Source organism: Escherichia sp. KS167_9B (assembly GCF_030295215.1).
Lineage (GTDB): Bacteria > Pseudomonadota > Gammaproteobacteria > Enterobacterales > Enterobacteriaceae > Escherichia > Escherichia coli_F.
Map to the genome: position 1 here is coordinate 2,980,471 of NZ_AP025754.1, position 56,445 is coordinate 3,036,915.

General features: G+C 52.3%; 60 protein-coding genes (2 of these 60 cut by a window edge). 41 read left to right on the forward strand and 19 right to left on the reverse strand.

Annotated elements, in window-relative coordinates:
- Positions 1–566: the 5' end (the start) of a formate-dependent uric acid utilization protein AegA gene (gene aegA, locus QUE34_RS14905; RefSeq protein WP_032303518.1), read on the reverse strand. 1,414 nt of this gene lie to the left of the window's left edge; 566 of the gene's 1,980 nt are visible here — the first part of the coding sequence; its start codon is at positions 564–566; the stop codon falls past the left edge of the window.
- A 205-nt stretch (positions 567–771) separates the two neighbouring features.
- Between aegA and narQ the strand changes: the two genes are divergently transcribed.
- A complete protein-coding gene (narQ, locus tag QUE34_RS14910) occupies positions 772–2,472 on the forward strand; it encodes a nitrate/nitrite two-component system sensor histidine kinase NarQ (RefSeq protein ID WP_032303519.1) in 1,701 nt (566 codons plus the stop codon).
- A 163-nt stretch (positions 2,473–2,635) separates the two neighbouring features.
- Complete coding sequence (acrD, locus tag QUE34_RS14915; RefSeq protein ID WP_286338845.1) at positions 2,636–5,749, forward strand: multidrug efflux RND transporter permease AcrD; 3,114 nt, start codon at positions 2,636–2,638, stop codon at positions 5,747–5,749.
- A gap of 98 nt (positions 5,750–5,847) precedes the next feature.
- Here the strand turns inward: acrD and ypfM are convergent, their stop codons facing one another.
- Positions 5,848–5,907 (reverse strand): protein YpfM, encoded by a 60-nt coding sequence (ypfM, locus tag QUE34_RS14920; RefSeq protein WP_001386977.1) that lies wholly within the window; start codon positions 5,905–5,907, stop codon positions 5,848–5,850.
- 380 nt (positions 5,908–6,287) lie between these two features.
- Between ypfM and QUE34_RS14925 the strand changes: the two genes are divergently transcribed.
- Genes QUE34_RS14925 through QUE34_RS14935 form a run of 3 tightly spaced genes read left to right on the forward strand, consistent with a single transcriptional unit; the run spans position 6,288 to position 8,003 of the window.
- Entirely contained in the window at positions 6,288–6,644 is a 357-nt protein-coding gene (locus tag QUE34_RS14925; protein ID WP_105268363.1) for an ArsC family reductase, read from the forward strand.
- A 3-nt stretch (positions 6,645–6,647) separates the two neighbouring features.
- Entirely contained in the window at positions 6,648–7,775 is a 1,128-nt protein-coding gene (gene dapE, locus QUE34_RS14930; protein WP_001277801.1) for a succinyl-diaminopimelate desuccinylase, read from the forward strand.
- 27 nt (positions 7,776–7,802) lie between these two features.
- Complete coding sequence (locus QUE34_RS14935; protein WP_000383836.1) at positions 7,803–8,003, forward strand: YpfN family protein; 201 nt, start codon at positions 7,803–7,805, stop codon at positions 8,001–8,003.
- 94 nt (positions 8,004–8,097) lie between these two features.
- Here QUE34_RS14935 and ypfH read toward each other — a convergent pair whose 3' ends face one another.
- From ypfH to dapA, 6 genes are all read right to left on the reverse strand, one after another.
- Positions 8,098–8,799, reverse strand: coding sequence for an esterase (ypfH, locus tag QUE34_RS14940; RefSeq protein WP_032303522.1), 702 nt, complete (start codon positions 8,797–8,799; stop codon positions 8,098–8,100).
- Between the two features lie 73 nt (positions 8,800–8,872).
- Entirely contained in the window at positions 8,873–10,888 is a 2,016-nt protein-coding gene (tmcA, locus tag QUE34_RS14945; RefSeq protein WP_032303523.1) for a tRNA cytosine(34) acetyltransferase TmcA, read from the reverse strand.
- A gap of 14 nt (positions 10,889–10,902) precedes the next feature.
- Positions 10,903–11,766 (reverse strand): KPN_02809 family neutral zinc metallopeptidase, encoded by an 864-nt coding sequence (gene ypfJ / locus QUE34_RS14950; RefSeq protein WP_001267498.1) that lies wholly within the window; start codon positions 11,764–11,766, stop codon positions 10,903–10,905.
- Between the two features lie 167 nt (positions 11,767–11,933).
- Positions 11,934–12,647, reverse strand: coding sequence for a phosphoribosylaminoimidazolesuccinocarboxamide synthase (purC, locus tag QUE34_RS14955; RefSeq protein ID WP_001295467.1), 714 nt, complete (start codon positions 12,645–12,647; stop codon positions 11,934–11,936).
- Between the two features lie 212 nt (positions 12,648–12,859).
- The gene (gene bamC, locus QUE34_RS14960) at positions 12,860–13,894 is read right to left on the reverse strand and encodes an outer membrane protein assembly factor BamC (RefSeq protein ID WP_001297320.1); all 1,035 of its coding nucleotides are present in this window, start codon (positions 13,892–13,894) and stop codon (positions 12,860–12,862) included.
- 16 nt (positions 13,895–13,910) lie between these two features.
- Complete coding sequence (dapA, locus tag QUE34_RS14965) at positions 13,911–14,789, reverse strand: 4-hydroxy-tetrahydrodipicolinate synthase (protein ID WP_001295469.1); 879 nt, start codon at positions 14,787–14,789, stop codon at positions 13,911–13,913.
- Positions 14,790–14,934: 145 nt separating this feature from the next.
- On the opposite strand from dapA, the gene QUE34_RS14970 reads away from it, so the two are divergent.
- The 14 genes from QUE34_RS14970 to focB all read left to right on the forward strand — a co-directional run bounded on the left by QUE34_RS14970 (position 14,935) and on the right by focB (position 29,859).
- Positions 14,935–15,507, forward strand: a complete 573-nt coding sequence (locus QUE34_RS14970; protein ID WP_000176186.1) for a glycine cleavage system transcriptional repressor — start codon at positions 14,935–14,937, stop codon at positions 15,505–15,507.
- On the forward strand, positions 15,507–15,977 hold the full coding sequence (gene bcp / locus QUE34_RS14975; RefSeq protein ID WP_001068682.1) for a thioredoxin-dependent thiol peroxidase: 471 nt from the start codon (positions 15,507–15,509) through the stop codon (positions 15,975–15,977). The genes QUE34_RS14970 and bcp overlap by 1 nt, the downstream gene beginning before the upstream one ends.
- A 252-nt stretch (positions 15,978–16,229) precedes the next feature.
- Positions 16,230–16,847: a hydrogenase 4 subunit HyfA gene (gene hyfA, locus QUE34_RS14980; RefSeq protein ID WP_001354812.1), complete on the forward strand. Its 618-nt coding sequence runs from the start codon at positions 16,230–16,232 to the stop codon at positions 16,845–16,847.
- Entirely contained in the window at positions 16,847–18,865 is a 2,019-nt protein-coding gene (gene hyfB / locus QUE34_RS14985; protein WP_000339441.1) for a hydrogenase 4 subunit B, read from the forward strand. The genes hyfA and hyfB overlap by 1 nt, the downstream gene beginning before the upstream one ends.
- A 10-nt stretch (positions 18,866–18,875) precedes the next feature.
- A complete protein-coding gene (gene hyfC, locus QUE34_RS14990) occupies positions 18,876–19,823 on the forward strand; it encodes a hydrogenase 4 subunit HyfC (protein WP_032303525.1) in 948 nt (315 codons plus the stop codon).
- Positions 19,824–19,839: 16 nt separating this feature from the next.
- On the forward strand, positions 19,840–21,279 hold the full coding sequence (gene hyfD, locus QUE34_RS14995) for a hydrogenase 4 subunit HyfD (RefSeq protein ID WP_032303527.1): 1,440 nt from the start codon (positions 19,840–19,842) through the stop codon (positions 21,277–21,279).
- 11 nt (positions 21,280–21,290) lie between these two features.
- Positions 21,291–21,941: a hydrogenase 4 membrane subunit gene (hyfE, locus tag QUE34_RS15000; protein WP_032303528.1), complete on the forward strand. Its 651-nt coding sequence runs from the start codon at positions 21,291–21,293 to the stop codon at positions 21,939–21,941.
- Positions 21,942–21,945: 4 nt separating this feature from the next.
- Positions 21,946–23,526, forward strand: a complete 1,581-nt coding sequence (gene hyfF / locus QUE34_RS15005; protein ID WP_103253403.1) for a hydrogenase 4 subunit F — start codon at positions 21,946–21,948, stop codon at positions 23,524–23,526.
- Positions 23,516–25,231, forward strand: a complete 1,716-nt coding sequence (gene hyfG, locus QUE34_RS15010; protein WP_286338846.1) for a hydrogenase 4 catalytic subunit HyfG — start codon at positions 23,516–23,518, stop codon at positions 25,229–25,231. Before hyfF ends, hyfG begins: the two co-directional genes overlap by 11 nt.
- 9 nt (positions 25,232–25,240) lie before the next feature.
- Positions 25,241–25,786: a hydrogenase 4 subunit H gene (gene hyfH / locus QUE34_RS15015; protein ID WP_032303531.1), complete on the forward strand. Its 546-nt coding sequence runs from the start codon at positions 25,241–25,243 to the stop codon at positions 25,784–25,786.
- A complete protein-coding gene (hyfI, locus tag QUE34_RS15020; protein WP_000075547.1) occupies positions 25,783–26,541 on the forward strand; it encodes a hydrogenase 4 catalytic subunit HyfI in 759 nt (252 codons plus the stop codon). The genes hyfH and hyfI overlap by 4 nt, the downstream gene beginning before the upstream one ends.
- Positions 26,534–26,947: a hydrogenase 4 assembly chaperone HyfJ gene (gene hyfJ, locus QUE34_RS15025; RefSeq protein WP_000796783.1), complete on the forward strand. Its 414-nt coding sequence runs from the start codon at positions 26,534–26,536 to the stop codon at positions 26,945–26,947. Before hyfI ends, hyfJ begins: the two co-directional genes overlap by 8 nt.
- 29 nt (positions 26,948–26,976) lie before the next feature.
- Positions 26,977–28,989 carry a DNA-binding transcriptional regulator HyfR gene (gene hyfR / locus QUE34_RS15030; RefSeq protein ID WP_032303533.1) on the forward strand — a complete coding sequence of 671 codons (2,013 nt, stop codon included), beginning with the start codon at positions 26,977–26,979 and terminating at the stop codon, positions 28,987–28,989.
- Positions 28,990–29,010: 21 nt separating this feature from the next.
- Positions 29,011–29,859, forward strand: coding sequence for a formate transporter FocB (gene focB, locus QUE34_RS15035; protein WP_032303534.1), 849 nt, complete (start codon positions 29,011–29,013; stop codon positions 29,857–29,859).
- A gap of 36 nt (positions 29,860–29,895) precedes the next feature.
- Here focB and QUE34_RS15040 read toward each other — a convergent pair whose 3' ends face one another.
- On the reverse strand, positions 29,896–30,957 hold the full coding sequence (locus tag QUE34_RS15040; protein WP_000892043.1) for an AI-2E family transporter: 1,062 nt from the start codon (positions 30,955–30,957) through the stop codon (positions 29,896–29,898).
- Positions 30,958–31,169: 212 nt separating this feature from the next.
- On the opposite strand from QUE34_RS15040, the gene bepA reads away from it, so the two are divergent.
- Together bepA and arsC are read left to right on the forward strand one after the other, a co-directional pair.
- Entirely contained in the window at positions 31,170–32,633 is a 1,464-nt protein-coding gene (gene bepA / locus QUE34_RS15045; RefSeq protein WP_000489665.1) for a beta-barrel assembly-enhancing protease, read from the forward strand.
- A 20-nt stretch (positions 32,634–32,653) separates the two neighbouring features.
- Positions 32,654–33,013 carry an arsenate reductase (glutaredoxin) gene (gene arsC, locus QUE34_RS15050; RefSeq protein WP_000166449.1) on the forward strand — a complete coding sequence of 120 codons (360 nt, stop codon included), beginning with the start codon at positions 32,654–32,656 and terminating at the stop codon, positions 33,011–33,013.
- 105 nt (positions 33,014–33,118) lie between these two features.
- Here the strand turns inward: arsC and QUE34_RS15055 are convergent, their stop codons facing one another.
- The 3 genes from QUE34_RS15055 to upp all read right to left on the reverse strand — a co-directional run bounded on the left by QUE34_RS15055 (position 33,119) and on the right by upp (position 35,916).
- Positions 33,119–33,820, reverse strand: a complete 702-nt coding sequence (locus tag QUE34_RS15055) for a DnaA inactivator Hda (RefSeq protein WP_001307333.1) — start codon at positions 33,818–33,820, stop codon at positions 33,119–33,121.
- A gap of 94 nt (positions 33,821–33,914) precedes the next feature.
- Positions 33,915–35,204 carry a uracil permease gene (gene uraA / locus QUE34_RS15060; RefSeq protein WP_000198328.1) on the reverse strand — a complete coding sequence of 430 codons (1,290 nt, stop codon included), beginning with the start codon at positions 35,202–35,204 and terminating at the stop codon, positions 33,915–33,917.
- 85 nt (positions 35,205–35,289) lie between these two features.
- Positions 35,290–35,916, reverse strand: coding sequence for a uracil phosphoribosyltransferase (upp, locus tag QUE34_RS15065; RefSeq protein WP_001295473.1), 627 nt, complete (start codon positions 35,914–35,916; stop codon positions 35,290–35,292).
- Between the two features lie 324 nt (positions 35,917–36,240).
- Here upp and purM point away from each other — a divergent pair, with 324 nt between their 5' ends.
- From purM to ppx, 4 genes are all read left to right on the forward strand, one after another.
- Positions 36,241–37,278 (forward strand): phosphoribosylformylglycinamidine cyclo-ligase, encoded by a 1,038-nt coding sequence (gene purM, locus QUE34_RS15070; RefSeq protein WP_032303535.1) that lies wholly within the window; start codon positions 36,241–36,243, stop codon positions 37,276–37,278.
- The gene (gene purN, locus QUE34_RS15075) at positions 37,278–37,916 is read left to right on the forward strand and encodes a phosphoribosylglycinamide formyltransferase (RefSeq protein WP_032303536.1); all 639 of its coding nucleotides are present in this window, start codon (positions 37,278–37,280) and stop codon (positions 37,914–37,916) included. The genes purM and purN overlap by 1 nt, the downstream gene beginning before the upstream one ends.
- A 171-nt stretch (positions 37,917–38,087) precedes the next feature.
- On the forward strand, positions 38,088–40,154 hold the full coding sequence (gene ppk1, locus QUE34_RS15080; protein WP_000529576.1) for a polyphosphate kinase 1: 2,067 nt from the start codon (positions 38,088–38,090) through the stop codon (positions 40,152–40,154).
- Between the two features lie 4 nt (positions 40,155–40,158).
- Positions 40,159–41,700, forward strand: coding sequence for an exopolyphosphatase (gene ppx / locus QUE34_RS15085; RefSeq protein WP_001121344.1), 1,542 nt, complete (start codon positions 40,159–40,161; stop codon positions 41,698–41,700).
- 38 nt (positions 41,701–41,738) lie between these two features.
- Here the strand turns inward: ppx and pdeF are convergent, their stop codons facing one another.
- Both pdeF and QUE34_RS15095 read right to left on the reverse strand, forming a co-directional pair.
- Entirely contained in the window at positions 41,739–43,982 is a 2,244-nt protein-coding gene (gene pdeF, locus QUE34_RS15090) for a cyclic-guanylate-specific phosphodiesterase PdeF (protein ID WP_032303537.1), read from the reverse strand.
- A 181-nt stretch (positions 43,983–44,163) separates the two neighbouring features.
- Positions 44,164–44,316, reverse strand: a complete 153-nt coding sequence (locus tag QUE34_RS15095) for a hypothetical protein (RefSeq protein WP_032303538.1) — start codon at positions 44,314–44,316, stop codon at positions 44,164–44,166.
- A 17-nt stretch (positions 44,317–44,333) separates the two neighbouring features.
- On the opposite strand from QUE34_RS15095, the gene QUE34_RS15100 reads away from it, so the two are divergent.
- The 3 genes from QUE34_RS15100 (at position 44,334) to QUE34_RS15110 (ending at position 45,909) form a co-directional block, all read left to right on the forward strand.
- Positions 44,334–44,525 (forward strand): YfgG family protein, encoded by a 192-nt coding sequence (locus tag QUE34_RS15100; RefSeq protein WP_000076001.1) that lies wholly within the window; start codon positions 44,334–44,336, stop codon positions 44,523–44,525.
- 310 nt (positions 44,526–44,835) lie between these two features.
- On the forward strand, positions 44,836–45,354 hold the full coding sequence (locus QUE34_RS15105; RefSeq protein ID WP_001295476.1) for an outer membrane lipoprotein: 519 nt from the start codon (positions 44,836–44,838) through the stop codon (positions 45,352–45,354).
- 15 nt (positions 45,355–45,369) lie between these two features.
- Positions 45,370–45,909 carry a DUF5384 family protein gene (locus QUE34_RS15110; RefSeq protein ID WP_000755178.1) on the forward strand — a complete coding sequence of 180 codons (540 nt, stop codon included), beginning with the start codon at positions 45,370–45,372 and terminating at the stop codon, positions 45,907–45,909.
- A 941-nt stretch (positions 45,910–46,850) separates the two neighbouring features.
- Here the strand turns inward: QUE34_RS15110 and QUE34_RS15115 are convergent.
- Together QUE34_RS15115 and QUE34_RS15120 are read right to left on the reverse strand one after the other, a co-directional pair.
- Positions 46,851–47,831: a phage portal protein gene (locus tag QUE34_RS15115; RefSeq protein ID WP_103253401.1), complete on the reverse strand. Its 981-nt coding sequence runs from the start codon at positions 47,829–47,831 to the stop codon at positions 46,851–46,853.
- Positions 47,828–49,612 carry a terminase ATPase subunit family protein gene (locus QUE34_RS15120; RefSeq protein ID WP_103253400.1) on the reverse strand — a complete coding sequence of 595 codons (1,785 nt, stop codon included), beginning with the start codon at positions 49,610–49,612 and terminating at the stop codon, positions 47,828–47,830. The genes QUE34_RS15115 and QUE34_RS15120 overlap by 4 nt, the downstream gene beginning before the upstream one ends.
- 155 nt (positions 49,613–49,767) lie before the next feature.
- Between QUE34_RS15120 and QUE34_RS15125 the strand changes: the two genes are divergently transcribed.
- The 5 genes from QUE34_RS15125 (at position 49,768) to QUE34_RS15145 (ending at position 53,181) form a co-directional block, all read left to right on the forward strand.
- Entirely contained in the window at positions 49,768–50,595 is an 828-nt protein-coding gene (locus QUE34_RS15125) for a GPO family capsid scaffolding protein (protein ID WP_286338847.1), read from the forward strand.
- A gap of 10 nt (positions 50,596–50,605) precedes the next feature.
- Positions 50,606–51,625, forward strand: coding sequence for a phage major capsid protein, P2 family (locus tag QUE34_RS15130; protein WP_103253398.1), 1,020 nt, complete (start codon positions 50,606–50,608; stop codon positions 51,623–51,625).
- Complete coding sequence (gene gpM, locus QUE34_RS15135) at positions 51,622–52,275, forward strand: phage terminase small subunit (RefSeq protein ID WP_105268361.1); 654 nt, start codon at positions 51,622–51,624, stop codon at positions 52,273–52,275. The genes QUE34_RS15130 and gpM overlap by 4 nt, the downstream gene beginning before the upstream one ends.
- A gap of 85 nt (positions 52,276–52,360) precedes the next feature.
- Positions 52,361–52,828 carry a head completion/stabilization protein gene (locus tag QUE34_RS15140; RefSeq protein WP_105268360.1) on the forward strand — a complete coding sequence of 156 codons (468 nt, stop codon included), beginning with the start codon at positions 52,361–52,363 and terminating at the stop codon, positions 52,826–52,828.
- 116 nt (positions 52,829–52,944) lie between these two features.
- Positions 52,945–53,181, forward strand: coding sequence for a hypothetical protein (locus QUE34_RS15145; protein WP_103253395.1), 237 nt, complete (start codon positions 52,945–52,947; stop codon positions 53,179–53,181).
- Positions 53,182–53,213: 32 nt separating this feature from the next.
- On the opposite strand, the gene QUE34_RS15150 is transcribed toward QUE34_RS15145, so the two are convergent.
- Genes QUE34_RS15150 through QUE34_RS28625 form a run of 3 tightly spaced genes read right to left on the reverse strand, consistent with a single transcriptional unit; the run spans position 53,214 to position 53,990 of the window.
- Positions 53,214–53,591, reverse strand: coding sequence for a type II toxin-antitoxin system death-on-curing family toxin (locus QUE34_RS15150; RefSeq protein ID WP_089558882.1), 378 nt, complete (start codon positions 53,589–53,591; stop codon positions 53,214–53,216).
- Positions 53,588–53,776, reverse strand: a complete 189-nt coding sequence (locus tag QUE34_RS15155; RefSeq protein WP_089558880.1) for a hypothetical protein — start codon at positions 53,774–53,776, stop codon at positions 53,588–53,590. Before QUE34_RS15155 ends, QUE34_RS15150 begins: the two co-directional genes overlap by 4 nt.
- Positions 53,777–53,822: 46 nt before the next feature.
- On the reverse strand, positions 53,823–53,990 hold the full coding sequence (locus QUE34_RS28625) for a YlcI/YnfO family protein (RefSeq protein WP_165289441.1): 168 nt from the start codon (positions 53,988–53,990) through the stop codon (positions 53,823–53,825).
- Positions 53,991–54,132: 142 nt separating this feature from the next.
- Between QUE34_RS28625 and QUE34_RS15160 the strand changes: the two genes are divergently transcribed.
- From QUE34_RS15160 to lysB, 8 genes are all read left to right on the forward strand, one after another.
- Positions 54,133–54,309: a hypothetical protein gene (locus tag QUE34_RS15160; protein ID WP_157945165.1), complete on the forward strand. Its 177-nt coding sequence runs from the start codon at positions 54,133–54,135 to the stop codon at positions 54,307–54,309.
- Entirely contained in the window at positions 54,302–54,478 is a 177-nt protein-coding gene (locus QUE34_RS15165) for a hypothetical protein (protein WP_165289439.1), read from the forward strand. The genes QUE34_RS15160 and QUE34_RS15165 overlap by 8 nt, the downstream gene beginning before the upstream one ends.
- The gene (locus QUE34_RS15170) at positions 54,468–54,788 is read left to right on the forward strand and encodes a hypothetical protein (protein ID WP_103253393.1); all 321 of its coding nucleotides are present in this window, start codon (positions 54,468–54,470) and stop codon (positions 54,786–54,788) included. The genes QUE34_RS15165 and QUE34_RS15170 overlap by 11 nt, the downstream gene beginning before the upstream one ends.
- Before the next feature lie 114 nt (positions 54,789–54,902).
- Positions 54,903–55,106, forward strand: a complete 204-nt coding sequence (locus tag QUE34_RS15175) for a tail protein X (RefSeq protein ID WP_103253392.1) — start codon at positions 54,903–54,905, stop codon at positions 55,104–55,106.
- 2 nt (positions 55,107–55,108) lie between these two features.
- Entirely contained in the window at positions 55,109–55,486 is a 378-nt protein-coding gene (locus tag QUE34_RS15180; protein WP_103253391.1) for a putative holin, read from the forward strand.
- The gene (locus QUE34_RS15185; RefSeq protein ID WP_103253390.1) at positions 55,483–55,797 is read left to right on the forward strand and encodes a phage holin family protein; all 315 of its coding nucleotides are present in this window, start codon (positions 55,483–55,485) and stop codon (positions 55,795–55,797) included. Before QUE34_RS15180 ends, QUE34_RS15185 begins: the two co-directional genes overlap by 4 nt.
- Positions 55,775–56,365 (forward strand): N-acetylmuramidase family protein, encoded by a 591-nt coding sequence (locus tag QUE34_RS15190; protein WP_103253389.1) that lies wholly within the window; start codon positions 55,775–55,777, stop codon positions 56,363–56,365. Before QUE34_RS15185 ends, QUE34_RS15190 begins: the two co-directional genes overlap by 23 nt.
- A protein-coding gene (gene lysB, locus QUE34_RS15195; protein WP_103253388.1) for an Rz-like lysis system protein LysB crosses the window boundary here: on the forward strand, positions 56,362–56,445 show its 5' portion. The gene runs 366 nt beyond the window's last position; 84 of the gene's 450 nt are visible here — the first part of the coding sequence; it begins with the start codon at positions 56,362–56,364; the stop codon falls past the right edge of the window. The genes QUE34_RS15190 and lysB overlap by 4 nt, the downstream gene beginning before the upstream one ends.

Genomic DNA, 56,445 nt, shown 5'->3' on the forward strand with positions numbered 1-56,445 from the left:
GCCTGCATTTGCTCGACTTTACTCATCGCCGGCATTTCTGGTGCCCCAGTACTGGCATGCCACGGTTGATGCTCCTGACGTGCGGTGCGCAGGCGGCGAGATTTCGCTATGCCGGAGAGTGCGGCGTCAGTGACCAGTTGCAGAGCGTCCGCCGGACAATTCTCGACACAGGCAGGACCGCTTTCGCGACCTGCACAAAGGTCGCATTTATGCGCCGTGGCTTTAACTTTGCCTGCCGCGACGGGTGTCAGGACGATTTGCATCGTACCAAATGGACAAGCTACCACGCAGGATTTACAGCCAATACACTTTTGCTGATTGACCTGAATGCTGTCATCAACATGGCTGATCGCGCCATTAGGGCAACTACGGGCACAGGGCGCATCTTCGCAATGGTGACAGGTCACCGCACTACGTTGCTGCTGATGTTTGATAACCGTAATTCGGGGATGAAAATGGTGTTGGCTCAGGACATGTTGCTCATCATTGTGAGCCATGACGCAGGCGATTTCACAAGCATGACAACCCAGACATTGCTGACTGTTGGCCATAATAAAACGATTCATAACGACCTTCTTTTTTGGTTGTAAAAACCTTATTCTTTATATGAGTGTTGTTATTACCCGACTTACAGGGGAATCGGCAATGTTCATGTGCCCAGAATAAGTCACTATTTCGCTATAAACTGTGGCAGATCAAATAATCCCATCACTGACTAAATTGCATTTCAGCAAACTGGAACATTAATGATTTTATGTGGAGAAGACGCGTGTGATTGTTAAACGCCCCGTCTCGGCCAGTTTGGCCCGGGCCTTTTTTTACATTGTGCTGCTGTCGATTCTTTCCACGGGTACCGCACTGCTAACTCTGGCGAGCAGTTTGCGCGACGCTGAGGCTATCAATATTGCCGGATCGCTGCGTATGCAGAGTTACCGCCTGGGCTACGACTTGCAAAGTGGCAGTCCACAACTCAATGCACATCGCCAGTTATTTCAGCAGGCACTGCATTCACCGGTATTAACCAATCTCAACGTCTGGTATGTGCCAGAGGCAGTAAAAACTCGCTATGCGCATCTGAATGCCAACTGGCTGGAGATGAATAATCGGCTCAGCAAGGGCGACTTGCCGTGGTATCAGGCCAATATTAATAATTATGTTAATCAGATAGACCTGTTCGTGCTGGCTTTACAGCACTACGCTGAACGCAAAATGCTGCTGGTGGTGGCGATTTCCCTGGCTGGCGGCATCGGTATTTTCACGCTGGTCTTTTTTACTTTGCGCCGCATACGCCATCAGGTGGTTGCCCCGCTGAATCAGCTGGTTACCGCCAGTCAGCGTATTGAACACGGCCAGTTCGATTCGCCGCCGCTGGATACCAGTCTGCCCAATGAGCTGGGACTGTTGGCCAAAACCTTTAACCAGATGTCGAGCGAGCTGCATAAATTGTATCGTTCGCTGGAAGCGTCAGTAGAAGAAAAAACCCGTGATCTCCACGAGGCCAAGCGTCGCCTGGAAGTGTTGTATCAGTGTTCGCAGGCGCTGAACACCAGCCAGATAGATGTGCATTGTTTCCGCCATATTTTGCAGATTGTTCGCGACAATGAAGCGGCTGAATATCTGGAGTTGAATGTCGGTGAAAACTGGCGGATTAGTGAAGGGAAACCAAACCCCGAATTGCCGATGCAGATTTTACCGGTAACGATGCAAGAGACGGTTTACGGCGAACTGCACTGGCAAAATAGCCACGTGTCATCATCAGAACCGCTGCTTAACAGCGTTTCGTCGATGCTGGGACGCGGTTTGTACTTTAATCAGGCGCAGAAGCATTTTCAGCAGTTACTGTTGATGGAAGAACGTGCCACCATCGCACGGGAATTACATGATTCGCTGGCCCAGGTGCTTTCTTACTTACGTATCCAGTTGACGTTACTTAAACGTTCGATACCGGAAGATAACGCCACCGCACAAAATATCATGGCCGATTTCTCCCAGGCATTGAATGATGCTTATCGACAGTTACGCGAGCTGTTGACCACGTTCCGCCTGACGCTGCAGCAAGCGGATCTTCCCTCCGCGTTGCGGGAAATGCTGGATACGTTACAAAATCAAACCAGCGCAAAACTGACTCTCGACTGCCGTCTGCCAACACTGGCGCTGGATGCGCAAATGCAGGTGCATTTGTTGCAAATTATTCGCGAAGCGGTACTCAATGCGATGAAGCACGCCAACGCCAGCGAAATAGCCGTCAGCTGCGTCACCGCGCCGGACGGCAATCACACAGTCTATATCCGTGATAACGGGATTGGCATCGGAGAACCGAAAGAACCCGAAGGTCACTATGGTCTGAATATTATGCGCGAACGCGCGGAACGACTGGGTGGAACGCTGACTTTTTCACAACCTTCCGGTGGCGGCACGTTAGTGAGTATTAGCTTTCGCTCTGCGGAGGGTGAGGAAAGCCAGCTAATGTAATGCCACCTACTGACCAAAGAATACTTGCACTTAAGGTTCAGTATAAAAGGGCATGATAATTTACATTAACTCCTTTTTTTCTCCACGATTGGTCCGTACCTTGCCGCTACAGTGAAGCAAGGCATGCCAACAACAATACGCAGAAACACGAGGTCCTCTTTTAATGGCGAATTTCTTTATTGATCGCCCCATTTTTGCCTGGGTGCTGGCAATCCTGTTGTGTCTGACAGGAACCCTGGCGATTTTCTCATTGCCCGTTGAACAATACCCCGATCTTGCACCGCCTAATGTGCGAGTAACCGCTAACTATCCCGGCGCATCGGCTCAGACGCTGGAAAACACCGTGACCCAGGTTATCGAGCAAAATATGACCGGCCTCGATAATCTCATGTATATGTCGTCTCAAAGCAGTGGCACCGGTCAGGCATCTGTCACCTTAAGTTTTAAAGCGGGCACCGATCCGGACGAAGCAGTGCAGCAAGTACAAAACCAGCTGCAATCAGCCATGCGAAAGTTGCCGCAGGCGGTGCAAAATCAGGGCGTGACGGTGCGTAAAACCGGCGATACCAACATTCTTACCATTGCCTTCGTCTCTACCGATGGTTCGATGGATAAGCAAGATATTGCCGATTACGTTGCCAGTAATATTCAGGACCCATTAAGCCGCGTGAATGGCGTCGGGGATATCGATGCCTATGGTTCGCAATATTCAATGCGTATCTGGCTGGACCCGGCGAAACTCAACAGTTTTCAGATGACGGCTAAAGATGTCACTGATGCCATTGAGTCACAGAACGCGCAGATTGCGGTTGGGCAACTTGGTGGTACGCCTTCCGTCGATAAGCAGGCGCTCAACGCCACCATTAACGCCCAGTCACTGCTGCAAACACCAGAACAGTTCCGCGATATCACCTTACGGGTGAATCAGGACGGCTCAGAAGTAAGGCTGGGCGATGTCGCCACCGTCGAAATGGGGGCAGAGAAATACGATTATCTCAGCCGCTTCAACGGTAAGCCAGCCTCCGGGCTGGGGGTAAAACTGGCCTCCGGCGCGAACGAAATGGCAACAGCGGAGCTGGTACTCAATCGTCTCGACGAACTGGCGCAGTACTTCCCACATGGACTGGAATACAAGGTGGCATATGAAACCACCTCATTTGTTAAAGCCTCCATTGAAGACGTGGTGAAAACGCTGCTGGAAGCTATCGCCCTGGTTTTCCTCGTTATGTATCTGTTCTTGCAAAACTTCCGTGCCACGCTGATACCAACTATCGCCGTGCCGGTGGTGTTGATGGGAACCTTCTCCGTACTTTACGCCTTCGGTTACAGCGTCAACACCTTAACCATGTTCGCGATGGTGCTGGCGATCGGTCTGCTGGTGGATGACGCCATCGTGGTGGTGGAAAACGTCGAACGTATTATGAGTGAGGAAGGACTCACTCCTCGCGAAGCCACACGTAAATCGATGGGGCAGATCCAGGGGGCACTGGTCGGGATTGCGATGGTGCTGTCGGCGGTATTTGTGCCAATGGCCTTCTTCGGTGGCACCACCGGAGCTATCTATCGCCAGTTCTCTATTACCATTGTTGCGGCGATGGTGCTGTCAGTACTGGTAGCGATGATCCTCACTCCGGCTCTGTGCGCCACGCTACTTAAGCCGCTGAAAAAAGGTGAGCATCACGGGCAAAAAGGCTTTTTTGCCTGGTTTAACCAGATGTTTAATCGTAACGCCGAACGCTACGAAAAAGGGGTAGCGAAAATTCTCCACCGTAGCCTGCGCTGGATTGTGATTTATGTCCTGCTGCTTGGCGGCATGGTGTTCCTGTTCCTGCGTTTGCCGACGTCGTTCTTGCCACTGGAAGACCGTGGCATGTTCACTACCTCGGTGCAATTACCCAGCGGTTTAACTCAGCAACAGACCCTGAAAGTCGTTGAGCAAATCGAGAAGTATTACTTCACCCATGAAAAAGACAATATCATGTCGGTGTTTGCCACCGTTGGTTCTGGCCCCGGGGGGAACGGGCAAAACGTGGCACGAATGTTTATCCGCCTGAAAGACTGGAGCGAACGCGACAGTAAGACCGGCACCTCGTTTGCCATTATCGAACGAGCAACGAAGGAATTTAATAAGATTAAAGAAGCTCGCGTTATCGCCAGCAGCCCGCCAGCAATTAGCGGCCTTGGCAGTTCTGCGGGTTTTGATATGGAGTTGCAGGACCACGCTGGTGCGGGTCACGATGCGCTGATGGCAGCACGTAACCAGTTGCTGGCTCTGGCGGCGGAAAATCCGGAGTTAACCCGTGTACGCCATAACGGCCTCGACGACAGTCCGCAGTTGCAGATTGATATCGATCAGCGTAAAGCTCAGGCGCTGGGCGTTGCTATCGACGATATTAACGACACGCTGCAAACCGCGTGGGGTTCGAGCTATGTGAATGACTTTATGGATCGCGGTCGCGTGAAGAAAGTCTATGTGCAGGCCGCTGCGCCATATCGCATGCTGCCAGATGACATCAATCTCTGGTATGTACGAAATAAAGATGGTGGCATGGTCCCCTTCTCTGCTTTCGCGACCTCACGCTGGGAAACAGGCTCGCCGCGTCTGGAACGCTATAACGGTTATTCAGCGGTAGAGATTGTCGGGGAAGCCGCGCCGGGGGTCAGCACCGGTACGGCGATGGATATTATGGAATCGTTAGTGAAGCAGCTGCCAAACGGCTTTGGTCTGGAGTGGACGGCGATGTCGTATCAGGAGCGGCTTTCCGGCGCGCAGGCTCCGGCGCTGTATGCCATTTCATTGCTGGTGGTATTCCTGTGTCTGGCGGCGCTGTATGAAAGCTGGTCAGTGCCGTTCTCGGTAATGCTGGTCGTGCCGCTGGGCGTTATCGGCGCGCTGCTGGCAACCTGGCTGCGCGGGCTGGAAAACGACGTTTACTTCCAGGTAGGCCTGTTAACGGTCATTGGTTTATCGGCGAAAAACGCCATCCTGATCGTCGAGTTTGCTAACGAGATGAACCAAAAAGGCCACGACCTGTTTGAAGCGACGCTCCACGCCTGCCGTCAGCGTTTACGTCCGATTCTGATGACCTCTCTGGCCTTTATCTTCGGCGTATTGCCAATGGCAACCAGCACGGGGGCCGGTTCCGGTGGCCAGCATGCGGTGGGTACTGGCGTAATGGGCGGGATGATTTCGGCCACGATTCTGGCTATTTACTTCGTGCCGCTGTTCTTTGTGCTGGTGCGCCGCCGCTTCCCGCTGAAGCCACGCCCGGAATAAGCAATTAAAAAGGCGACATACTAATGTGTCGCCTTTTTCAACTTTCCGATAAAGAACCTGTTCAGCAGGTACTTTCTGTTTGTACTTTGTCTCAGGAATTACTTACGAAGCATAACTTCGATAAAGTCTTTCCAGTTCCCCAGTTCACGTTCAATCATAACAACCTCTCTTATAATTATGGGTATTCTACGGAAACAATATACCGTGGTGAAGCTAATTTACTCGATTGCTGCGATGACTACCTCCGGGGGACAAACCTTATGTAAATACTATGGTCCTGCGGTGATGATTTGTATGTGATACACAGCAACATTTCGAGATATTCATACGGCATCTAATACTTATTTAATTCTGGTTAAAATACAGACAGATAACAAGATGAATATTCTTAATGTTTACGTTAAAAATGTTTAATATTATTTAATAGTTGTTAATTTGAATACTTCGATAATGTTATATTTCCTGATAATCATTTGCAGGCAAAATGTTTTCACTCTTAAATGAGTATTTATTCTCATAAATCGAAAAAGGATTCATTATGGTTACACTTTACGGCATCAAAAATTGTGACACCATTAAAAAGGCTCGCCGTTGGCTGGAAGCCAATAACATCGACGATCGTTTTCATGATTACCGCGTCGATGGGCTGGACAGCGAATTATTGAACGGTTTTATCAACGAATTAGGCTGGGAAGCGTTACTCAACACCCGTGGTACAACCTGGCGTAAACTGGACGAAACCACCCGCAATAAAATCACCGATGCGGCCTCTGCGGCGGCATTAATGACTGAAATGCCTGCAATTATCAAACGCCCATTGCTCTGTGCGCCCGGGAAGCCTATGCTGCTGGGTTTCAGTGATTCCAGTTATCAGCAATTTTTCCATGAGGTGTAGTCTATGTCGTGCCCGGTTATTGAGCTGACCCAGCAGCTTATTCGCCGCCCTTCCCTGAGTCCTGATGACGCAGGATGCCAGGCTTTGTTGATTGAACGTTTGCAGGCGATCGGTTTTACCGTTGAACGCATGGACTTTGCCGATACGCAAAACTTTTGGGCGTGGCGTGGGCAGGGCGAAACGTTAGCCTTTGCCGGACATACCGACGTGGTACCGCCTGGCGACGCCGACCGTTGGATTAATCCGCCGTTTGAACCAACCATTCGTGACGGCATGTTGTTCGGGCGTGGTGCGGCAGATATGAAAGGCTCACTGGCGGCGATGGTGGTAGCAGCAGAACGTTTTGTCGCGCAACATCCCAACCATACAGGTCGACTGGCATTCCTGATCACTTCTGATGAAGAAGCCAGTGCCCACAACGGTACGGTAAAAGTCGTCGAAGCGTTAATGGCGCGTAATGAGCGTCTCGATTACTGCCTGGTCGGCGAACCATCGAGCATCGAAGTGGTTGGTGACGTGGTGAAAAATGGTCGTCGCGGATCGTTAACCTGCAACCTTACCATTCATGGCGTGCAGGGGCATGTAGCCTACCCGCATCTGGCTGACAATCCGGTACATCGCGCAGCACCTTTCCTTAATGAATTAGTGGCTATTGAGTGGGATCAGGGTAATGAATTCTTCCCGGCGACCAGTATGCAGATTGCCAATATTCAGGCGGGAACGGGCAGTAACAACGTTATTCCGGGTGAACTGTTTGTGCAGTTTAACTTCCGCTTTAGCACCGAACTGACGGATGAGATGATCAAAGCGCAGGTGCTTGCCCTGCTTGAAAAACATCAACTGCGTTATACGGTGGATTGGTGGCTTTCCGGGCAGCCATTTTTGACCGCGCGCGGTAAACTGGTGGATGCGGTCGTTAACGCGGTTGAGCACTATAATGAAATTAAACCGCAGCTACTGACCACAGGCGGAACGTCCGACGGGCGCTTTATTGCCCGCATGGGGGCGCAGGTGGTGGAACTCGGGCCGGTCAATGCCACTATTCATAAAATTAATGAATGTGTGAACGCTGCCGACCTGCAGCTACTTGCCCGTATGTATCAACGTATCATGGAACAGCTCGTCGCCTGATGAGTGGTTCTGCAAGAGGAAATAAGCATGGACTGGCTGGCTAAATATTGGTGGATTCTGGTGATTGTCTTTTTGGTTGGCGTCCTGCTGAACGTGATTAAAGATCTCAAGCGCGTCGACCATAAGAAATTTCTCGCCAACAAGCCGGAGCTTCCCCCGCATCGTGATTTCAACGATAAGTGGGACGATGACGACGATTGGCCGAAAAAGGATCAACCGAAGAAGTAAGCTAAGTGGCCGGATAAGGCGTTAATGCCGCATCCGGCAATGGTGAACGATGCCTGATGCGACGCTCACGCGTCTTATCAGGCCTACCAGGCTATTATTGCATCATTTCAATTACATCATCATCGCCAGGTTTGCCACCACTTAGCGCTTCGTCGAAATAATGTTTCGGTATGGTATAACGCAAGTGATCCAGGGCAAATTGCATACTGCGATTGTCGATTGCATGGCCTAAATCCTCCACAATATCCAGCGTCACGTCACCACCGGCACTGATTAACGCTTCCTGCGCCGCAACCGCATGCGCCAGATCGATAACCGGATCTTCACCGCCATGAATCAAGTGAATTGTCGTGGCTGTAGACGCGTTTTCCGGCAAGCTGGCGTAACGTCCGTTAAAGGCAATGACGCGCGAAGCAAGACCCGGTTCGGCTTTAATGCTCTCCAGCGCCATAATCGCGCCTTGTGAGAAACCGATTAGCGCCGTGGCGTTTGCCCCTACTCCGCTCTGTTTCTGCCAGTAGCGCACCGTCTCAATAAACGTCGGCATGATGGCATCCACACGCGCCTGGCGATTATCTTCCGTAATACCCTGCACCGAAAACCACTGACGCCCCGCCGGATTACCGCTCGGCTCCGCGCCACCGACGCTCACCACCAGTGCATCAGGAAACAGCGGCGCAAACCAACTGCCGATCTCACCCATCGCTACCGGGTTATCCCCGACACCGTGGAAAAGCAGTAACAACTGTTGTGCAGGTTTATCCGGGCTTTGAACAACAAAATGGTCATGTTTCATGGCGAACTCCTTAACTGATGTCATTAATTTTACGCCGCTGACTCACAATGACCATGGGAGAAAATTGAAGGAGTCAGTGAAAAAATTGCCATTGCGTTATGCGATCGCGCAGACGCTCAGTGCGAACATTATCAAGTGCGAACAGCGCCTGCGCGGCCTCTTCTCGCTGACGGGCCAGTAACATCTTGCGGCCTGAAAGTTTAAGTGTGGTACATAACTGCGCGTCACTGGCGTTTTTCTGTAAACGACCACGCAGCGCCGGTAATGCCAGTTCACTGGTTTGTAGCAGACGCGTTAAGCAACCTAACGACGTTAATAGCGGACGATGAGCGAAAGCAAAACCGGCCAGTTCAAGCCAGTCGTCCTCAGAAAGGACGGCATCATTTCGTGGATCGACGGGGAGCGTTTCGCCATTCCACTGCGTGAGAGCATGCGCATCGCGACGTAAACGGTAATGCTCACGTTCAGCCAGCTGTTTACCCGCATCACTCATCGGTAACAGTGCCATCGCCGTATAGCAACCGCTGCTGGCTTCACGATGATTACCCATTCGCACCAGCACAAAACCGCAGCGTTGCCAGAAACGCCATAACTCCGCGGTGTAGCCAAAACTCACCGAAAGATAGTCGAGGTCATGCGTATAGTTTAAAGCACGGGCAATAAGCTGTTGCCCAACGCCTTCACGCTGACGAGCTGGATGAACTGCTATCCTGCTGACCCGCCGTCCGCGCAATGTCGCTGCCAGTGGATTGCTGCCGTGCGCCGCCAGCGACTGGGCTACCAGATTACCGCGCGGGCGACGAAAACCTGCCCATACCGCCTGGCTGAGTTCTTGAGATAATCCGCCCTCATCCACCAGCCACAGCGCCCCGGCGATCTCGTTTTCACAAGCCGCCTGGAAAAAATGTTGCCCAGGTGCATCCATCATGCGGCGTAAATCCAGCGGCGAGGTCCGGTAGTGCGCGCCAGACAATAGCTGATATACCTTTAACGGTGTATCCGGATCGCTTCGCCATAAGGTCTGTTCAAAAGCGGAAATGACGATGTCACCTTGTGGTTCGTGAGTGAAGTTTTCATCGTCAAAAACCAGTGCCTCGCTGACCATTTTTTCCAGCGGGCATCCCTGCGCCCAGCGGATCGGCTGTTGCAATTCGAAACGGTGTAAATGCGGGAAACGCGCACAAAATTTCAGCAAAAAACCACGTCCGGTACCTTCGTAGCCCTGCACCGTAGTGGTTAACAACGTTCGAGGAAAACGCGATACCAGTTGATGCAACAACGGCGCAGGTATGGCTGCGGCTTCATCGACCACCAGCCAGTCGGCTTGCTCATCGCTGGCTAACAAGGCATCCGGCGCAATAAAGCGAAACTTTTCGCCCGCAAATTGTGCCAGTACATCCGTTGCCGCTTTTGCAGGCGCGGTGACAATCGCACTGCCCGCAATACGAGAAATGAGTTGCCCTGCCAGCGCCGACTTACCGCGCCCACGCGCAGCAGTTACCGCTGACACACCCGGCGGCATGGTGAGTAGCTGCTGTAAGAGTTGCTGTTGTTCCGGTTGTGGTGCGCCAGTCGCGGGTTGCCAGTCAGTACGGGGAATAAAATGCGTCAACGTGAACGGCTGGTTTTGCCGCCAGAGGATAGCGTCGTGATCCGCCGTAAGTACGCGTTTGAGGTGCCGGACAAAATGCGGCGTCGCAATAGGGTCAGGGCAATCACTCCAGCGCAGCGAATCGGCATCAGGTTGGTTTTCCCACTCTTCCCATACAGGGAGTAACAACACCAGCCAGCTTCCCGCTTTCAACGTTCCGCTAAGTGCCGCAAAGGCAGCGGCATCAAAGCCCTGGCGGGCGTCGAATATCGCATGCCGGAACTCGCGTCCAAGTAAAGTTTGTAGCGCCGAGGGAGTACAGTGGTTTTCAGCGACTGGCTGCGGTGAAACCCACAACCAGTCGCCAGGTAAAGCATCACGCAACTTAAGCGCACAGTTAAAGCACCAACGTTCTTCCCCGCTCAACACCAGCAAGCGGCGGATCCCTTCACGTTTCATTTGCGCTGTTAATGGGTGAAGCGCAGTCAGTTCAGCCATCCCTGCCCCGAAAGTTAAATGCTTTTACCAAAAGTATTGCATTGTGCCGGATCGCCGCTGTCGAAACCACGTTTAAACCAGCTGTAGCGTTGCTGAGAAGTGCCATGAGTGAAACTGTCTGGTACGACTCGCCCCTGACTTTGCTGCTGTAAACGGTCATCGCCGATGGCCTGCGCCGCGTTCAGCGCTTCTTCCAGATCGCCGGTTTCCAGAACGCCTTGCTGCTGCATGCTATGCCCCCAGACACCGGCAAAACAGTCGGCCTGGAGTTCCATACGCACAGATAAGCGGTTTACTTCCGCCTGCGTCGCGTTTTGTTGCAGTTGACGGACTTTCGGCTCGATGCCTAACAGTTTCTGCACATGATGACCGACTTCATGGGCGATAACGTACCCCTGGGCAAAATCGCCATCCGCGCCAAGTTTGTCTTTCATGTCATCATAGAAGGAGAGATCGATATAAACCGTGCCATCCGCCGGGCAATAGAACGGTCCCATAATGGACTGGCCCGCCCCGCAGCCGGTGCGCGTCATTCCACGGTACATGACCAGCTTCGGTTGCTGATAGGTTTTACCCATCTTCTCGAATTGCTGTCCCCAGGTGTCTTCCGTGGTTGCCAGAATCACCGAGGTGAATTTTGCGGCTTCGTCTTCATTAGGGCTAATTGACCGCGTTGATTGCTGTTGGGAAACCGGCTGTCCGGTCATCAATCCGGTTAAATCAACGCCATAGTAGCCTGCAACCAGCACGACTATCAGTAAAATCAGCCCGCCTTTACCGCTTGGCAGACGGAAACCGGGACCGCCCATTGACGGACCACCGGAGCTATTGCGCCTGTCTTCAACATTGTCACTTTCACGTCGCCCTTGCCAACGCATAGATACCTCAACAATATATTCATTATAGAAATGATCGTAGGTGGTTCAGAGGAAGATTACCACAGGAAAGCGGGATGAAATGGCGGAGGAATGAGCGTTCAATGCACATCTTATGAGAGCGGTTGTCTTGCCGTGCCAGCAGCACGGCAAGATGATGAATAGAAAAATCAGTCCAGCTGTACACCCAGGCGGCGGGCAACGGCTTCATATGCTTCGATCAGGCCACCGAGGCTCTGGCGGAAACGGTCTTTATCCATTTTCTCCAGCGTTTCTTTGTCCCACAGGCGGCTGCCGTCCGGGGAGAACTCATCGCCCAGAACCACTTCGCCTTTGTACAGACCAAACTCCAGCTTGAAGTCGACCAGAATGAGACCAGCATCATCGAACAGTTTTTTCAGCACGTCGTTCGCTTTGTAGGTCAGCTCTTTCATACGCGCCAGGTTCTCTTTACTTACCCAGCCAAAGGTTTCGCAGTAAGATTCGTTGACCATCGGATCGTGCATGGCGTCGTTTTTCAGGAACAGATCGAACAGCGGCGGGTTCAGCTCAATACCTTCTTCGATTCCAAGACGTTTCACCAGAGAGCCAGCAGCACGGTTACGCACGACACACTCAACCGGCACCATATCCAGCTTTTTCACCAGACATTCGGTATCGGAGAGCAGACGCTCCATTTGAGTCGGGATACCCGCTTCAGCCAGTTTGCTCATAATGAAGTAGTTGAACTTGTTGTTCACCATACCTTTGCGATCAAACTGCTCAATGCGCGCGCCATCCCCTGCTGACGTATCATTGCGGAATTCGAGCACCAACAGGTCCGGGTTTTCCGTGCTGTATACGGTTTTCGCTTTACCACGATACAACTCAGCTTGCTTTTGCATCTTTATCACTCCTGGGTGTGAATTAACGTTTTAAAATCTTTTGCTGTCTGGTGTGCCGGATGTTTTGTCGGATGCGGCAAGAACGCCTTATCCGACCTACGTCCGACAAACAAATTTCGTGCGAATTACCGCTAAAATCGCATTTTTCTGCCGACGCACACGTTTGCGTATCATATCAGAAAAAAGGGCCGGATGACTCCAGCCCTGTATTTTTACTTGCTAAACGCAGCCTGGAAGACAGCTACCAGCGCGTCGTTCTGACTCTGAGTCAGAGTATGACCTTTCGGATCGATGAACTGTAGGCTGCTGCGGTTATCTAAATCGCCAACCTGCAGTTTATAGTCACCGGATGCCAGGCCTGGATCGCTCGCGCCCAGTTCCTGCCAGTCGCTGTCAGACAGCGGCTTGTAAGTTACGGCCATGTTGCCCTGCGAACGGGTGCTGTCGGTCACTTTCATGCCCACTTTTTCCAGCGCCGCTGGCAGACGTTGCCAAACCACATTGAACGGCCCGCGTACGACCAGCATCGGTAAACCGGTGTCATCAGCTGCACTTTGTACGTCCATAGTGGTGGAGGCACGATTTTGCGCAGCGTTCGCGGCGTCAGTGGCAGATTTATCCAGACCGGCGGAAATAACGTTCATCATCTCCGTGCTGTAACGCTGCATGGAAGCCGCGTCTGCAACCGGTTTGCCCGCCTGTTCCAGGTTCAGCAGTTTAACCGTAACCGCCTGCTGATAACCTTGCGGTTTAACAGAGATTTGATAACGACCACGATACTGCTCGTCTTCGTCCAGACGGTTCCATTGTACCCAATCGGTGGTCAGCGTCTGACCCGCATCATCACGTTGGGTGATGGTGTAGTTTTTCGCCTGCAGCACGCTAACCACCTGCGGCCACAGAGTATTGCCACGACCATTTTCCACCAGCAATGAAGCGGTATCGCCCGTGAACTGGGTACGCGCGCCAGAAACCAGTGCCAGCGGCTGGGCTGGTGGACGAATGTCCAGCGCCTTACCGACAGCACCACTACCGTTGGTCACCGGGATTGCATAATCACCGGAGGTCACCGGCAAAATCATTCCAGCCGGGGCATGAAGCTCCGCAAGCGGTGCCGCTTCCAGGTAGGCTTCATCACCACTGACCTGACGCTTATAGCGTGAGTCAGAACTACAGGCTGCGAGTAATAAAACAAGCGAAACACCCGCAACCTTTGCCAGGCGCGACTTTTGAACAGAGTAAGCCATCAAATCTCCCTAAACTTTACAGCAAACCGGCATGCTTAAGCGCCGCTCTGACCGTCTCACGACCACTGTCGGTGATTGGAGTCATTGGCAGGCGCAGCGTATCGGTCGCCACAAGACCCAATTCCTTACATGCCCATTTCACCGGGATTGGATTGGGTTCGACAAATAGTTTGTTGTGTAATGGCATCAGACGCTGATTAATAACGCGTGCCTCGGCAAAATGCCCTTCTGCCGCCAGTTTGCACATCTGGGCCATATCACGCGCTGCGACGTTAGCCGTAACGGAAATAACCCCATGACCGCCTAATTGCATGAAGTCCAGCGCGCTCGCATCATCGCCGCTCAGCAGAACAAAATCATCTGAAACCAGCTCTTTGATCTGGTTTACACGCGTTAAGTTCCCTGTAGCCTCTTTGATTCCGATAATATTTTTTACTTTCGCCAGACGGCCCACCGTTTCCGGGAGCAGATCGCAACCAGTACGGGACGGCACATTATACAGAATTTGCGGCAGGTCAGTATGCTCAGCGATGGCTTTGAAATGCTGATACAAACCTTCTTGCGACGGACGATTGTAGTAAGGGGTTACCGTCAGGCAGCCGACGATACCACTGTCATTGAAACGCTGCGTCAGGCTAATGGCTTCCGCAGTAGCGTTAGCGCCGGTCCCTGCAATTACCGGAATGCGCCCGTCAGCCAGCTCCAGCGTCATCATCACCACATCAGCATGTTCGTCATGATTTAAGGTAGCGGACTCGCCAGTGGTGCCAACAGAAACGATCGCCGAAGTACCGCTGGCGACATGATAATCAATCAGTTTTTTCAAGCTAGCCCGACAGACATTACCTTTTTCATCCATCGGAGTAACAATCGCGACAATACTTCCCGTGAACATGGGCCATCCTCTGTGCAAACAAGTGTCTCAATGGTACGTTTGGTATGGCATTAAAAGCAAGCAGACAGAACCGTTCTGATTGTTGTATGCATGTTTTTTTTATGCTTTCCTTAAGAACAACTCACCCCTTAAAGGAATAACCAGTTTGACACTGTCATCGCAACATTATCTGGTGATCACTGCGTTGGGTGCCGATCGCCCTGGAATTGTGAACACCATCACCCGTCATGTCAGTAGTTGCGGCTGTAATATTGAAGACAGTCGCCTGGCGATGCTGGGAGAAGAGTTCACGTTTATCATGCTGCTTTCCGGTTCATGGAATGCCATTACTCTGATTGAATCAACGTTACCGTTGAAAGGTGCCGAACTGGATCTTTTAATCGTGATGAAGCGCACGACGGCTCGTCCGCGTCCGCCAATGCCAGCATCTGTCTGGGTTCAGGTCGATGTGGCAGACTCCCCGCATTTAATTGAACGCTTCACGGCACTTTTCGACGCGCACCACATGAACATTGCGGAGCTGGTATCGCGCACGCAACCTGCTGAAAATGAACGGGCTGCACAGTTGCATATTCAGATCACCGCCCACAGCCCCGCCTCTGCGGATGCAGCAAATATTGAGCAAGCGTTTAAAGCCCTATGTACAGAACTCAATGCACAAGGCAGTATAAACGTCGTCAATTATTCCCCACATGATGAACAGGATGGAGTTAAGTAATGAATCCACTGAAAGCCGGTGATATCGCACCGAAATTTAGCTTGCCGGATCAAGACGGAGAACAAGTTAATTTGACCGACTTCCAGGGACAGCGTGTTCTGGTTTATTTTTACCCAAAAGCCATGACTCCCGGCTGTACCGTACAGGCCTGCGGCTTACGCGATAACATGGATGAATTGAAAAAAGCGGGCGTTGATGTGCTGGGTATCAGCACCGATAAACCCGAAAAACTCTCCCGTTTTGCGGAAAAAGAGCTGCTTAACTTTACGCTCCTGTCTGATGAGGACCACCAGGTGTGCGAACAATTCGGCGTCTGGGGTGAAAAGTCCTTCATGGGCAAAACCTACGATGGTATTCATCGCATCAGCTTCCTGATTGACGCTGATGGCAAAATCGAACATGTCTTTGACGATTTCAAAACCAGCAATCACCACGACGTTGTGCTGAACTGGCTGAAAGAACACGCCTGATTACTTTGCTCCATTCAGTGCTGGCTGCGCTTGCGGCCAGCACACCTCACTTCTCGTGATCAAGATCACATTCTCGCTTTCCCCTGCGACACGGGTGTCGAATCCATTTATTGCTGAACGTTAATGACCATCATTTTTGTACCGTTCAGAACCCAGTTAACACATAACTTATTGAATATATTAAATTAATCAGACTGGCATCCTTTATGCAAAATGAAATGCAATGTTTCATATCATTTTCAAGGAGCCGACATGAACCGCTTTGTGGTGGCCGAACCACTGTGGTGTACAGGATGTAATACCTGTCTCGCTGCCTGTTCGGACGTGCATAAAACGCAAGGTTTACAGCAACACCCGCGCCTGGCCCTGGCGAAGACGTCAACACTCACTGCCCCTGTCGTGTGTCATCACTGTGAGGAAGCCCCTTGCCTGCAGGTCTGCCCGGTCAATGCCATCTCCCAGAGAGATGATGCGATCCAACTCAACGAAAGCCTCTGTATTGGCTGCAAGCTTTGCGCCGTGGTCTGCCCATTTGGCGCAATCAGCGCTTCAGGAAGCCGTCCGGTGAATGCCCCTGCGCAATATGTTTTTCAGGCTGACGGCTCACTCAAAGACGGCGAAGAAAACGCGCCGACCCAACATGCTTTGCTGCGCTGGGAACCGGGTGTCCAGAGCGTCGCGGTGAAATGCGACCTGTGTGATTTCTTGCCAGAAGGTCCGGCCTGCGTTCGCGCTTGCCCGAATCATGCGTTACGGCTGATCACCGACGATAGCCTGCAACGTCAGATGAAAGAAAAACAGCGCCTTGCCGCAAGCTGGTTTGCCAATGGCGGGGAGGATCCCCTTTCCCTCACTCAGGAGCAACGCTAATGGATGCCCTGCAATTATTAACCTGGTCGCTGATCCTCTATCTGTTTGCCAGTCTGGCTTCGCTGTTTTTACTCGGTCTGGACAGACTGGCTATTAAGCTTTCCGGCATCACATCGCTGGTGGGCGGCGCGATTGGCATCATCAGCGGAATTACGCAATTACATGCAGGCGTAACTTTAGTCGCCCGTTTTGCCACGCCTTTTGACTTTGCCGATTTAACCCTGCGAATGGATAGCCTCTCGGCATTTATGGTGCTGGTTATCTCCTTGCTGGTGGTGGTTTGTTCGCTCTATTCATTGACTTATATGCGCGAATACGAGGGCAAAGGCGCGGCGGCGATGGGCTTCTTTATGAATCTTTTCATCGCATCGATGGTTGCCCTGCTGGTGATGGACAACGCTTTTTGGTTCATCGTGTTGTTTGAAATGATGTCGCTGTCTTCCTGGTTTCTGGTCATTGCCAGGCAGGATAAAACGTCAATCAACGCTGGCATGCTCTACTTTTTTATCGCCCACGCCGGATCGGTGCTGATTATGATTGCCTTCTTGCTGATGTGGCGCGAAAGCGGCAACCTCGATTTTGCCAGTTTCCGCACGCTTTCACTTTCTCCGGGGCTGGCGTCGGCGGTGTTCCTGCTGGCCTTCTTCGGTTTTGGCGCGAAAGCCGGGATGATGCCGTTGCACAGCTGGTTGCCGCGCGCTCATCCTGCCGCACCATCGCACGCTTCGGCGTTGATGTCTGGCGTAATGGTCAAAATCGGTATTTTCGGCATCCTGAAAGTGGCGATGGATCTGCTGGCGCAAACGGGTTTGCCGCTGTGGTGGGGCATTCTGGTGATGGCGATCGGCGCAATCTCCGCGCTCCTGGGCGTGCTGTATGCGCTGGCGGAACAGGATATCAAACGGCTGCTGGCCTGGAGTACCGTCGAAAACGTCGGCATTATTTTGCTGGCGGTCGGTGTGTCCATGGTCGGTCTGTCACTGCACGACCCGCTGCTCACCGTGGTTGGACTGCTCGGCGCACTGTTTCATCTGCTCAACCATGCGCTGTTCAAAGGGCTGCTATTTCTCGGCGCGGGTGCGATTATTTCGCGTTTGCATACCCACGACATGGAAAAAATGGGGGCACTGGCAAAACGGATGCCGTGGACAGCCGCAGCATGCCTGATTGGTTGCCTCGCGATATCAGCCATTCCTCCGCTGAATGGTTTTATCAGCGAATGGTACACCTGGCAGTCGCTGTTCTCACTAAGTCGTGTGGAAGCCGTAGCGCTACAACTTGCGGGTCCTATTGCTATGGTGATGCTGGCAGTCACTGGTGGGCTGGCAGTAATGTGCTTCGTCAAAATGTACGGCATTACTTTCTGTGGTGCGCCGCGCAGTACACACGCTGAAGAGGCACAGGAAGTGCCAAATACGATGATCGTCGCCATGCTACTGCTCGCGGCACTCTGCGTATTCATTGCGCTTAGTGCCAGTTGGCTGGCACCGAAGATAATGCACATTGCCCATGCGTTTACCAATACCCCTTCCGTCACTGTCGCCAGCGGAATGGCACTTGTACCCGGCACGTTTCATACACGGGTCACTCCCTCATTACTGTTGCTGTTACTACTGGCGATGCCTTTGCTGCCTGGCCTTTACTGGCTGTGGTGTCGTTCGCGCCGCGCAGCGTTTCGTCGCACAGGAGATGCCTGGGCATGCGGCTACGGCTGGGAAAATGCGATGGCCCCGTCAGGCAATGGCGTGATGCAGCCGCTGCGTGTGGTCTTTTCTGCGCTATTTCGTCTACGACAACAGCTCGACCCTACGCTGAGGCTGAACAAAGGTCTCGCGCACATCACCGCCAGGGCTCAGAGCACAGAACCCTTTTGGGATGAGCGGGTGATCCGCCCCATCGTGAGCGCCACCCAACGGCTGGCCAAAGAAATACAGCATCTGCAAAGCGGCGACTTTCGTCTCTATTGCCTGTATGTGGTCGCCGCACTGGTTGTGCTGCTAATCGCTATTGCCGTCTAAGGAAATCACCATGAGACAAACTCTTTGCGACGGATATCTGATCATTTTTGCGTTAGCACAGGCCGTGATTCTGCTGGCGCTAACCCCGCTTTTTACGGGGATTTCCCGGCAGATACGCGCGCGTATGCACTCCCGTCGCGGACCGGGGATCTGGCAGGATTATCGCGATATCCACAAACTGTTTAAACGCCAGGAAGTTGCGCCGACATCTTCAGGTCTGATGTTCCGCCTGATGCCGTGGGTATTAATCAGCAGCATGCTGGTGCTGGCGATGGCCCTACCACTATTTATTACTGTTTCCCCTTTTACGGGCGGCGGCGATCTGATCACCCTTATCTATCTTCTTGCCCTGTTTCGTTTTTTCTTTGCTCTTTCCGGGCTGGATACCGGAAGTCCGTTTGCGGGTGTCGGTGCCAGTCGCGAGTTGACGCTCGGCATTCTGGTCGAACCCATGCTCATTCTCTCACTGCTGGTATTGGCGCTGATAGCGGATTCCACGCATATCGAGATGATCAGCAAGACGCTGGCGACGGGCTGGAACTCGCCGCTAACCACCGTACTGGCGTTACTGGCCTGTGGTTTTGCCTGCTTCATTGAGATGGGAAAAATTCCCTTTGATGTTGCTGAAGCAGAACAGGAATTACAGGAAGGCCCGCTGACCGAATATTCCGGTGCCGGGCTGGCGTTGGCGAAATGGGGGCTGGGGCTGAAACAGGTCGTGATGGCAGCACTGTTTGTGGCCCTGTTTCTGCCCTTTGGGCGCGCGCAAGAGCTTTCTCTCACCTGCCTGCTGACTTCACTTGTCGTTACGCTGCTCAAGGTTTTGCTGATTTTTGTTCTGGCCTCTATCGCAGAAAACACGCTGGCACGCGGGCGTTTTTTACTCATTCACCATGTGACCTGGCTTGGCTTCAGCCTTGCTGCGCTTGCCTGGGTCTTCTGGTTAACCGGTCTGTAAGGAGCACTGACGGAATATGGAAAATCTTGCTCTGACGACGTTATTGCTGCCTTTTATCGGCGCACTGGTCGTTTCGTTTTCGCCACAACGTCGGGCCGCCGAATGGGGGATTTTGTTCGCCGCGCTGACCACGCTGTGCATGTTGTCGCTGATCTCCGCGTTTTATCAGGCCGATAAAGTTGCCGTCACGTTGACGTTGGTCAACGTGGGGGATGTGGCGTTGTTTGGCCTGGTCATTGATCGCGTGAGTACGCTGATTCTGTTTGTGGTGGTGTTCCTCGGTTTGCTGGTCACGATCTACTCCACGGGTTATCTGACGGATAAAAATCGCGAACACCCGCATAACGGCACGAATCGTTATTACGCATTTTTGCTGGTTTTTATCGGCGCGATGGCGGGACTGGTACTCTCCTCGACGCTGCTCGGTCAGTTGTTGTTTTTTGAAATTACGGGCGGCTGCTCCTGGGCGTTGATCAGTTATTACCAGAGCGATAAAGCGCAACGTTCAGCACTAAAAGCGTTACTTATCACTCATATCGGTTCGCTGGGGTTGTATCTTGCCGCCGCCACGCTGTTTTTGCAGACCGGAACGTTTGCGCTTAGCGCGATGAGCGAGTTACACGGCGACGCACGTTATCTGGTTTATGGCGGCATCCTGTTTGCCGCGTGGGGAAAATCGGCCCAGCTACCGATGCAAGCGTGGCTACCGGATGCAATGGAAGCGCCAACACCGATCAGCGCCTATCTCCACGCCGCATCGATGGTGAAAGTGGGCGTTTACATTTTTGCCCGCGCCATTATCGACGGCGGCAATATCCCGCATGTGATTGGCGGCATTGGCATGGTCATGGCACTGGTCACCATTCTTTACGGCTTCCTGATGTATTTGCCGCAGCAGGATATGAAGCGGTTGCTGGCCTGGTCGACCATCACTCAACTTGGCTGGATGTTCTTCGGCTTGTCGCTCTCCATCTTCGGCTCGCGGCTGGCACTGGAGGGCAGCATCGCCTACATCGTCAACCACGCGTTCGCTAAAAGCCTGTTTTTCCTTGTAGCAGGTGCGCTGAGTTACAGCTGCGGCACGCGCTTGTTGCCGCGCCTGCGTGGCGTATTGCACACCCTGCCGTTGCCAGGCGTGGGTTTCTGCGTGGCCGCGCTGGCGATTACTGGCGTGCCGCCGTTCAACGGCTTCTTCAGTAAATTCCCACTGTTTGCTGCCGGTTTTTCGTTGTCAGTGGAGTACTGGATCCTGCTGCCCGCCATGATTCTGCTGATGATTGAATCGGTCGCCAGTTTCGCCTGGTTTATTCGCTGGTTTGGTCGCGTCGTGCCTGGCAAACCGAGCGAAGCCGTCGCCGCTGCCGCACCGCTGCCAGGATCAATGCGCCTGGTGTTGATTGTACTAATTGTGATGTCGCTGATTTCCAGCGTATTCGCCGCGACCTGGTTGCAGTAAGGAGATGATGAATGACCGGTTCTATGATCGTAAATAATCTGGCGGGACTGATGATGCTGACATCGCTGTTTGTGATTAGTGTCAAAAGCTATCGCCTGTCATGCGGATTTTACGCCTGCCAGTCGCTGGTGCTGGTGTCTATTTTCGCCACCCTCTCGTGCCTGTTCGCCGCAGAGCAACTGCTGATCTGGTCCGCCAGCGCCTTTATCACCAAAGTACTGATGGTACCGTTAATCATGATTTACGCTGCACGAAATATTCCCCAGAACCTCCCGGAAAAAGCGTTATTCGGTCCGGCAATGATGGCATTGCTCGCGGCATTAATTGTCCTGCTTTGCACATTTGTCGTTCAGCCCGTGAAGCTACCGATGGCTACCGGGCTGAAACCGGCGCTGGCGGTGGCGTTAGGTCATTTTCTGCTTGGCCTGCTGTGCATTGTCAGCCAGCGCAATATCCTGCGGCAAATTTTTGGTTACTGCCTGATGGAAAACGGCTCCCATCTGGTGCTGGCGCTTCTTGCCTGGCGTGCACCGGAACTGGTGGAAATTGGTATCGCTACCGACGCCATCTTCGCCGTCATTGTGATGGTGTTACTGGCAAGAAAAATATGGCGTACCCACGGCACGCTGGACGTGAACAACTTGACCGCGCTGAAGGGATAATGAGATGAGTTATTCTGTGATGTTCGCTTTACTCCTGCTCACGCCGCTGCTTTTTTCGCTGCTCTGTTTTGCCTGCCGGAAACGGGGATACTCTGCGACTCGCACGGTGACAGTACTACATAGCTTAGGGATCACACTGCTGCTGATTCTGGCACTGTGGGTGGTCCAAACTGCCGCTGATGCGGGAGAAATATTCGCTGCGGGACTGTGGCTTCATATTGATGGTCTGGGCGGTTTGTTCCTCGCCATTCTTGGTGTGATTGGCTTTCTCACCGGTGTTTACTCGATTGGCTACATGCGTCATGAAGTGGCTCACGGCGAGCTTTCACCCGTTACGCTGTGCGATTACTACGGTTTCTTCCATCTGTTTTTGTTCACCATGCTGCTGGTTGTTACCAGCAATAACCTGATTGTGATGTGGGCGGCAATCGAAGCCACCACCTTAAGCTCGGCGTTTCTGGTAGGCATTTACGGTCAGCGTTCATCTCTGGAAGCTGCATGGAAGTACATCATTATTTGTACTGTTGGTGTCGCTTTTGGTCTGTTCGGTACCGTGCTGGTATACGCCAACGCCGCCAGCGTTATGCCGCAGGCAGAAATGGCGATATTCTGGAGCGAGGTTCTTAAGCAATCGTCCTTGCTTGACCCAACATTAATGCTGTTGGCCTTTGTGTTTGTGCTAATTGGCTTTGGCACCAAAACCGGGCTATTTCCCATGCACGCCTGGCTGCCGGATGCTCACAGTGAAGCGCCGAGTCCGGTCAGCGCCCTGCTCTCCGCCGTATTGCTGAACTGCGCGCTGTTGGTGCTGATTCGCTATTACATCATTATTTGCCAGGCCATCGGCAGCGATTTCCCCAACCGGTTGTTGCTCATCTTCGGCATGTTGTCGGTTGCCGTGGCGGCATTTTTCATTCTGGTACAGCGGGACATTAAGCGTCTGCTGGCGTACTCCAGCGTGGAGAACATGGGACTGGTCGCGGTGGCGCTAGGCATTGGCGGGCCGCTGGGAATTTTTGCTGCGCTGCTGCACACCTTAAACCACAGTCTGGCAAAAACGCTGCTGTTCTGCGGTTCCGGCAATGTACTGCTCAAGTACGGCACGCGCGATCTCAACGTCGTCTGCGGAATGCTCAAAATCATGCCATTTACCGCCGTGCTGTTTGGCGGCGGTGCGCTGGCGCTGGCCGGGATGCCGCCCTTCAACATTTTTCTTAGCGAATTTATGACCGTTACCGCCGGACTGGCTCGTAATCACCTGTTGATTATCGTCCTGCTGTTATTGCTGTTAACGCTGGTGCTGGCGGGCCTGGTACGGATGGCTGCGCGGGTATTAATGGCGAAACCGCCGCAGGCCGTTAACCGGGGTGAACTTGGCTGGTTGACCACCTCGCCAATGGTGATTCTGCTGGTCATGATGCTGGCGATGGGAACGCATATTCCACAACCTGTCATCAGGATCCTGGCGGGCGCTTCCACTATAGTCCTCTCAGGGACGCACGACCTGCCTGCACAACGTAGCACCTGGCATGATTTTTTGCCTTCAGGCACCGCATCTGTTTCGGAGAAACACAGTGAACGTTAATTCATCGTCAAATCGTGGCGAAGCGATTCTCGCCGCCCTGAAAACGCAGTTCCCCGGCGCGGTGCTGGATGAAGAGCGACAAACGCCTGAACAGGTCACCATTACGGTGAAAATAAATCTGCTGCCTGACGTTGTACATTATCTTTATTATCAACATGATGGCTGGCTTCCGGTCCTGTTTGGCAACGACGAGCGGACACTTAACGGTCATTACGCGGTTTATTATGCCCTTTCAATGGAAGGGGCCGAAAAATGCTGGATCGTGGTGAAGGCACTGGTCGATGCCGACAGTCGGGAGTTTCCGTCAGTCACACCGCGCGTCCCTGCCGCGGTCTGGGGCGAGCGAGAAATTCGCGATATGTACGGGCTGATTCCGGTTGGCCTGCCGGATCAGCGTCGCCTGGTGTTGCCCGATGACTGGCCGGAAGATATGCATCCGCTGCGCAAAGACGCGATGGATTATCGACTGCGCCCTGAACCGACGACTGATACCGAAACGTATCCGTTTATCAACGAGGGCAACAGCGATGCGCGGGTGATCCCTGTTGGCCCGCTGCATATCACCTCCGATGAACCAGGTCACTTCCGCTTGTTTGTGGATGGCGAGCAAATTGTCGATGCTGATTACCGCCTGTTTTATGTCCATCGCGGCATGGAGAAACTGGCAGAAACGCGGATGGGCTACAACGAAGTGACCTTCTTGTCGGACCGCGTGTGCGGGATTTGCGGTTTTGCCCACAGTGTGGCCTATACCAACTCGGTTGAAAATGCACTGGGGATTGAGGTGCCACAACGAGCGCATACCATTCGTTCGATTCTGCTGGAAGTCGAACGGCTGCACAGTCATTTGCTCAATCTTGGCCTCTCCTGCCATTTTGTTGGTTTTGATACCGGTTTTATGCAATTTTTCCGCGTGCGGGAAAAGTCGATGACGATGGCGGAATTGCTGACCGGGTCGCGTAAAACCTACGGTCTGAATCTGATTGGTGGTGTTCGCCGCGATATTCTCAAAGAGCAACGTCTGCAAACGATGAAACTGGTGCGCGAGATGCGCGCCGACGTGTCGGAGCTGGTAGAGATGCTGCTTGCCACGCCGAATATGGAACAACGCACTCAGGGCATTGGCATTCTCGACCGACAAATCGCCCGTGATTATAGCCCCGTAGGGCCGCTGATCCGTGGCAGTGGTTTTGCCCGTGATTTGCGCTTTGATCACCCCTACGCCGACTACGGCAATATTCCAAAAACGCTGTTTACCTTTACCGGCGGCGATGTCTTCTCCCGCGTGATGGTCCGTGTCAAAGAGACGTTTGATTCGCTGGCAATGCTGGAATTTGCCCTCGACAACATGCCGGATACCCCACTGCTGACCGAAGGCTTTAGCTATAAACCTCACGCATTCGCGCTGGGCTTTGTTGAAGCGCCACGCGGTGAAGACGTGCACTGGAGCATGCTCGGTGATAACCAAAAATTGTTCCGCTGGCGCTGTCGTGCCGCCACCTACGCCAACTGGCCAGTGCTGCGTTACATGCTGCGCGGCAATACCGTTTCTGACGCACCGCTGATTATCGGTAGCCTTGATCCCTGCTACTCCTGTACCGACCGTGTGACGCTGGTTGATGTGCGCAAGCGCCAGTCAAAAACCGTGCCGTATAAAGAGAGCGAACGCTACGGCATTGATCGTAACCGTTCGCCGCTGAAGTAAGGACAGAAAATGCTGAAGTTACTGAAAACTATTATGCGCGCCGGAACCGCGACGGTGAAATATCCCTTCGCGCCACTGGAGGTCAGCCCAGGCTTTCGCGGGAAACCGGACCTGATGCCCAGCCAATGTATTGCCTGCGGTGCCTGCGCCTGTGCTTGTCCGGCAAATGCGCTGACTATCCAGACCGACGACCAGCAAAATACGCGCACCTGGCAGCTCTATCTGGGGCGTTGTATTTACTGCGGACGTTGTGAAGAAGTGTGCCCGACCAGAGCCATTCAGCTTACCAATAACTTTGAACTGACCGTCACCAATAAAGCCGATCTCTATACCCGCGCGACGTTCCATCTACAACGTTGCAGCCGTTGCGAACGCCCGTTTGCCCCGCAAAAAACCGTCGCACTGGCTGCAGAACTGTTGGCACAGCAACAAAATGCACCACAAAACCGCGAAATGTTGTGGGCGCAAGCGAGCGTCTGCCCGGAATGCAAACAACGCGCGACGCTGATCAACGACGACACAGATGAACCCCGGGTGGCTAAGGAGCAGCTATGAGTCCAGTGCTTACGCAACATGTCAGCCAGCCCATCACGCTGGACGAACAAACGCAAAAGATGAAGCAGCATTTGTTACAGGATATCCGTCGCTCGGCCTACGTTTATCGCGTCGATTGCGGCGGCTGCAACGCCTGCGAAATCGAAATTTTTGCCGCCATCACACCAGTATTCGACGCAGAACGTTTTGGCATTAAGGTTGTTTCATCACCGCGTCACGCCGATATTTTGTTATTTACTGGCGCAGTCACCCGGGCGATGCGTATGCCTGCACTTCGGGCATATGAGTCTGCCCCCGATCATAAAATCTGTGTTTCCTACGGCGCGTGCGGTGTCGGCGGCGGTATTTTCCACGATCTCTACAGCGTCTGGGGCGGCAGCGACACCATTGTCCCCATTGATGTTTGGATCCCCGGCTGTCCGCCAACACCGGCCGCCACCATTCACGGTTTCGCCGTGGCGCTCGGTTTGCTACAACAGAAGATTCACGCGGTGGATTATCGCGATCCCACCGGGGTGACCATGCAACCGCTGTGGCCGCAGATCCCGCCATCACAGCGTATTGCCATTGAGCGAGAAGCGAGGCGGCTGGCGGGCTATCGTCAGGGGCGAGAAATTTGCGATCGGCTCCTGCGCCATTTAAGCGACGATCCTACAGGAAATCGGGTTAACACCTGGTTGCGCGAAGCCGACGATCCGCGTCTCAATAGTATCGTTCAGCAACTCTTTCGCGTTCTCCGGGGGTTACATGGCTGAGGAGTGCGGGGAAATTGTTTTCTGGACGCTGCGAAAAAAATTTATCGCCAGTAGCGACGAGATGCCGGAACACAGCTCCCAGGTAATGTATTACTCGTTGGCTATCGGTCATCACGTTGGCGTGATTGATTGTCTGAATGTCGCCTTCCGCTGCCCACAGACGGAATACGAAGATTGGCTTGCACAGGTCGAAGAGGAGCAAGCCCGACGTAAGATGCTGGGGGTGATGACCTTTGGTGAGATTGTTATTGACGCCAGCCACACCGCCCTGTTGACCAGGGCATTCGCGCCACTAGCAGATGACGCGACGTCTGTGTGGCAGGCGCGTAGCATTCAATTCATTCATCTGTTGGATGAAATTGTGCAGGAACCGGCCATCTATCTGATGGCCAGAAAAATTGCGTGAGAAGGATTTCTCATTAATAAGGACTGTTGATGGCTATGTCAGACGAGGCGATGTTTGCCCCGCCACAAGGAATAACAATTGAAGCGGTAAACGGAATGCTCGCGGAGCGGTTAGCGCAGAAACACGGCAAGGCGTCTTTATTACGCGCCTTCATCCCGCTGCCGCCGCCGTTCAGCCCGGTACAACTTATTGAACTGCATGTTCTCAAAAGCAACTTCTATTACCGCTACCATGATGATGGCAGCGATGTGACGGCAACAACAGAGTATCAGGGCGAGATGGTCGATTATTCGCGCCACGCCGTCCTTCTCGGCAGTAGTGGAATGGCGGAGCTACGCTTTATTCGCACCCACGGCAGTCGTTTTACTCCCCTGGATTGCACACTGTTTAACTGGCTGGCACACATAATCACTCCGGTTCTGCAATCATGGCTCAATGATGAAGAACAGCAGGTGGCGCTGCGTTTGCTGGAGAAAGATCGCGATCATCATCGGGTACTGGTGGATATCACTAATGCAGTGTTGTCACATCTTGATCTCGACGATCTGATCGCTGACGTCGCTCGTGAGATCCATCATTTTTTCGGTCTGGCTTCAGTCAGTATGGTACTGGGCGATCATCGAAAGAACGAGAAGTTCAGCCTGTGGTGCAGCGATCTTTCTGCCTCACATTGTGCGTGTCTGCCACGCTGTATGCCTGGCGAAAGTGTATTGCTGACACAAACGCTACAAACCCGACAACCGACCTTGACGCACCGTGCAGACGATCTGTTTCTCTGGCAACGCGACCCGTTATTACACTTACTTGCATCTAACGGCTGCGAATCTGCGCTCCTTATACCGCTCACCTTTGGCAACCATACACCGGGTGCATTGTTGCTGGCGCATACCTCTCCCACTCTCTTTAGTGAGGAAAACTGCCAGCTACTACAACATATTGCCGATCGCATCGCTATTGCCGTTGGCAATGCCGATGCCTGGCGTAGCATGACCGATTTGCAGGAAAGCTTACAGCAAGAAAATCACCAGCTTAGCGAGCAGCTCCTTTCGAATCTGGGCGTCGGTGACATTATCTACCAAAGCCAGGCAATGGAAGATTTACTCCAGCAGGTAGATATTGTGGCGAAGAGCGACAGTACGGTGTTGATTTGTGGTGAAACCGGAACCGGCAAAGAGGTGATCGCCAGGGCGATCCATCAACTGAGCCCGCGACGCGACAAGCCGCTGGTCAAAATCAACTGCGCCGCTATCCCCGCCAGTCTTCTGGAAAGTGAGTTATTCGGTCACGACAAAGGGGCATTTACTGGCGCGATTAACACTCATCGTGGTCGTTTTGAAATTGCCGATGGCGGCACGTTATTTCTCGATGAAATTGGCGATCTGCCGTTAGAACTTCAGCCCAAACTGCTACGCGTATTACAGGAGCGGGAAATTGAGCGTCTCGGTGGGAGTAGAACGATCCCGGTGAATGTCAGAGTCATTGCCGCCACCAACCGTGATTTGTGGCAAATGGTAGAAGATCGCCAGTTTCGCAGCGATCTCTTTTATCGACTTAACGTCTTTCCACTGGAATTGCCGCCGCTACGCGACCGTCCGGAAGATATCCCTCTTTTAGCAAAACATTTTACACAAAAAATGGCGCGCCATATGAATCGCACAATTGATGCCATTCCAACAGAAGCGCTACGCCAGTTGATGTCGTGGGACTGGCCGGGCAACGTGCGCGAGCTGGAAAACGTGATTGAGCGAGCGGTATTACTGACTCGCGGTAACAGTCTGAATTTACATCTTAATGTCCGCCAAAGCCGTTTACTGCCGACGTTAAATGAAAATTCGGCGCTTCGCAGTTCAATGGCGCAGTTACTGCACCCGACGACGCCAGAGAATGACGAAGAAGAACGTCAGCGCATTGTTCAGGTATTGCGAGAAACCAATGGCATTGTTGCCGGGCCCCGTGGCGCGGCGACGCGATTAGGGATGAAGCGCACCACGCTGCTATCACGAATGCAGCGGCTGGGGATCTCGGTTCGCGAGGTGTTGTAATCTGTTTTTGCAGGAGTATGCATGAGAAACAAACTCTCTTTCGACTTGCAGTTGAGCGCCAGAAAAGCGGCAATCGCTGAACGGATTGCCGCCCATAAAATTGTCCGCAGCAAAGTGTCGGTCTTTTTAATGGCGATGTCCGCAGGCGTGTTTATGGCGATCGGATTTACTTTTTACCTTACCGTTATCGCCGATGCCCCGTCTTCACAGGCATTAACCCATCTGGTGGGTGGCCTTTGCTTTACACTCGGCTTTATTTTGCTGGCGGTTTGCGGCACCAGCCTGTTCACCTCGTCGGTAATGACGGTGATGGCAAAAAGTCGGGGCGTTATTAGCTTGCGAACATGGCTGATTAATGCACTTCTGGTGGCCTGCGGTAATCTGGCAGGTATTGCCTGTTTCAGTTTGTTAATCTGGTTTTCCGGGCTGGTGATGAGTGAAAACGCGATGTGGGGAGTCGCGGTTTTACACTGCGCCGAGGGCAAAATGCATCATACATTTACTGAATCTGTCAGCCTCGGCATTATGTGCAATCTGATGGTTTGTCTGGCGCTGTGGATGAGTTATTGCGGACGTTCATTATGCGACAAAATCGTCGCCATGATTTTGCCCATCACCCTGTTTGTCGCCAGTGGCTTTGAGCACTGTATCGCCAATTTGTTTGTGATTCCGTTCGCCATTGCCATTCGCCATTTCGCCCCTACCTCCTTCTGGCAACTGGCGCACAGTAGCGCAGACAATTTTCAGGCACTGACGGTCAGCCATTTTATTACCGCCAATCTGCTCCCGGTGATGCTGGGTAATATTATCGGCGGTGCAGTGCTGGTGAGTATTTGTTATCGGGCTATTTATTTACGTCAGGAACCCTAAAAATCAGCCCGGCGAAACAGTTCGTCGGGCTGAAGATTAGTCTTGCGCGATTTGACCATCGGGCCAGGCGTGAATCACGGCTTTGATCAGCGTCGCCAATGGAATGGCGAAGAATACGCCCCAGAATCCCCACAAACCACCGAAGATCACTACTGATAAAATAATGACCAGCGGATGCAGGTTAACCGCTTCGGAGAACAACACAGGTACTAACAGGTTGCCGTCCAGCGCCTGAATGATCAGATACACCGCGAAGCAGCTCCAGAATTCCGTGCCAGCACCAAACTGGAATAGCGCCACGCCAACCACCGGAATGGTCACCACAAATGCACCAATGTACGGAATAAGTACCGAGAAGCCGACCAGCACCGCCAGCAGCAGCGAATAGTTCAGCCCGAAGAGTAAGAATCCCAGCCAGGTGGCGATCCCCACCACGATCATCTCCAGCACTTTGCCGCGGATATAGTTGGTGATTTGTTGATTCATCTCCTTCCATACCTGTCCTGCCAGTCCACGGTTACGTGGCAGCACCCGACGAACGGCGTTCAGCATCTGCTCTTTGTCTTTCAGCAGGAAGAAGACCATCAATGGTACCAGCACCAGATAGACGGCAATGGTCAGCAAACCGACCAGCGAGGCGAGGGAAATTTTCACCACCGAATCGCCCATGGTCAGCATCCGACTGCGCATATTTTCGGCCATTGCATCAATAATGCCCGCATCCATTAACGCCGGATAGCGGCGCGGCAACGTGGCGGCAAAGTCAGAAAGCTTATTGAGCATCCCCGGCATATCGCGAATTAAGTAGATGCCCTGCTGCCAGGCGATAGGCAGTACCACGAACGCCATCAATAGCAATATACCGACGAAAACCACCAATACAATCGACGTCGCCCAGCGGCGGGAGCAGCCAATAGATTGCAGGCGCACGGTTGGCCATTCCAGCAAATAGGCCAGCACAATAGCCACCAACAGCGGAGCAAGCAGGCCACTAAAGAAAAAAATAATGCCAAATCCGGCAACTAAAATAACCAGCAAGGCAATCGCTTCCGGGTCGCTAAAACGGCGGCGATACCATTGCATCAACATTTCGAGCATAAAGACCTTCCCTGAACCTCAAGAGCGGGATTGCGATCCGCGATTGTATCGAAATGTCACAAAAAAGACTTCGCTTTTTATGACGGATTCAGGAAACTGAAAAGTCATTTGAGTGGGCTAATCTTCGCCGTTACACTCAAAGGCGGCGCGGTGGGAACGATATTTCACAGTATCGGTCAAATGACTATCTTCAGAAATACAGGATAGAGGTTATGTTCAGGCAGTTGAAAAAAAACCTGGTTGCAACCCTCATTGCTGCTATGACCATTGGTCAGGTAGCCCCGGCGTTTGCCGACAGCGCAGACACCTTGCCGGATATGGGAACCTCCGCAGGAAGCACGCTTTCCATTGGCCAGGAAATGCAGATGGGCGACTATTATGTCCGCCAGCTACGCGGCAGCGCGCCGTTAATTAATGACCCGCTGTTAACGCAATATATTAATTCGCTGGGGATGCGTCTGGTTTCGCATGCCAATTCGGTTAAGACACCGTTTCATTTCTTTCTGATCAACAACGACGAAATTAACGCCTTTGCTTTCTTTGGCGGCAACGTGGTGCTGCACTCTGCCCTGTTCCGTTATTCCGATAACGAAAGTCAACTGGCTTCAGTTATGGCGCACGAAATCTCCCACGTCACCCAACGTCACCTGGCGCGAGCGATGGAAGATCAGCAGCGCAGCGCACCACTGACCTGGGTCGGGGCATTAGGTTCTATTTTACTGGCGATGGCCAGTCCACAAGCAGGGATGGCGGCGCTAACCGGTACGCTGGCGGGAACGCGCCAGGGTATGATCAGTTTCACCCAGCAAAATGAACAGGAAGCGGACCGCATTGGTATTCAGGTGCTGCAACGCTCAGGATTCGATCCGCAGGCGATGCCAACCTTCCTCGAAAAATTGCTCGATCAGGCGCGTTACTCCTCGCGTCCGCCGGAAATTTTATTGACTCACCCGTTGCCGGAAAGTCGTCTGGCAGATGCCCGCAACCGTGCTAATCAGATGCGCCCGATGGTGGTGCAGTCGTCGGAGGATTTCTATCTGGCGAAAGCGCGCACACTGGGGATGTATAATTCCGGACGTAATCAGCTCACCAGTGATTTGCTGGATGAATGGGCGAAAGGAAACGTTCGTCAGCAACGAGCGGCGCAATATGGTCGTGCTTTACAGGCGATGGAAGCCAATAAATACGACGAAGCGCGTAAAACGCTGCAACCGTTACTGGCGGCAGAACCTGGCAACGCATGGTATCTCGATCTGGCTACCGATATCGATCTTGGGCAAAACAAAGCCAATGACGCTATCAATCGCCTGAAAAATGCCCGCGATTTGCGCACCAATCCGGTGTTGCAGCTCAACCTGGCGAACGCTTATCTGCAAGGGGGGCAACCACAGGAAGCGGCCAATATTCTGAATCGCTACACTTTTAACAATAAAGATGACAGCAACGGCTGGGATTTACTGGCACAGGCGGAAGCCGCACTAAATAACCGCGATCAGGAACTGGCTGCGCGAGCAGAAGGTTATGCGCTCGCCGGGCGACTCGATCAGGCCATTTCCTTGTTGAGTAGCGCCAGTTCTCAGGTGAAATTAGGCAGCCTGCAACAAGCGCGTTACGATGCGCGCATCGACCAGTTGCGCCAGCTGCAAGAACGCTTTAAGCCTTATACCAAGATGTAATTCGCATTAAAGGAAGAACAATGACCAAACAGGTAAAAATCTACCATAACCCACGCTGTTCAAAGAGCCGGGAAACGCTGAACCTGCTGAAAGAAAACGGCGTGGAGCCAGAAGTGGTGCTCTACCTTGAGACACCCGCCGATGCGGCAACGCTGCGCGATTTGCTGAAAATGCTGGGAATGAATAGCGCTCGTGAATTGATGCGCCAGAAAGAGGATCTTTATAAAGAACTGAACCTGGCTGACAGTTCGCTTAGCGAAGAGGCGCTGATTCAGGCAATGGTGGATAATCCGAAGCTAATGGAGCGCCCGATTGTGGTCGCGAATGGCAAAGCGCGAATTGGTCGTCCACCGGAGCAGGTGCTGGAAATCGTGGGTTAATAAGTGCTCCATCGCTAGTTGAAGCACATTGCCGGATGCGACGCTTGCCGCGTCTTATCCGGCCGACGAATACTATGGGTGCATATCCGACAATAAACGTCTTGTCTACAGTTTCAGAATTTCTTTCACAAACGGAATGGTCAGCTTACGTTGCGCGGTAATCGACGCACGATCCAACTGATCCAACGTCATAAATAACGTGCGCATCTCTCTGTCGAGCCGCTTCAGCAAGAAACGCCCCACATCTTCCGGCAGTTCAAAACCACGCAAACGCGCGCGTAACTGTAGCGCCTGCAACTTATCTTCATCAGAAAGAGGCTGCAATTTGTAGATCTGCCCCCAGTCGAGTCGCGACGCGAGATCCGGTAATCCCAGATTCAACTGCCGCGGTGGACGATCGCCGGTGATTAACAACCGTGTTTTACCCGATTCCAGAATTCGATTGTAGAGATCGAAAATCGCCATCTCCCACAACTCATCGCCTGCAATACACTCAATGTTGTCGATACAGACCAGCGACAAATGCTCCATACCGTCGAGCACTTCCGGAACAAACCAGGTGCGTTTATCCAGCGGGACATAGCCCACCGCATCGCCACGCTGCGACAATTCCGCGCAAGCCGCGTGCAGCAGATGGCTGCGCCCCGCGCCTTCGCGTGCCCAGAGATAGATGTAACCGCTATGTTCCTGACGCAGCACGTTTTGCAGCGCGGCCAGTAAAGAGGAGTTATCCCCCGGCCAGAAACTTGCAAAGGTTTCGTCGTCAGGAAGATAAAGTGGCAAAGAGAGCTGTGCCGGTGTGTTCAGAGATACCTCAACCAGGATTTCACAAAATCGCGAGAAGTTTACCACAGAATCCCATGATGTTTGAACCGGGCAGCAACACTGCCCGGTCGGTACATTATTTGTCTGTTATATCCGCGTCTTCTGCGTCCAGCACCACTTCTTCAGGTCGCAGCACACTAATCAGTTTGAAGATCAAACTTAAGCCGATACCGACGATGGTCGCCAGCGCCATACCTTTCAGCTCCGCCGCGCCGATGTTTACCTTCGCGCCACTGACACCGATGATCAAAATCACGGAAGTCAGGATCAGGTTCTGTGCTTTGTTGTAATCCACTTTCGATTCGATCAAAACACGAATACCGGAAGCACCGATAACACCATAAAGCAGCAGCGAAACGCCGCCCATCACCGGCAATGGGATCATCTGGATAGCAGCAGCCAGTTTACCGACGCAGGAAAGCAGGATAGCGAAAATCGCCGCCCCGCCGATAACCCAGGTACTGTAAACACGGGTGATCGCCATCACGCCAATGTTTTCCCCGTAGGTGGTGTTTGGCGTGGAGCCAAAGAAGCCGGAGATCACGGTCGACAAGCCGTTAGCAAACATCGAACGGTGCAGACCTGGATCGCGCAGCAGATCTTTTTTGACGATATTAGCCGTTACTACCAGGTGCCCTACGTGTTCGGCAATAACCACTAACGCCGCTGGCAGAATAGTCAGAATGGCAAACCACTCGAAGCGCGGCGTATAGAGAGTTGGCAGCGCAAACCAGTGAGCATTAATAATCGGCGTGGTATCGACAATTCCCATTGCGAAAGAGAGCGCGTAGCCCACCAGCACGCCAATTAAAATCGGGATAATTGCCAGGAAACCACGAAACAGCACGGAACCTAAAACCGTGACTGCCAGCGTGGTAATGGAGATGATGATGGTTTTGGAGTCTGGCGTTTGCCCTTCAGCCGGGAGTAAACCTGCCATACCGGCAGCTACGCCCGCCAACTCCAGACCGATGACGGCAACGATTGCGCCCATTGCCGCAGGTGGAAACAGCACGTCCAGCCAGCCGGTCCCCGCTTTCTTCACGATAAAAGAAACCAGGCAGAACAGCACGCCGCACATAATAAAGCCGCCCAGCGCGACTTCATACCCTAACGGCAACAGTAACAATACCGGTGAAATAAAGGCAAAGCTGGAACCAAGATAAGCCGGGATTTTCCCTTTACAGATGAAGAGATACAGCAGCGTTCCTATACCGTTAAATAACAGTACAGTCGCCGGGTTAATATGAAATAAGACGGGCACCAGGACGGTTGCACCAAACATGGCGAACAAATGTTGCAAACTAAGCGGGATTGTCTGTAAAAGTGGCGGTCTTTCACTCACCCCGATAGCACGGCGCGTCATAGTATTATCCTCTGTATTATGTGTTATAGGCGCTTTACTCAAAAAAAAGCCGACTCTTAAAGTCGGCTTTAATTATTTTTATTCTTTATTTCGTACCAAAGATTTTGTCACCGGCATCGCCGAGGCCCGGAATAATGTATCCGTGCTCGTTCAGTCCCTGGTCAATCGATGCAGTATACAGTTCGACGTCCGGGTGCGCTTTTTCCAGCGCTGCGATACCTTCTGGCGCAGCTACCAGCACCAGAACTTTGATGCTGCTGCAGCCCGCTTTTTTCAGCAGGTCGATGGTCGCGATAACGGAACCACCGGTTGCCAGCATTGGGTCAACGATCAGCGCCATACGCTCATCGATGTTAGAAACCAGTTTCTGGAAGTACGGTACCGGCTCCAGCGTTTCTTCATTACGGTACATACCGACGACGCTAATGCGCGCGCTCGGAACGTTTTCCAGCACACCGTCCATCATCCCCAGACCCGCACGCAGAATTGGCACAACGGTAATTTTCTTACCTTTGATCTGGTCGATTTCTACCGGGCCGTTCCAGCCTTCGATAGTTACTTTTTCCGTTTCGAGGTCGGCGGTCGCTTCGTAAGTCAGCAGGCTACCCACTTCGGAAGCGAGTTCGCGAAAGCGCTTGGTGCTGATATCTTGCTCACGCATCAGTCCCAGCTTGTGTTTGACGAGTGGGTGTTTGACTTCCACGATCTTCATACTCTTTCTCCTTTGAGGGGCAGCCACAAAAAAAATCGACGGATTATACCTCCTTTCTTCAAGGCGGCAATATTATTTTCGTTGATTTGAGTCAAAATGATAACGGTTTTAGATAAAGTTACTTTATATTCATGTGGTTATGAAAGAATATTATTCCATCCAAAAACTCTTCTTTGCCACAGTGCAGCTATTCTTTCGCCGCGCGCTTGGGAAAATGAAGTGCAAAAAGGTTGTGTAAAGCAGTCTCGCAAACGTTTGCTTTCCCTGTTAGAATTGCGCCGAATTTTATTTTTCTACCGCAAGTAACGCGTGGGGACCCAAGCAGTGACCGATAAAACCTCTCTTAGCTACAAAGATGCCGGTGTTGATATTGACGCGGGTAATGCTCTGGTTGGAAGAATCAAAGGCGTAGTGAAGAAAACGCGTCGTCCGGAAGTGATGGGCGGTCTGGGCGGCTTCGGTGCGCTGTGTGCATTGCCGCAAAAATATCGTGAACCCGTGCTGGTTTCCGGCACTGACGGCGTAGGTACCAAGCTGCGTCTGGCGATGGACTTAAAACGTCACGACACCATTGGTATCGATCTGGTCGCCATGTGTGTTAACGATCTGGTAGTACAAGGCGCAGAACCCCTCTTTTTCCTCGACTATTACGCAACCGGAAAACTGGATGTTGATACCGCTTCAGCGGTGATCAGCGGCATCGCTGAAGGTTGTCTGCAATCGGGCTGTTCGCTTGTGGGTGGCGAAACGGCAGAAATGCCGGGGATGTATCATGGTGAAGATTACGATGTCGCCGGATTCTGCGTTGGCGTGGTAGAAAAATCAGAAATCATCGACGGCTCTAAAGTCAGCGATGGCGATGTGCTGATTGCACTCGGCTCCAGCGGTCCGCACTCGAACGGCTATTCGCTGGTGCGCAAAATTCTTGAAGTCAGCGGTTGTGATCCGTTAACCACCGAACTTGATGGTAAGCCATTAGCCGATCATCTGCTGGCACCAACCCGCATTTACGTGAAGTCCGTGCTGGAGTTGATTGAAAAGGTCGATGTGCATGCTATTGCGCACCTGACCGGCGGCGGCTTCTGGGAAAACATTCCGCGCGTATTGCCAGATAATACCCAGGCAGTGATTGATGAATCTTCCTGGCAGTGGCCGGAAGTGTTCAACTGGCTGCAAACGGCAGGTAACGTTGAGCGCCATGAAATGTATCGCACCTTCAACTGCGGCGTCGGGATGATTATTGCCCTGCCTGCTCCGGAAGTGGACAAAGCCCTCGCCCTGCTCAATGCCAACGGTGAAAACGCGTGGAAAATCGGTATCATCAAAGCCTCTGATTCCGAACAACGCGTGGTTATCGAATAATGAATATTGTGGTGCTTATTTCCGGCAACGGAAGTAATTTGCAGGCAATTATTGACGCCTGCAAAACCAATAAAATTAAAGGCACCGTACGGGCAGTTTTCAGCAATAAGGCCGACGCGTTCGGCCTTGAACGCGCCCGCCAGGCGGGTATTGCAACGCATACGCTCATCGCCGGCGCGTTTGACAGTCGTGAAGCCTATGACCGGGAGTTGATTCATGAAATCGACATGTACGCACCCGATGTGGTCGTGCTGGCTGGTTTTATGCGCATTCTCAGCCCGGCGTTTGTCTCCCACTATGCCGGGCGTTTGCTGAACATTCACCCTTCTCTGCTGCCGAAATATCCCGGATTACACACCCATCGTCAGGCGCTGGAAAATGGCGATGAAGAGCACGGTACATCGGTGCATTTCGTCACCGATGAACTGGACGGTGGCCCGGTTATTTTACAGGCGAAAGTCCCGGTATTTGCTGGTGATACGGAGGATGACATCACCGCCCGCGTGCAAACCCAGGAACACGCTATTTATCCACTGGTGATTAGCTGGTTTGCCGATGGTCGTCTGAAAATGCACGAAAACGCCGCGTGGCTGGATGGTCAACGTCTGCCGCCGCAGGGCTACGCTGCCGACGAGTAATGCCCCCGTAGTTAAAGCGCCAGCTCTGCCGCTGGCGTTTTTCAATTCACCTGTAAATCGCAAGCTCCAGCAGTTTTTTTCCCCCTTTTCTGGCATAGTTGGACATCTGCCAATATTGCTCGCCATAATATCCAGGCAGTGTCCCGTGAATAAAACGGAGTAAAAGTGGTAATGGGTCAGGAAAAGCTATACATCGAAAAAGAGCTCAGTTGGTTATCGTTCAATGAACGCGTGCTTCAGGAAGCGGCGGACAAATCTAACCCGCTGATTGAAAGGATGCGTTTCCTGGGGATCTATTCCAATAACCTTGATGAGTTCTATAAAGTCCGCTTCGCTGAACTGAAGCGACGCATCATTATTAGCGAAGAACAAGGTTCCAACTCTCATTCCCGCCATTTACTGGGCAAAATTCAGTCCCGGGTACTGAAAGCCGATCAGGAATTCGACGGCCTCTACAACGAGCTGTTGCTGGAGATGGCGCGCAACCAGATCTTCCTGATTAATGAACGCCAGCTCTCCGTCAATCAACAAAACTGGCTGCGTCATTATTTTAAGCAGTATCTGCGTCAGCACATTACGCCGATTTTAATCAATCCTGACACTGACTTAGTGCAGTTCCTGAAAGATGATTACACCTATCTGGCGGTGGAAATTATCCGTGGCGATACCATCCGTTACGCGCTGCTGGAGATCCCATCAGATAAAGTGCCGCGATTTGTGAATTTACCACCAGAAGCGCCGCGTCGACGCAAGCCGATGATTCTTCTGGATAACATTCTGCGTTACTGCCTTGATGATATTTTCAAAGGCTTCTTTGATTATGACGCGCTGAATGCCTATTCAATGAAGATGACCCGCGATGCCGAATACGATTTAGTGCATGAGATGGAAGCCAGCCTGATGGAGTTGATGTCTTCCAGTCTCAAGCAGCGTTTAACTGCTGAGCCGGTGCGTTTTGTTTATCAGCGCGATATGCCCAATGCGCTGGTTGAAGTGTTACGCGAAAAACTGACTATTTCCCGCTACGACTCCATCGTCCCCGGCGGTCGTTATCATAATTTTAAAGACTTTATTAATTTCCCCAACGTCGGCAAAGCCAATCTGGTGAACAAACCATTGCCGCGTTTACGCCATATTTGGTTCGATAAAGCCCAGTTCCGCAACGGTTTTGATGCCATTCGCGAACGTGATGTGCTGCTCTATTATCCTTATCACACTTTTGAGCATGTGCTGGAACTGCTGCGTCAGGCTTCGTTCGATCCGAGCGTACTGGCGATTAAGATTAACATTTACCGCGTGGCGAAAGATTCACGCATCATCGACTCGATGATCCACGCCGCGCACAACGGTAAAAAGGTGACCGTGGTGGTTGAGCTACAGGCGCGTTTTGACGAAGAAGCCAATATTCACTGGGCGAAGCGCCTGACCGAAGCAGGCGTGCACGTTATCTTCTCTGCGCCGGGGCTCAAAATTCACGCCAAGCTGTTCCTGATTTCACGTAAAGAAAACGGTGAAGTGGTGCGTTACGCGCACATCGGGACCGGGAACTTTAACGAAAAAACCGCGCGGCTTTATACTGACTATTCGTTGCTGACCGCTGATGCGCGCATCACCAACGAAGTACGGCGGGTGTTCAACTTTATTGAAAACCCATACCGTCCGGTGACATTTGATTATTTAATGGTGTCGCCGCAAAACTCCCGCCGCCTGTTGTATGAAATGGTGGACCGCGAAATCGCCAACGCGCAGCAGGGGCTGCCCAGCGGTATCACCCTGAAGCTAAATAACCTTGTCGATAAAGGTCTGGTCGACCGTCTGTATGCGGCTTCCAGCTCCGGCGTGCCGGTGAATCTGCTGGTTCGTGGAATGTGTTCGCTGATCCCTAATCTGGAAGGCATTAGTGATAACATCCGTGCTATCAGTATTGTTGACCGTTACCTTGAACATGACCGGGTTTATATTTTTGAAAATGGCGGCGATAAAAAGGTTTATCTTTCTTCCGCCGACTGGATGACGCGCAATATTGATTATCGTATTGAAGTAGCGACGCCACTACTCGATCCACGCCTGAAGCAGCGAGTACTGGACATCATCGACATTTTATTCAGCGATACGGTCAAAGCGCGTTATATCGATAAAGAACTTAGTAATCGCTACGTTCCCCGCGGTAACCGCCGCAAAGTGCGGGCGCAGTTGGCGATTTACGATTACATCAAATCCCTCGAACAACCTGAATAACCCTATGCCAATACACGACAAATCCCCTCGTCCGCAGGAGTTTGCTGCGGTCGATCTTGGTTCAAACAGTTTCCACATGGTTATTGCCCGTGTGGTGGATGGCGCTATGCAGATTATTGGTCGCCTGAAACAGCGGGTCCATCTGGCAGACGGTCTGGGGCCAGATAATATGTTGAGTGAAGAGGCAATCACACGCGGATTGAACTGCCTATCGTTGTTTGCTGAACGCCTGCAGGGATTTTCGCCTGCCAGCGTTTGTATTGTTGGCACCCATACGCTGCGTCAGGCGTTGAATGCTACTGACTTTTTGAAACGCGCGGAAAAGGTCATTCCCTACCCGATTGAAATTATTTCCGGTAATGAAGAAGCCCGTCTGATTTTCATGGGCGTGGAACATACCCAGCCGGAAAAAGGTCGCAAACTGGTTATTGATATTGGCGGCGGATCTACGGAACTGGTGATTGGTGAAAATTTCGAACCGATTCTCGTTGAAAGCCGCCGGATGGGTTGTGTCAGCTTTGCCCAACTCTATTTCCCGGGCGGGGTCATCAATAAAGAGAATTTTCAGCGCGCTCGCATGGCAGCAGCACAAAAACTGGAAACTTTAACCTGGCAATTCCGTATTCAGGGCTGGAACGTGGCAATGGGCGCTTCCGGTACCATAAAAGCCGCCCATGAAGTGTTAATGGAAATGGGCGAGAAAGACGGGATAATTACCCCGGAACGTCTGGAAAAACTGGTAAAAGAAGTTTTACGTCACCGTAATTTCGCATCGCTGAGTTTACCGGGTCTTTCCGAAGAACGGAAAACAGTCTTCGTTCCTGGACTGGCGATTTTATGCGGTGTGTTTGATGCTTTAGCCATCCGTGAACTGCGCCTTTCTGACGGGGCGTTACGCGAAGGCGTATTGTATGAAATGGAAGGACGTTTCCGTCATCAGGATGTGCGTAGTCGCACCGCCAGTAGTCTCGCTAACCAGTATCACATCGACAGTGAACAGGCCCGACGGGTGCTGGATACCACTATGCAAATGTACGAACAGTGGCGGGAGCAGCAACCGAAGCTGGCGCATCCGCAACTGGAAGCGCTACTGCGATGGGCCGCCATGCTGCATGAGGTCGGGTTGAATATCAACCACAGCGGTTTGCATCGCCACTCCGCTTATATTCTGCAAAACAGCGACTTGCCGGGTTTTAATCAGGAACAGCAGTTGATGATGGCGACGCTGGTGCGCTATCACCGTAAAGCGATTAAGCTCGACGATCTGCCGCGCTTTACCTTGTTTAAGAAGAAACAGTTCCTGCCACTGATTCAGCTATTGCGCCTTGGCGTCTTGCTCAACAATCAACGTCAGGCAACCACCACACCGCCAACATTAACGCTGATTACCGATGACAGTCACTGGACATTGCGTTTTCCGCATGACTGGTTTAGTCAGAATGCACTGGTACTGCTTGATCTGGAAAAGGAGCAAGAATACTGGGAAGGCGTGGCTGGCTGGCGATTGAAAATTGAAGAAGAAAGTACACCAGAAATCGCCGCTTAATGCTTTGCGGGCCGACAAGAAATGTCGGCCCTCGCTGTTCAGGCACTTTCGCGAATGGGTTCGATTTCATTCAGCGTATCAATTAACGGTTGCGGCTTACCAATAAGATAACCCTGCATATAATCTATCCCTAAAGAAAGCACCGCCTCGCGGATCTCTTCGTTTTCAACGTACTCTGCCACTACCAGCATTTTCTTCATTCGCGCCAGGTGACAAATCGACGCCACTATCTGGTAATCCAGACTATTTGACACAATATTGCGGATAAAACTGCCGTCAATTTTAAGGAGATCGGCATTCACATTTTTAAGCCGCGCATAGCTGGCGTAGCCGGTGCCGAAATCATCAATCGCAATCTGGCAGCCTAATTCCTGAAGATGCTGCAAGGTGATTTGCGCCTGCTTAACATTGGTCAGAGCATTACTTTCGGTGACTTCAAAAATAAGTTGCCACGCTTCAATTTGATATTTAGCCAGCAGTTGACTGACTTCAACGGGAAAACGAGCCTGACATACCGAGGTTGGCGACAGATTAATCGCAAAACGGTGAGCGGGCATCTTCGCTCTGTTTTCAGCCATAAATTGCAGCGTATGCTCAATGACCCACATGTCGATACTCGACGATAAACCAAATTCGTGCGCGACCGGCAAGAAGCTGTCGGGGCTGATCAGTTCATCATTATCACCTTTCATGCGCAGAAGGATCTCATGGTAGACATCACCACGCATACCGTTAATCGGCTGGGCCATCAGGAAAAAATGGTTGTGTTCCAGCGCCTGCTGTAGCCGATTCATCATCGCGACTTTATCTTTCAATTCGCGTTGCAAATACATTGCCCCGCGACGCTGCATATTTTCCGGGGCGTTGGTCACGATGGAAAGTTCGGCGACCGTATTTAGCTCTCCCAGCAGTAAGTAGATATGATTCACTGGCGAGCGCACATAGCAGTAACTGACGCCAATCTGCGGTTGCATCGGCATTCCATCCCAAAAGAAACGAAATTGCTTGAGATGGCTATCCAGTGCGGTAATGCGCTCCTGGTGCGCTTCTGTATTCAGTCGCAGCGCGAGATCGTTACCCGAAAGCTGATAAACATCTTCACCCGGTTCCAGCAATGGTGACAGCCAGTGAGAAAGTTTTTGCTTGTATTGAATCCGTAGCATGATGCCATAGTTCTTAACCAGCATTTCCATGCCGGGGATGCGTAAATAACAAAGCGCAGACCAGGGGGCATCACGCAACGCGCGATTCAGGGCGCGAACATTTGGCAAATGAACCACCGGGTCCACATACGCAAGCCGCTGAATGCGTCTGACTACCGCTCGCTGACGGGTTGCCAGTACAGCCATATAATTGACAATAAAAGAGAATACCAGATAACTGGAGGAGGTTATGGTCAGCTGCGTGGTATAGCCAGGATAAATGGGAATGTAATTTTGATAGCTGTGGATGCTGATCATCAGCACGACCGCCCAGAGCAGCGAAATCAGCTTATAACCATAGCGCATCGCTCCCCACATCATCAGGGGCAGCAATAATGACAAGGTATAATTGGTGCTAAAAATTGTGCTTTTTTCATTTAACGGCATGCACAACAGCAGCAACAACGCACCTAATGCCAGTAGCCAGAGCGCGAACTCTTTTTTGGTAACTTTGGCATCAACCTGCTGTTTTAATTGCGAATAATAGCTACGTAAATAAAACGGATTTCGCACCACCCGAATGATGAAATAGCACAGCGGGACACCAATCAGATTACCTACCAGCAAGGCCTGATAATTGATTAAGGTCCCGAGGTTAAAGGGCATGACGCCGACCAGATTTTCTCTGCTCGCCAGTAATCCAACAAACGCAGCAAATTGGAAAAGTATTAGAAACAGCGTTGCAGGAAATACAATCTGCCAGAATATACGCTGGGCAATTAAACGGGTATCACCATGTGAAACGTTGTTACGCCGGGGAGTAAAGACCCTGTAACCGCCCCAACAGAGAATGATAATGATAATAAAATTAGCTGTTAATGAGAGCGTTTCGTAAATACCCAGCTCTGCATATTTGCGAACAAAAATCCCTAAAGCGATACCTGGCAATGCCGCCCAGCTGAAAAACATCATCATGCTGATCATCAGTGCCAAAGGCAGGTAAAAGAGAAAAACCTCACCGGAAGAAATATGCGCGAAAGTATTAATATGGGCGAAAACGGGCAAGATGAAAGAAGGCAGGAACAGCGGAAGCCCCCACCATTTATCACGTATTTTTATATAAGTTGCATTCAGTTTCATAGATGCTCAGCAGAATCCCCCACATCCTGAAGGAGGTGTATTCAGACAGGCATCCCACCTGACTTCGAATGATGATTATTCATCACTATAGAGAGCATTGATTCTAAGTGTCATATGAAAGTTCCAATTGATATATATCAAACAAAATAACCCTGATTAATGAATTATTACGTTTATCATGTTAATTCATCATTATTACATCATCACTGTAAATAATTAAATTAACTTCCATAACATTAAAATATGTATCCACTGACGCTTTTTTACATAATGAAGAATTGACCATTTTGTCCTGGTGTGCCTTAATGTAAGTACCGTCCACGATGTGGGACATACTTCAAGGAACCTTTTGTGAGTCAGGCAACCAGTATGCGAAAACGACACCGATTTAACAGTCGCATGACCCGTATCGTACTGCTCATCAGCTTTATCTTCTTCTTTGGCCGCTTTATCTACTCGTCCGTCGGTGCCTGGCAGCACCATCAGAGCAAAAAAGAAGCTCAACAATCCACACTCTCCGTCGAATCACCGGTACAACGTTAGCGGTTACCTTCTCCACCTTCACTGAACATAACGGCACCTCGCTGTCGGATGCAGTTGCTCTTTGAGATTATCAAAGCGGCAGATATTCTTTCATCTTAAATTTTACGTCTTTGTCCTGACTGATGTTTATCCTGTTTGGCTGCGAAATAAATATAAAATTAATACATATGTTTTAATGATGTATTTTTATAAATTATTTTCCACATGAATTTTAATAAATTTAATCTATTCCTTTATACGCAATACATTTACTTTCCTCTTTTGATGATCTTAAATGTCTTATTTTTCGTAATGTGTATAACAAGGAATAGTGATGAAATTTAAAAAATGTCTTCTGCCTGTGGCAATGTTAGCGTCATTCACTCTGGCAGGATGCCAGTCAAATGCTGATGATCATGCCGCCGATGTTTATCAAACCGATCAACTGAATACCAAACAAGAAACTAAAACCGTTAATATTATTTCCATTCTTCCCGCAAAAGTTGCCGTAGACAACTCCCAAAATAAACGAAACGCACAAGCCTTCGGCGCGCTTATTGGTGCAGTCGCTGGCGGTGTTATCGGCCACAACGTGGGGTCTGGCAGCAATTCCGGAACGACGGCAGGTGCAGTTGGCGGCGGAGCTGTTGGCGCGGCAGCAGGTTCTATGGTGAATGATAAAACCTTAGTGGAAGGTGTTTCTCTAACGTATAAGGAAGGCACCAAAGTGTATACCTCCACCCAGGTGGGTAAAGAGTGCCAGTTTACGACAGGTTTAGCCGTTGTTATTACCACGACGTATAACGAAACGCGTATTCAGCCAAATACCAAATGTCCTGAAAAGAGCTAATAATCAGGAGGAGTCATGAAGAAAGTTTTTCTTTGCGCCATCTTAGCCTCCTTAAGCTATCCGGCTATCGCCTCATCATTGCAGGATCAACTCTCTGCTGTCGCAGAAGCGGAACAGCAAGGTAAAAACGAAGAGCAAAGGCAGCATGACGAATGGGTCGCGGAGCGCAACAGGGAAATCCAGCAAGAGAAGCAACGTCGCGCAAACGCCCAGGCCGCGGCTAATAAAAGAGCGGCAACGGCAGCGGCGAATAAGAAAGCTCGTCAGGATAAACTGGACGCCGAAGCCACTGCGGACAAGAAACGCGATCAAAGTTATGAAGATGAGCTACGCAGCTTAGAGATTCAGAAACAAAAACTGGCGCTGGCGAAAGAAGAAGCCCGCGTTAAGCGAGAAAACGAATTTATCGATCAGGAACTGAAGCACAAAGCTGCGCAAACCGATGTGGTGCAATCTGAAGCTGACGCAAACAGGAATATGACTGAAGGCGGTCGCGATCTGATGAAAAGCGTGGGCAAAGCAGAAGAAAACAAATCGGACAGCTGGTTTAACTAAGCGATGTCAGTAACTTCAATCCTATGATTCGTGAGTATAAAAAACCCTCTGTAGTAACAGAGGGTTTTGCTAATTCATAGTGCAGGGATCAAATCATTCCCACTCGATTATCTACAGTCGACTTAATCACTTGATTTTACTAATCTAAATCGAGACCCACAACCCAATTTACCGTCAGTTTTACCGTCCACAGAAGAAAGTAACCCAATGGCAACTAGTTATCATTACCGGGCATATTAACATGCTGGCCAGTGGAAGAATGGGAAGTAAATAGCTGGCAAACATAACGGCTACTTTTTAACCTATCTATATATACCAAAGTCCGTGGGGACTTCGGAAAAAGGTAACCTTAGTAACCTGCAACGAAAAATCAAAATAACTTAATGAATAAAAAGGATTTTTCAAAAACAGAGAAAGGTAATCTTTTGGTAACCAAAGCGTAATCAGGTTACCTTTTATAATAGTGATGTCTTCTAATTTGTAACATCATGATTTATATGAAAATATAAAACAGGTTACCTTTTGGGTTACCTCAGATTACCTTTTAGGGGTAACCAAATTTCTCTTTTATAAACAATAGAATAAGCATTATTTTTACTGCTAATTACTGAGGTTACCTTTTCCCGACAGGCGATCCAAAAATACCGAAAGGATCGTGGCATTGCCCTCCCGATCGTCTCTGGCGCATACACAGGGCGTATAAATCCGCATGATTCTGCTGCAACTGCAACCCGACCACGCCCTCCCGTTATGGCCCGCTCCGACGCTTACGCACCAGTGCAAAAAAAGCGATCTATTTACTGCGCAGGCGTGGCGGGGTCACAACCGCGCGCTGGCGGTGCTGACCGGGGATTCTGGCGGTGAGAAGGCGTAAAAAAGCCCGCAGGAAGCGGGCTGAATGGCGCATGGTGGCTCTGATAGTGAGCTGGTCGTTGGTGGGGTTACTCTGAATCGTCGTCGGCAAGGCGGTACTTTTTGAAGCGAATAACCTCCAGCCCCAGCCAGTCGTTCAGCTCCTTGAACCGTTCCTGTAGCGGCTCGATCTCATTGCAGTTGAATACCTTCGCCGCTTTGATGGCATCACCAAAGCCACCGGCGTTACTCGGTACCACGCCCATGAGCGCAGGTGGTACCCGGTGCGCAGCTAACTGGTCGTCACGGCTGACACTCTTGATATCGGAGAAGTTATCTTTCGCCGCCACCTCGCCAATCGGGATAACCTTTACGCTGTCTGGCTTGCCGTTCGGCAGATACATCAGCAGATTGCGGAAGTTGCCGGGGCCACGGCTGTTCGCTAGCGCTTCCTGTAACGCCCCAATATCCGCCTCGTTGTGGGCCGGGTCGCTCAGGTAGAGGATGAAACCGGCATGACTGCCGTTCTTGTAGTAACGACGGCGAAACAGCGTGGCGGAGTTATCCAGCCATGCCGCGTTCAGCGCAGAGAGGTATTCCGACAGGCCGTAGATTTCCTGATTGATATCCGGCTCCAGCAGGTGGCCGATACTGCCCGACGCAAACTCATGATCCACTTTACCGGGCTGAACAAAGAAATAGCTGTCCAGCGCCTTGCCGCGCCGGACATACTTCGCCAGCGCAGGCACCAGCGTTAACGGCTGGCCCAGCCGGTTATCCTGCCGCTCCAGATAGGCATTGCCGAATACCAGATAGTCCAGCGCAAGGCGGCTGAACGCCTGCCGGGTCAACAACGGATGAGGTATGAAGGTACCAACCAGCACGTTGCGCTTCACGCAGATCGGGCTGGTATGATGCGCCGAAGCGCGGAACGACAGCGCCAGCGAATTAAAATCCACCGGCGGCGCATACCATTTGCCAAAGTCCACGCACTCCAGATAGTTCAGTATTTCCCGCCTGTCCAGCAGGGCTTCAGGTTCACCGAAGGTGAAAGCCATTGAGTTATTCATCCGTACACCTTAATTAAGCCCCGCCCGCTGTTCGCGCCGCCGGAGCTTTCCAGTGGTTCATTGATAATGGCGTGCATACACGCCCATGCCAGATCCGCGTGGGAGACTTCTTCCGAACGGCTGGCCTCGAAGGTCACCTGACGCCCGGACGGAGTCAGGGTTTTGCGAATTGCCATAAACGCCTGCGCCAGATCCGTCCATCCGGCGTCAAACTCCAGTCGGCGTTTACGGACAACGTCCAGCGTTTTCAGCACCAGACGCTGTTTCACTTCTGGGGAATAAGAGAATGCCTGCACTGCCGGGAAGAACTGTTTCACCAGTTGATGCACGCCGTGGCCGATGCCGGTCACGTCAATACCGATGTAAGTCACGTTATAGCGCTCGGTAATTTTGCGGATATTTTCCGCCTGCGCCGCGAAGTCCATCCCGTGCCACTGGTGCTTTTCAATTACCCGAAACTTGCCGCCCTCAATGACCGGCGGCGCGACCATCACGCACCCGGCGCTGTCACCGCTTAATGCGGGATCGTACCCCACCCACACCGAGCGTTCGCCGAGCGGACGCAGGGCAAACGGCTTGTAGTCGTCCCAGACTTCCCAGCTATCGACCATGCAACCCTGCAACATGCTTAGTGGGAATACCGATGCGGTATCGTCGATAAACTGGCACATAAACAGGTTGGCGAACTCTTCCGGCGAGTTCTCCAGCCTGAGTTGCTCAAGGTCGAACAGGTCATAACCCTGATTGATGGCATCCTCAACGGTGACGATTTGCCGCCACTGGCCGTCTTCACACAGACGCCCCGCCGCCAGCGCCCGATGGCTGATATCCAGTCGAATCTGTTCGCTCTTCGGCCTGCCCTTGTTGAACAGTTGCCCTGTCCAGAACTTATAGGCTTCGTGGGTAATGCTGGACGGTGTGGAAAAGTAGGTCTGCCGCCAGCGTTTCTGGCTGGCCATCCCCGCCGCGTTACGGCGCAGTTCCAAAAAGCGGTGTATCCAGAAGTATTCATCCAGATACAGGTTGCCATGATAGGTCTGGGCGGTGCGGGCATTGGTGCCGAGAAAATACATCCGGCTATCATTATGCGGCAAGTGAATGACTTCGCCCTTCAGCTCAACATCCGCCTCACGAGCAAAATCGACAATGTACTGGCGGAACTGGTGCGCCTGCGCTTTGGAGGCCGAGAGAAAGATCTGGTTGCGCCCGCTCTCCACCGCATCCATAAATCCTTCCCGCCCGAAGAACATCGTCGCCCCAATCTGGCGCGACTTGTTGATATCGCGGATACGGTGTTCCAGCCCGGCGCGGTACCAGTGTTTCTGGTGCGGATACAGTCCGTCCAGAAATAACTGTTTCAGCTTCTCCGCCTGCTCCTCGCTGATATGGTTGGTTTCCGGCTGTCTGCGCGGCCCGGCGTTACGCTTCGCAAGAGCAGGGTTCAGGTCGACCTCATTGCCCCCCTGCTGATAGCGTTCAACCCTTGCCCCGCGCTCCATCTGCCGCCAGAGCAGGTCGATCTCCTTAAAATCCTTTCCCTCCTTATTTTCCTTCACCGTGAGCTGGATCAGCCGCGCTTCGGTCACCGCCGTCACCCGCTCCAGCGGGGCGGATTCGTCCCAGCCATCGCGCCGCTTCCAGCTATGCAGCGTGGTAACTTTCACCCCCAATAGTTCAGCGATCCGCGCAATGCGAAAACCCTGCCAGTACAGATAGCGGGCTTTACGGCGTGGATCTTCGTCCTGAAGGGCAAGCAGATGTTTTTCGATGTCTGGCGGCATAACGTCCTCTCGTTTCTGCCGTCAGCGTAAACAAGCCGCTGTCTGCGCGTAGCAATGCCGCTTGTAACCCGGATGATTACAAGCGAAGCCCGTTGCCTGATAGCGGAGGACTACCCGACCATTCGCTTATTTAGCCAACGCCGGGACTGAACGTTATGGACAAAAAGCCAAAGAAAAAACTGCTCTCTAAATGGGTGCGTATCGCCGTAGAAGGCGCAACCTGCGACAAGCGCACGATTGAACGCCAGTGGATCGAGCAAATGGCCGATACATACAGCCCAAAAGTGTACGGCGCGCGCATTAATCTGGAGCACCTGAAAGGCATCCTGCCGGACGGCCCGTTCCAGCGCTACGGCGACGTGGCGATGGTGAAGAAAGAAGAGATCGCCGAAGACGGTCCCCTGAAAGGCAAACTGGCGCTGCTGGCGCGTCTGGCCCCAACGGATTCGCTGGTCGAAATGAACCGCAAAGGGCAGAAGGTTTATACCTCGGTGGAAGTCAATCCGAAATTTGCCGACACGGGCAAAGCCTATCTGGTCGGGCTGGCGGTCACCGACGATCCGGCCAGCCTCGGCACCGAAATGCTCTCCTTCTGCGCCAGCGCGCAAAGCAACCCGCTGGCGGCGCGTAAACGCTCGCCGGAGAACATTTTCAGCGTGGCAGAAGAGATTGAACTGGAGTTTGAAGAAGTGGAGGAAAGCAGCGGCGAATCTCTGTTTACCCGCATCAAGGCGCTGTTAAGTAAAAAGCAGAACCACGACGACCAGCAACGGGACGACGTGCATCTGGCGGTGGAGGAAGTAGCGACGTTCTGTAGCGAACAGGTCGACCAAATTCGCGCTGAGCTGTCTGAGCTGCAAACGCAGCATCAGCAGCTACAGACCGATTATTCCACGCTGAAAACTCAGCTTGCAAAACAACCGGCCACACCGCCGCGCCAGCCTGCCACCGGTGGCAACACCGACCTGAAAAGCGACTGTTAAGGAACCCCCGATGCGTAACGAAACCCGCTTAAAATACAACGCTTACGTTGAAACCGTCGCCGGGCTGTCCGGTGTCCAGAGCGCCGCCGTCGAATTCACGGTAGAACCTTCCGTACAGCAGACGCTGGAAACCAAAATTCAGGCGTCCGTAGAATTCCTGACCAAAATCAACGTCCATGAAGTGGTGGATCAGGAAGGTGAAAAAGTCGGTATCGGCATTGATCGCCCCACGGCCAGTCGTACCGATACCAGTCAGCGTGAACGTGAACCCGTCGACCCCACGTCAATGACGACTAACCGCTACCGCTGCGAAAAAACCAACTACGATACCGCGCTGAAATACGCCAAACTGGACGCATGGGCCGCCCACCCAGATTTTCAGATCCGCGTGCGCGACAGCATCACCCGGCGACAGGGATTAGACCGCATCCTGATTGGCTTCAACGGTATCCTCGTTGCAGCCCAGACCGACTTCCAGCGTTACCCCCTTCTGCAGGACGTTAACAAAGGCTGGCTGCAGCAGTATCGCGATCACGCCCCGGAACGCGTCATGAACGAAGGTGTGGAAGGTTCCGGCAAAATCATCATTGGCAAAGGCGGCGACTATGAGAATCTGGACGCCATGGTCAATGACGGCGAAGAAAACCTGATTGACGAATGGCATGTCGACGGCGCAGATCTGGTCGCCATTTGTGGCCGTGGCGTCCTGCACGACAAATACTTCCCGATCCTCAACCAGCACAATGAGAACAGCGAAAAACTGGCGGGGCAGATTCTGGTCAGCCAGAAAACCATCGGCAGTCGCCCTGCCGTGCGCGTGCCGGGTTTCCCGCACAACACCATTCTGGTCACCGCCTTCAGTAACCTGTCTATCTATGTCCAGAAAGGCACCCGCCGCCGCGCCATTATTGATAACCCCAAACGTGACCGGGTAGAGAACTTCGAGTCTTCCAACGATGCCTTTGTGGTGGAAGACTTCGGCTGCGGTTGCCTGTTTGAAAACATCAAGTTTGAGGATAAAGACGCATGATGACGCCTGCCCGCCGCCACCTGCTGCGCCATCAGGCGCAGGCCGCAAATCAACAGGAAAATCAGACCTACGCCAGCGGCTATGAACTGATGCTGGCAAAGCTGGCAACCGATAAACGCCGCCTGAAAGCGATCCAGTCCATTGAACGCAAAATCGAGGTTAAGGGTGAACTGCTGCCCGATTACCAGCCATGGGTAAGCGGCGTTCTGGCTGCCGACAGCCAACAGCAGGACGATGTGTTTATGACGGTGCTGCTCTGGACGCTGGATACCGGCGACTTTCCCGCTGCCTACCCCATGGCGGAACACGCCCTGAAACACGGCTGGGTAACGCCGGATCAGTACCAGCGGCAGACCGCCTGCATGGTGGCTGAAGAGGTCGCCGACACCACCCTGAAACAGCTTACCGCCGGTACCTTTGCGGCGCTGGACAGCCTGCTGGCCTTTGCCGGGCTGTTAGCCGATCAGGACATGCCGGATCAGGTTCGCGCTCGCCTGCACAAGGCATTGGGGCTGGCACACAGCGAAAGCCAGCCGCAGGAGGCGCTGGCGCAGTTCCAGCGCGCGCTACAACTGGATGAGAACGTCGGCGTGAAAAAGCTGATTGAGCAACTGGAGCGACAAATTCGCAACAGTCAGCCTACCGAGTGAGACCCTCACGACCGGCGGCACGGCTGGCCGCGCGTGGTTTTACCACTGCAACGCCCGCCGTCCACCGCCGAACAGGGAGAATATAATGAGCTTTATTCAGGTTGCCCCCGCCGCCAGTCTGCCGGGGCTGGTTATCAGCAACCACCCTTTCTTTCCCAATATCGATACGCAACATCTGCGTGCAACCCAACCGCTGGACAGCACCATCACCAACGAACGGCTGCGCGAGGCGCTGCTGATTGCGCTGGCCAGCGTGAACGACGACCTGCGGGAATGGCGGCTGGAGCAGGAAAGCCGTGGCACAACCGGCATTGTGGAAACTACTACCGAACGGCTGGACGGCGAAAGCGTTAACCTGCACCGCTACCGCTACGCGGTGTACAGCCTGACGCACGCAAACCTGCTGGAACGCTACCGTAACTTTGATGCCACCGCCCACGGCAGCAAACTGGCGGAACAGAAGGAAAGCACCGCCGACGATCTGGCGCGCGATGCCCGCTTCGCCGTGCGGGATATTCTGGGCAAGCCGCGCAGTACGTTTGTTCTGGTATAAAAAGAGTACGGATATGCGATGCGCATCACCGTATCGCCTCATCTGAACGCTGGATGCCCCTTCCCCACCAGAGTTAGTGTCTGACCTAACAGAAAGAATCTACAGGGGAAAATACCATGACTATTCAGGCAGCCAGAACCCGCCCAATGACCGATACCGCTCGCCGCATCAGAGACACCATAGTTAGCGTCGGCGTTCGCAGCACATGGCCGCTGCGCGATCTGGCCGACTACGCAGGTATAGAAATGGTTAACGCTGAATTTATTGTGACGCAGATGGAACTGGCCGGTTACCTGAAAAAAAACCACTGGGGCCACTATATGTTAACCAACGCGGGTATTGAGGCGGCATAATTAAAAACAGCCCGATCTGTCGGGCTGTAACGTCAGGAAGCATTTACATCACTAAGGGTATAGAAAATATCGGCTAAATCATCCAGATTTAGCGTTCCCTCAGCCACATCCACCATAATATCTTCCAGCTTTTGTGTTCGCTTGAGGTTCACACCCTGCATATCAAGGTATGTCAACGCCGTCACCAGTGCCGTTCGCTTGTTGGCATCAGCAAAAACGTGCCCTCTGGCGATGGCAACCGCATAAGATGCGGCGATCTGGAAAATATCATTCATCTGCTCATACAGAATACGGTTATCCACCCGTGCCAGTGTTGCCTCGACCCGGCCAGCATCCTGATAACCAACCAATCCCGGCTCATGAGCAAGAATAAAGTCGTGAATTCCAATCACCAAATGTGCATCAATCATCGGTTAGCCAGCGCCTTAATGACTTTGTTGTGTCTGGCATAAATACGCTCTGCCGACTTTTTAATCACACGCTCACCTTCCGGGCCGTCCAGCTTCATTTCGACGGGTACAAACTGCCCGCTCATACTGTCTCTTTTTACGACCTTGATACCGTATCGGCTGGCAGGACTGCTATTCTTCGCCATTATTTTTTACCTCTAATACTCTTTATTCAAAGTATATACCTATCTGCTAATCTTTTGGTTCTATACCCCGTGACTGAAGCTCTTTTCTGATAATTCGCTTAATCCACGCAGCCAGTGATTCATCACCATCTTGCTTTTTAGCTTCTTCCATCGCGTTTCTCAGTTCAGGATCGAGTCGAAACTGAAACGGAGGATTTCCTCTTCTTTCATTCATGTGTATTGACACCTAAATCACACTCAGGTTAATGTAGTACTGTGTGATGACACATTACTATCACATGACATAAATAACAATGCCCCGACAGTGCGCGAACACTGCCAAGGCATCTAACCACAACATTAATCGAGGTAATGCTATGGCTACCGCTAATAGTAACACAACTCTCACGTGGGACGATCTCAGCCCACAGGAGCAAGTCCTGTTAACTTACTACCGTCTTGCGCATCCCGAAGGTAAGCAGGCACTGAGCGTTATCGCTCAGTCGTTCAATCCCCCACGTAGCACCCCGGTAGAGGAGGTGAACCATGCCTAAGCTCTACACCTTCCTGAACGCCCGTTCCAACCGCCTGCTGCGCGAGATCCAGCCACTGCGTCTGGTATCCGTACTGGCGACAACAGAGACAGAGGCTCGCGGCCTGCTGGCGGGTTTCCCGCTGGTGTTCGTCTCCTGCAAACCGCTGGAGGTGCGCCATGGTGCCTGAAACCAATATTCTGTCCTCTGAACTGGCGGACGCGATCCGCAAGCTGGATATTTCACACCTGAACGCCGACGATACTCTGCAACTGGCCAACAGCAGCGAAGAGTGCTATGCCGGGCTATGTCACGGCCTGCATTTTCTGGGTAAAACCTTCGTCTCCTTTGCCGACAGCAACGTGCTGGAATTCTCCGCTGAAAGCCTGTGCCAGTTAGGGCACGGCCTGTCGGCTACCGCGCTTCTGATCCCGGCGCTGATCCAGCTCCAGAAGTCCGCTGAACTGAAAATCATCAATACCGACAGCGACGAGGCATAGCCCTCGCCAATCGCTTCCGCTTGTACTGTCCTCAGTTACAAGCGGAAGCCTTCCCTTCACTTCCCGCCCCTGTGCCACCATCCCCGCATCACCTGACGCCGCGCGGGAAACACCATGATTGTCTATAGCCTGCAAAACGAAACGCTCGACCAGCTCTGCTGGCGCACCTTCGGGCGCACTGCCGGGATTGTCGAACGGCTTTACCGCGACAACCCGCGCCTATGCGAACTGCCGCTGCGCCTGCCGCACGGTACGGCGGTGAACGTACCTGAACAGGCTCCCGCCGCCGAACGTCAACGAATCAACCTGTGGGACTGACTATGAACGAACCCGTAACCGGCACCGTCGTCGCCGCTTCCGTAAGCGCATTCTCCATTGCCACGCTGTTCCCGACGCTACAGGCTCCGGTGGTGCTCGGCGCATTGTGTGGCGCGCTGCTGCTGGTGATTTCGCAAAAAGAGATCGGCCTGTTCCTGCGCATCATTTTCTTCTGCGTGGCGTTTGTGATCGGCCTGCTGACCGCCGACCTGTTCACTGCACTGGTCGCCGGATATCTGCCGCAACATCTGACGGAAAAAGTCTCCCCCGGTATCGGGGCGCTGCTCTCATCGGCGCTTACCGTCAAGGCGCTGCTATGGGCCATCCGACAACTGGATAACCCCGGTCAACTGCTCGACTTTTTAAGGGGACGCAAATGAAACTAATCCTGAGCCTTAACGCCATTATTTGCCTGCTGATTACCATCCGTCTGTTCCTCTATCGCCGCGTTCACGGTACTACCTATCGCCCGCTGTATAGCTGGCTGGCGTGGCTGCTGATGTGCTGCACCGCATCAGTGGCGGTACTGATTTGTTTCAGCCTGTACCGCTACGTGTTTATCGCCGAAACCGCCATCAACATCGTGCTGCTGATTTGCCTGACTGCCGCACGCGGCAACGTCGCCAGCCTGATTAAACCCTTACGTCACCACCCGAAGGAGCCACGCCATGACTCGTACACTCACTCATGATCAGCAGCAGGCCGCCGCGCTGTATCTGGGCATCCCGCTGGCGACATTACAGGCAGTGCAGGAGGTTGAAGCCCGATCTCACGGCTTCTTGCCCGATGGCCGCCCAGCTATTCTGTTTGAACGCCACGTCATGTACCGCCAGTTAAAAAGCCACGGACTGGACGCCGATCGGCTGGCGCAGAATTACCCGGATCTGGTGAACAAGAGCGCAGGCGGCTATCAGGGCGGAAGCCGTGAGCACTACCGTCTGAATCTGGCGAAACAGATCCACAGCGCCGCCGCCATTGAGAGCGCAAGCTGGGGACTGTTCCAGATTATGGGCTTTCACTGGAAAACGCTGGGCTACACCTCTGCTGCCGACTTTGAAAAACAGATGAACGACAGCGAGCAGATGCAGCTTGATACCTTCGTGCGCTTTGTTGAGGCCAATTCGAAGATCCACGACGCGATGAAGGTACAGAACTGGCCAGAGTTCGCCCGCCGCTACAACGGGCCACAGTACAAACGCAACCAGTACGATACTAAGCTGGCGGTCGCCTTCGAAAAATTCAGTAAGGCGGCAGCATGATGGGCTGGATGAAAGCCGCGCCGCTGCTGTTGCTCGGTGTGATGCTGCTCTGGACTAACTGGCAGCGTATGACGCAGCAG

Bases quoted from the DNA above. Each gene is read 5' to 3' on its own strand.
- hyfF (WP_103253403.1), top strand. From the start codon at position 21,946: ATGAGTTATTCTGTGATGTTCGCTTTACTCCTGCTCACGCCGCTGCTT.
- focB (WP_032303534.1), top strand. From the start codon at position 29,011: ATGAGAAACAAACTCTCTTTCGACTTGCAGTTGAGCGCCAGAAAAGCG.
- bcp (WP_001068682.1), top strand. From the start codon at position 15,507: ATGAATCCACTGAAAGCCGGTGATATCGCACCGAAATTTAGCTTGCCG.
- QUE34_RS15150 (WP_089558882.1), bottom strand. From the start codon at position 53,591: ATGATTGATGCACATTTGGTGATTGGAATTCACGACTTTATTCTTGCT.
- QUE34_RS14925 (WP_105268363.1), top strand. From the start codon at position 6,288: ATGGTTACACTTTACGGCATCAAAAATTGTGACACCATTAAAAAGGCT.
- QUE34_RS15115 (WP_103253401.1), bottom strand. From the start codon at position 47,831: ATGAATAACTCAATGGCTTTCACCTTCGGTGAACCTGAAGCCCTGCTG.
- QUE34_RS14935 (WP_000383836.1), top strand. From the start codon at position 7,803: ATGGACTGGCTGGCTAAATATTGGTGGATTCTGGTGATTGTCTTTTTG.
- QUE34_RS15155 (WP_089558880.1), bottom strand. From the start codon at position 53,776: ATGGCGAAGAATAGCAGTCCTGCCAGCCGATACGGTATCAAGGTCGTA.
- QUE34_RS15170 (WP_103253393.1), top strand. From the start codon at position 54,468: ATGGTGCCTGAAACCAATATTCTGTCCTCTGAACTGGCGGACGCGATC.
- QUE34_RS15130 (WP_103253398.1), top strand. From the start codon at position 50,606: ATGCGTAACGAAACCCGCTTAAAATACAACGCTTACGTTGAAACCGTC.
- QUE34_RS15190 (WP_103253389.1), top strand. From the start codon at position 55,775: ATGACTCGTACACTCACTCATGATCAGCAGCAGGCCGCCGCGCTGTAT.
- hyfI (WP_000075547.1), top strand. From the start codon at position 25,783: ATGAGTCCAGTGCTTACGCAACATGTCAGCCAGCCCATCACGCTGGAC.
- QUE34_RS15120 (WP_103253400.1), bottom strand. From the start codon at position 49,612: ATGCCGCCAGACATCGAAAAACATCTGCTTGCCCTTCAGGACGAAGAT.
- tmcA (WP_032303523.1), bottom strand. From the start codon at position 10,888: ATGGCTGAACTGACTGCGCTTCACCCATTAACAGCGCAAATGAAACGT.
- dapA (WP_001295469.1), bottom strand. From the start codon at position 14,789: ATGTTCACGGGAAGTATTGTCGCGATTGTTACTCCGATGGATGAAAAA.
- QUE34_RS28625 (WP_165289441.1), bottom strand. From the start codon at position 53,990: ATGAATGAAAGAAGAGGAAATCCTCCGTTTCAGTTTCGACTCGATCCT.
- bepA (WP_000489665.1), top strand. From the start codon at position 31,170: ATGTTCAGGCAGTTGAAAAAAAACCTGGTTGCAACCCTCATTGCTGCT.
- ppx (WP_001121344.1), top strand. From the start codon at position 40,159: ATGCCAATACACGACAAATCCCCTCGTCCGCAGGAGTTTGCTGCGGTC.
- ypfH (WP_032303522.1), bottom strand. From the start codon at position 8,799: ATGAAACATGACCATTTTGTTGTTCAAAGCCCGGATAAACCTGCACAA.
- hyfJ (WP_000796783.1), top strand. From the start codon at position 26,534: ATGGCTGAGGAGTGCGGGGAAATTGTTTTCTGGACGCTGCGAAAAAAA.
- QUE34_RS15165 (WP_165289439.1), top strand. From the start codon at position 54,302: ATGCCTAAGCTCTACACCTTCCTGAACGCCCGTTCCAACCGCCTGCTG.
- hyfC (WP_032303525.1), top strand. From the start codon at position 18,876: ATGAGACAAACTCTTTGCGACGGATATCTGATCATTTTTGCGTTAGCA.
- hyfE (WP_032303528.1), top strand. From the start codon at position 21,291: ATGACCGGTTCTATGATCGTAAATAATCTGGCGGGACTGATGATGCTG.
- QUE34_RS15125 (WP_286338847.1), top strand. From the start codon at position 49,768: ATGGACAAAAAGCCAAAGAAAAAACTGCTCTCTAAATGGGTGCGTATC.
- hyfH (WP_032303531.1), top strand. From the start codon at position 25,241: ATGCTGAAGTTACTGAAAACTATTATGCGCGCCGGAACCGCGACGGTG.
- QUE34_RS15110 (WP_000755178.1), top strand. From the start codon at position 45,370: ATGAAGAAAGTTTTTCTTTGCGCCATCTTAGCCTCCTTAAGCTATCCG.
- QUE34_RS15040 (WP_000892043.1), bottom strand. From the start codon at position 30,957: ATGCTCGAAATGTTGATGCAATGGTATCGCCGCCGTTTTAGCGACCCG.
- purN (WP_032303536.1), top strand. From the start codon at position 37,278: ATGAATATTGTGGTGCTTATTTCCGGCAACGGAAGTAATTTGCAGGCA.
- dapE (WP_001277801.1), top strand. From the start codon at position 6,648: ATGTCGTGCCCGGTTATTGAGCTGACCCAGCAGCTTATTCGCCGCCCT.
- hyfB (WP_000339441.1), top strand. From the start codon at position 16,847: ATGGATGCCCTGCAATTATTAACCTGGTCGCTGATCCTCTATCTGTTT.
- QUE34_RS15175 (WP_103253392.1), top strand. From the start codon at position 54,903: ATGATTGTCTATAGCCTGCAAAACGAAACGCTCGACCAGCTCTGCTGG.
- QUE34_RS15145 (WP_103253395.1), top strand. From the start codon at position 52,945: ATGACTATTCAGGCAGCCAGAACCCGCCCAATGACCGATACCGCTCGC.
- QUE34_RS15160 (WP_157945165.1), top strand. From the start codon at position 54,133: ATGGCTACCGCTAATAGTAACACAACTCTCACGTGGGACGATCTCAGC.
- QUE34_RS15095 (WP_032303538.1), bottom strand. From the start codon at position 44,316: ATGTCCCACATCGTGGACGGTACTTACATTAAGGCACACCAGGACAAA.
- QUE34_RS15180 (WP_103253391.1), top strand. From the start codon at position 55,109: ATGAACGAACCCGTAACCGGCACCGTCGTCGCCGCTTCCGTAAGCGCA.
- upp (WP_001295473.1), bottom strand. From the start codon at position 35,916: ATGAAGATCGTGGAAGTCAAACACCCACTCGTCAAACACAAGCTGGGA.
- pdeF (WP_032303537.1), bottom strand. From the start codon at position 43,982: ATGAAACTGAATGCAACTTATATAAAAATACGTGATAAATGGTGGGGG.
- gpM (WP_105268361.1), top strand. From the start codon at position 51,622: ATGATGACGCCTGCCCGCCGCCACCTGCTGCGCCATCAGGCGCAGGCC.
- acrD (WP_286338845.1), top strand. From the start codon at position 2,636: ATGGCGAATTTCTTTATTGATCGCCCCATTTTTGCCTGGGTGCTGGCA.
- hyfA (WP_001354812.1), top strand. From the start codon at position 16,230: ATGAACCGCTTTGTGGTGGCCGAACCACTGTGGTGTACAGGATGTAAT.
- hyfD (WP_032303527.1), top strand. From the start codon at position 19,840: ATGGAAAATCTTGCTCTGACGACGTTATTGCTGCCTTTTATCGGCGCA.
- hyfR (WP_032303533.1), top strand. From the start codon at position 26,977: ATGGCTATGTCAGACGAGGCGATGTTTGCCCCGCCACAAGGAATAACA.
- bamC (WP_001297320.1), bottom strand. From the start codon at position 13,894: ATGGCTTACTCTGTTCAAAAGTCGCGCCTGGCAAAGGTTGCGGGTGTT.
- ypfJ (WP_001267498.1), bottom strand. From the start codon at position 11,766: ATGCGTTGGCAAGGGCGACGTGAAAGTGACAATGTTGAAGACAGGCGC.
- ppk1 (WP_000529576.1), top strand. From the start codon at position 38,088: ATGGGTCAGGAAAAGCTATACATCGAAAAAGAGCTCAGTTGGTTATCG.
- QUE34_RS15140 (WP_105268360.1), top strand. From the start codon at position 52,361: ATGAGCTTTATTCAGGTTGCCCCCGCCGCCAGTCTGCCGGGGCTGGTT.
- QUE34_RS15185 (WP_103253390.1), top strand. From the start codon at position 55,483: ATGAAACTAATCCTGAGCCTTAACGCCATTATTTGCCTGCTGATTACC.
- uraA (WP_000198328.1), bottom strand. From the start codon at position 35,204: ATGACGCGCCGTGCTATCGGGGTGAGTGAAAGACCGCCACTTTTACAG.
- purC (WP_001295467.1), bottom strand. From the start codon at position 12,647: ATGCAAAAGCAAGCTGAGTTGTATCGTGGTAAAGCGAAAACCGTATAC.
- arsC (WP_000166449.1), top strand. From the start codon at position 32,654: ATGACCAAACAGGTAAAAATCTACCATAACCCACGCTGTTCAAAGAGC.